Below are 55,304 nucleotides of genomic sequence, written 5' to 3'. Positions count from 1 at the left end.
GGAGGGCTGTCAGCTCTTCTCGAAGCCGGCGGGGGAGGCGATGGCGCCCCAGCGGGAGCGTCCGGCCGGCAGCCGCGTGGGAGGCGGCTCCGGGAGCGAGTCCGCGGCCCCGGCCGTGGGGGAGCACCTGCCCGCGCCACCCCGGGAGGTGCGCGGGATCTACCTTTCCGGCTACACCGCCGGCGACCCGGGCCGGGTGGCCGAGCTCCTGCGCACCATGAGGGCGAACGGGCTGAACGCGGTGGTGATCGACGTCAAGGACGACTCCGGGTGGCTCAGCTTCCCCCTGCCCGGTACCGCAGCGCAGGAGCTGGGCACGGCCCGGAACAAGATCGGCGACGTGGCCGGACTTCTCCGCCTGCTCCACCGGAACGGGATCTACGTGATCGGCCGGGTGGTGGCCTTCGCCGATCCGCTGGCTGCCGCCCGGCGGCCCGAGTGGGCGATCCGGGCGGGCGACCGGCTCTGGACCGACGACCAGGGCCGCGCCTGGCTCAGCCTCTGGAGCCGGGGAGCCTGGGATTACAACATCCAGATCGGCGTCGCCGCCGCCCGGCTCGGCTTCGACGAGATCCAGTACGACTTCGTCCGCCTGCCGGCGCAGGCGATCCCGGAGCTGCACGACGCCGGGCGCGCCGGGGAGCGGGTGGCGCGGGTGGTGGGCTTCCTGAAGGCGGCGCGGGAGGCGATCGGTCGTGCCGCGGGGGTGCCGGTCTCCGCCGACGTGGTGGGGATCAGCCCGCTGGTCCGGGGCGACAGCCTGATCGGGCAGAGCTACCCGGAGGTTGCGGCGGCCGTGGACGTCGTCTCGCCCATGATCTACCCCTCCCTCTACGGGCGGGGGCAGCTCGGCATGGCCGATCCCAGCGCCCGGCCCTACGACGTGGTCTGGCAGACCCTGGCGGCGGCCGAGGCGCGCACGGCCGACCTGCCGCGGGCGGCGATCCGCCCGTGGATCCAGGACTTCACCTTGGGCCCCACCGTCTACGGCGCCCGGGAAGTGGAGGGGGAGCTGAGGGCGCTGGCGGCGGCGGGGATCCGCTCCTTCCTGCTCTGGAACGCGGAGAGCCGGTACAGCCCGGGCGTCGACTTCTCCGTCCTCGACAAGACCCCCGAGAAGGCGCCCGCGCCGGTCTGGTCGCCCGCGCTCTACGGCCTCCTGCCTTCGCGCATCCCGGTGGAGCTTCCCTCGGCGGTGCCGCCGCCGCCGGCGGGGATGGCGACGTCGGTTCGGGTGAACGCCACCGCAGGCGGTTACTCGGTCGAGCTGTGGGCGACCCCCCGGCCGCTGCCCGCCGACGACCCCCGCATCGCCCGGGGGCGGCTCCTGCTGGTGGTGGGGGCGGCCGCCCAGTCGGCCGCCCTGGCGCCGCGGCCGGCGCCCGGTGCGAAGCCCGAGACGCTCCGGCTGGCCTCGGGCATGCCGGCGGAGCTGGCCCCCTCCGGCGGCGGCGTGGTCCTGCGCTGGGCCGGGCCGAGGCGCATCGCCTGGGTCTGGGCGCCCGACAGGGCCACCGCGCTGGCGGCGGCCGACTCGCTCCGGGCCGTGCCGCTTCTCTCGGGCCGGTAGCGGACCGCTGCCCGGTCCGGTCGCACCGGCGCGCGGCTGCCGGTCACGGCAGGCCGAGGTGCTGCCGCAGGAAGCCGAACGCCACCTGCAGGTCGCCGCCCAGGGCGGTGGCCAGCATGCCCAGCGCCTCGACCAGCACCGTCTCCAGCGAGGGATGGGTGAGAAAGAGGAGGGCGCCGTACTCCACCACCGCCGCGGCGAGGGCGGTGCGGACCAGCCGGGTGGTGGCTTCCTGGGGGCGGAAGCGGCGGACGGCCAGGAGGACGCCCGGCGCCGCGCCCAGCCAGGCCAGACGGCGGAGCTCGCCGGCGGGGAGGCGGCGCCCCCGCAGGAGCAGGGCGGCCGCCAGCCCCGCCATGCCCGCCCCGGGACGGCGCTGCGCCTCCAGGGCCAGGCGCCCGTACGCCCACAGGTTGACCGCCAGCAGGTAGAGGTAGAGAAGCCGGAAGATCACGGGGCGTCCCCGCCCGCCGGGCCGGCCAGTCGCTCCACCGCGGACGCGGACTTCAGCCCGCTGCCCGTGAGCACGGCGACCACCGGCTCGCCCTCCGGGATCCGCCCCTGGTGGCGGAGGCGGAGCACGCCGGCCAGGGCGGCGGCCGCGGTGGGCTCGACCAGGAGGCCGCGGGCCAGGAGCCGGCGGAGCGCGTGCGCCAGCTCCCCGTCGGTCACCGTGACGGCGCCGCCGCCCCGCCGGAGATGGCGGAGGATCTCGGCGCCGCGGACCGGCCGGGCGCCGGCGATGCCCTCGGCCGCCGTCGGCCCGCGCGGGGCCGCCAGGATCGCCTCGCTGGGGGCATCCAGACCGGCCTCCAGCGCGCGGACCAGGGGGGCGTCACCGTCGGCCTGGACCGCCCAGATGGCGGGCCGTGCCGCCAGACGGCCCTCTGCCAGCGCGGGGCCAGCGCGGCGCTCCAGCGCCTCCCAGCTCCGCCCCAGCGCCAGCACCAGGCTTCCATGACCGGCGGGCACCACCACGTGCCAACGTCCGCCCGGCTCCACCAGCGAGGCCACCTCCTCCGCCAGCTCGAAGCCGAGGGAGAGAAGGCCGGCCAGGAAGGCCGGGTGCCAGTTGTGGCTCGCGTAGAGACCGGGCGCCTCCCCGGACTCGGCGGCGCGACGGGCGGCGCCGCGCCCGCCCCGTTGCCGGTGGATCTCCGCGCCGAAGAGGCGGAGCTGCGCGAGCTTCCCCTCGGAGCTCTCCGCGGGCACGTAGACGTGACAGCGGAGGCCGGCCCGTGCCGCGTAGGCGGCCAGCGCCACGCCGGCGTTGCCCGAGGAGTCGTCCCGCACCTCGCGCGCCCCTTGCGCCCTCAGGTAGCTGACCAGGAAGGCGGCGCCCCGATCCTTGAAGGAACCGGTGGGCTGGAGGAAGTCCAGCTTCAACCAGATCCCCGCTTCCTCCGGTCCGGCCGGCGGCGCGGCGGGCGCGGCAGCCAGCGGAGCCAGCGGAACCAGCGGGCTCTCGCCCTCTCCCAGCGTCACCCGCGCCTCGGCGGGGACGGCGGGGAGGAGCGGCTCCCAGCGCCAGATGCTCCGCTCCCAGGGCCAGCGCTCCCCGGCTCCGGGCGGCGGCTCCAGGCGGACCGGCCCCCACGGCGAACCGGGGACCGCCGCCAGCTCGAGCGGGCCGCCGCAGCGGGGGCAGCGCCAGGCGGCCGGCGGCGGTTCCCCGCCGCAAGCCGGGCAGCGGAGCGGGGCCAGGCCGGGAAGCGCGTTCGGGGCGCTCACACCGCCTCGCCGCGCTCGAGCCGGAGCAGGCGCCGTTTCAGCTCCAGTCCGCCGCCGTAGCCTCCCAGGCCGGCTTCCGCCACCACGCGGTGACAGGGGACGAGGAGAGGCACCGGGTTGGCCGCCATGGCCCCACCCACCGCCCGGGCGGCACGGGGGCGGCCGACGCGGGCCGCCAGCTGGGCGTAGGTGACCGTCTCACCGAAGGGGAGGCGGAGGAGCTCCTGCCAGACCTGGAGCTGAAAGGGCGTGCCGCGCAGGTCCAGGGGCAGGTCGAAACGCTGTCGCCTGCCGGAGAAGTACTCCTGGAGCTGGGCCGCCGCCGCCTCGGCCAGCGTCGTTCCGGCGCCCTCCGCCTCGCCCGGGCGGAAGAGGCGCCGCAGCCAGTCCCCAGGCGGAAGCTCCGCCTCCCCTCCGGCACGACCGGGGAGGCCCAGCCAGGCGATTCCCCGGCGCGTCCAGCCCAGGGCGAAGCGCCCCCAGCCGGTGGCCACCTCGACCCACCGCAGCCGCCCCTCCTCGACGCGGGGAGCGCCGGTGGACTCCTCCGCGGGCTCCTTCCGGGCCTCCGTCAAGCCGGGCATGCCGAACGCCTCCTCCCCTGGAGTATAGGGGACGAGCCGCGGCGGTGGACGGTCCCGACCATCCCGGCCGCCCAAGGGCTCCGGCCGCCGGTGGCGAACCTCTCCCACCGGAAGCGAGCTGCCGCCCCCGGGGCGGCCGGTTGCGGAGGTGGCGAGCATGTTCCGGAAAATCCTCGTGGCGGTGGACGGATCGGAGGGCGCGGACCGGGCTGTGGCGGCGGCGGCGGAGCTGGCGGCGGCCCTGCCCGGGGCGCAGGTGGCCATGCTCACGGTGACGGAACCCGTCCCGCTCTTCGTGGTGGACGAGCTGCGGGCCAACGGCCTCGACCCCGCCATGCTCCAGGAGCGGCACGCGGAGGAGCTGCTGGAGGCCCACGCCGGCCCTCTCCGGGAGCGGGGCATCGACTACCTGCCGCTGACCGCGGTGGGCGACCCGGCCACCGAGATCTGCCGCACCGCCCAGGACGGGGGGTACGACCTGATCGTGATGGGCCGGCGCGGCCTCGGCCCGATCCAGGAGATGCTCGCCGGCAGCGTCTCCGCCAAGGTGGTCCACCGCGCCAAGCGCGCCGTCCTCATTGTCCAGTAAGGGCGGCGGCAGGCGCGACCGGACGGGAGGTGACCTCGCCATGGCCACGGTGCGCGACCCGGTCTGCGGCATGGAGTTCGAGGAAGAGAGCGCGCTCGAGATGGGTGCGGAGGTGATCGACTTCCAGGGGCGGCGCATCTACTTCTGCTCCCCCGCCTGCCGGCGGGCCTTCGAGCAGGATCCCTCCGCCTATACGGGGGAGGGGCCGCGGCCCGACCCGCACGCCCGCCACGGCCGCTGAGCGGCCCGGCGCCGCTCGGGAGCCCTGTCGCGACGGGAGGCCCGGGGCGGTCGCCCCGGGCCTCCCCGCCGGCGCCGGCTAGGCCACGTAGCCGCGCGCTTCCAGGACCCTCTGGGCGACCTGCCGGCGGAGCCCGATCTCGTCGATGGGTTCGCGGCCGGCCAGCCGGTCGACCAGCGCGAGGCGGAGGCGGAGTTCGTCGCCCTGGTAGAGGGCGGCCAGCGCGCGGCCGGCCAGATCGCGGACCCTCCGGGCGGCGCGGTCGACGGTCAGGCGGGCGATCGCCTCGGCGAGCGCGTCCGCGCCGCCGGAGGCGCGCCGCTTCCGGGCCCGGAGCAGCGCCGACTCGGCCGCGTAGGTCTCGATCAGCATGTCGGCGAACGAGCCGAGCAGCTCCTCTTCCTCCTCCAGCGCCTGGCCGTACCGCTCCACGGCCAGCCCGCCCACCATCAGCGACGCCTTCTTCAACGCCTCCACGCGCCAGCTCTCCTCTTCCAGCGGCTGGTCGAAGAAGGCCGGCCTGCGCAGGCGGGGCAGCTCCTGCTGGAGCGCCTGGAGCACCTGCATCAGCGGCAGCCGGCCCTTGAGCGCCCGGCGGAGGAGCGTGTCCGGGATGGTCAGGCGGTTGATCTCGTTGGTCCCCTCGAAGATCCGGTTGATGCGCGCGTCCCGGTAGGCCCGCTCCACCTCGTACTCGCGCATGTACCCGTAGCCGCCGTGGATCTGGACCGCCTCGTCCACCACGTAGTCCAGCACCTCGGAGCCGTACACCTTGACGGCGGCACACTCGAGCGCGTACTCGGCGGTCGCCTTGGCCGGGTCGGTGGCATCGCTCCGCCGGAGCTCCGCGTCGATCAGCCCCGACGTCCGGTAGACCATCGCCTCCAGCGCCCAGGTGCGCGCCTCCATCTCCGCCAGCTTCTCGCGGATCAGGCCGAACTCGGCGATGGGGCGGCCGAATTGCTCCCGCTCCAGGGCGTAGCGGGCGGCGATGTCGACGAGCCGCTTGGAGGAGCCCAGCGCCCCCGCGCCCAGGTTGAGCCGGCCGATGTCGAGGATGCCCAGCGCCACCCGGTGCCCCTTGCCCGGCTCGCCCAGCAGGTTCTCCACCGGGACGCGCGCCTCCTGAAGGATGAGCGGACGCGTCGAGGAGCTGCGCAGGCCCATCTTCTCGTACTCGGGGCCCGTAGAGACCCCGGGGAAGCCCCTCTCCACCAGGAAGGCGGTGAACCCGGCCCCTTCCAGCTGCGCGAAGACGGTGAAGAGATCGGCGATGCCGGCGTTGGTGATCCACTGCTTCTCGCCGTTCAGGATGTAGCTCGTGCCGTCCTCGGAGAGCCGCGCCGTCGTGCGCGCGTGCAGCGCGTCCGAGCCGTATCCCGGCTCCGTCAGCGCGTAGGCCGCGATCCACTCGCCGCTGGCCAGCCTGGGCAAATAGCGCCGCTTCTGCTCCTCGCTCCCGAAGAAGACGAGGGGCAGCGAACCGATCCCCACGTGCGCCCCGTGCGTCACCGCAAAGCCGCCGCTCGGCGCCACCGCCTCGGTCACCCGCGTGGCGCCGGTCCGGTCCAGTCCGAGCCCGCCGTACTCCTCGGGGATCTCCAAGCCGAGGAGGCCCTGCTCGCCGGCCTGGTGCATCAGCTCCACCAGGAGCTCCTGATCGTGCTCCTCCAGCGCCCCCATGTGGGGAAGGACCTGGCGCTCCACGAACTCGCCGGCGGCCTCCGCCAGCGCCTGCTGCTCCGGGCTCAGCTCCTCCGGAACCCGCACCTCCTCCGGTTGGACCGGGCCCAGGAGCCAGCCGCCCCCGGCGGCGATCACCTGCCGGTCGGTACGCTCCGTCTCTGCTGACAAGTCGGCTTCCCTCCCTCTCTCGACTCGCCCGGCTCAGGCCACCCGCTCGAAGACGCCTGCGGCGCCCATGCCGCCGCCGATGCACATGGTGACCACGCCATAGCGGGCACCGTGCCGCGGCATGGCATGGAGCAGGGTGGCCGTCAGCTTGGCGCCGGTGCAGCCCAGCGGGTGGCCGAGCGCGATGGCGCCACCCTGGACGTTGACCCGCTCCGGGTCCAGTTCCAGCTGGCGGATCACGGCCAGCGACTGGGCGGCGAAGGCCTCGTTCAGCTCGACCAGGTCGATCTGGCCCAGGCTCAGCCCGGCCACCTTCAGCGCCTTCGGCACCGCCTCCACCGGGCCGATGCCCATCACCTCGGGATCGACGCCGGCCGCGGCGAAGCCCCGGAAGACCGCCAGCGGCTTCAATCCGAGCCGGGCGGCCAGGCTGTCCGACATGACGACCGCCGCCGCCGCGCCGTCCGAGGTCTGCGAGGAGTTGCCCGCGGTGACGGTGCCGTCCACCTGGAAGGCCGGCTTCAGACGGGACAGCGCCTCCATCGAGGTGTCGCGCCGGACGCCCTCGTCCACCTCGAAGAGGCGGACGCTCTCCTGCTCGCGTCCGTCGGGCCCGAGCCCCCGCTGCCGCACCTCCACAGGGACGATCTCCTCGCGGAAGAGCCCCTGGTCGATGGCAGCCGCGGCCCGCTGGTGGCTGCGCAGCGCGAAGGCGTCCTGATCCTCGCGGGTGATCCGGTAGCGACGGGCCACTTCCTCGGCGGTATGACCCATGGCCATGTACCACTCCGGGTGGTCGAGCGCCCAGTCGGGGTGGGGGCTGGCGCGGTAGCCCATCATGGGCACCCGGCTCATCGACTCGACCCCGCCGGCGATGATCACCTCCGCCATGCCGGTCATCACCTGGCTGGCCGCCAGGGCGATGGACTGGAGCCCGGAGGAGCAGTATCGGTTGACGGTCATGCCGGGCACCGAGGTGGGCAGGCCCGCGGCCAGGGCCGCGATGCGGCCGACGTTGAAGCCCTGGTCGGCCTCGGGGAAGGCGCAGCCCAGGATGACGTCGTCCACCTGGCCGGGCTCCAGGCCCGGCGTCCTTTCCAGCGCCGCCCGGACCACCAGCGCCGCCAACTCGTCGGGGCGGACGGTGCGCAGGCTCCCCTTGGGCGCCTTCCCCACCGGGGTCCGGATGGCCGTGACGATCACTGCGTCGCGCATGCTCTCTGCCTCCTTTACACGACCGCTGCCGCCGGAGCGGACCGCCTAGTTGCGCAGCGGCCTGCCTGTCTCCAGCAGGTGCTGCATCCGCTCGCGCGTCTTCGCCTCGCCCACCAGGCTGAGGAAGGCCTCGCGCTCCAGATCCAGCAGGTGCTGCTCGTCCACCGGGGTGCCCTGCGGCAGGTCGCCGCCGGTGATCACCCGCGCCAGCGCCCTGGCGATGCGGGCGTCGTGCTCGCTCGCCTGCCGCGAGCGGAGGAGGTAGTCGACGGCCACGTCCAGGACCGCCCGCACCTCCCGGCCCGGCACCGGCACCGGCCTCCGCTCCGGCGGGCGGTAGCCCAGCCGGTCCAGGAGGAGGACCTGATCGCGGGCGTCGGAGAGGAGGGCGTCGCGACCCATGCTGACGGCATCGCAGTCGCGCAGGAAGCCCAGCTCCCGCGCCTCCGCCGCGCTGGTGGAGACCTTGGCCGTGGCGATGGTCTCGAAGGCCTGGGTGACGAAGGGCGCCGGGTCGAAGACGGCGAGGGCACCGGTGCCCGCCGTCGGCCCGCCGGCGATGGGGCCCCAGCTGGCCCCCGCGGGGATGCGGGCCAGCGCCCGCAGGAGGAGCTCCTTGGTGCCGCCGCCGGCGGGGATGACGCCGGCGCCGGCCTCCACCTGCCCGATGTAGAGCTCGGCCCCGGCCTGGACCCTGTCGGCGTGGAGGCAGATCTCGGCGCCGCCGCCCAGCGCCATGCCCCAGGGCGCCGCCACCACGGGGCGATGGAGGTATTTGAGCTCCATGTTCGCCTGCTGGAAGGCGTCCACCATCTGTTCGATGTCCGCCCAGTCGCCGTTCTCGGCCGCCATCAGGATGAGGGCCAGGTTGGCGCCGACGCAGAAGTTCTCGCTCCGCTCGTTGACCAGGACCAGGCCGCGCCAGTTCCGCTCCACCTCGCGCGCGGCCCGGTGGAGCGCCTCGATCAGGTCGGGGCCGATGGCGTCCTTGGGCGCGTGGAACTCGAGCGCCGCCACCTCCTCGCCCAGGTCGACCAGGGTGGCGCCGGGGCTGGACCAGACCGTCTTGCCTTGCCGTTCCAGCCAGACCACCGGCGCCACCGGGTAGCGCTCGCTGGCGGTGGGGGAGGGGGTGTAGAGCCGCTCCTCGCCCCGTGCCACGGCCGCCAGCACCCACTCCGGGACCTCCTCGCCCTCCTCGCGCATCCGCGCCACCGAGCGGGCCAGCCCCAGTTCCGCCCAGACCTCGAAGGGGCCGGCCTCCCAGTTGAAGCCCCAGCGGAGGGCGCGGTCGACGGCCTCCAGGTCGCCGCCGGCGATCTCCTCCGCCTTGGCCGCGGCGTAGAGAAGGATCCGCTTGGTCACCGTCCAGGTGAAGCGGCCCGCCGGGTCGTCGGCGTAGACCAGGGTGCGCAGCCGTTCGCCCAGGTCGGTCTGGCGGCGCGCCGCCTCCAGGGAGGGGTAGCGCGCCACCTCCTGGGGCCGGTACTCCAGCCGCTGCAGGTCGAGGACCAGGTAGGTGCGGCGACCGTCCTCCACCACCCGCTTGTAGAAGCCCTGGCCGCTCTTCTGGCCCAGCCAGCCGCGGCGGAGCATTTCGCGGACGTAGCCCGGCACCTCGAAGACGGCCCGCTCGGCGGGATCCTCCAGCTTCTCGCGGATGTTGTCGGCGACCAGGACCATGGTGTCCAGGCCGACCACGTCCAGCGTGCGGAAGGTGGCCGACTTGGGGTGGCCGATGAGGGGACCGGTCAGCGCGTCCACCGTCTCCGGGTTGAGCCCGAACTCCTCCATGGCCTGGAGCGTCACCTGGAGCGCGTAGACGCCGATGCGGTTGCCGATGAAGTTGGGCGTGTCGCGGGCGAGGACGATCCCCTTGCCGAGGAGGCGCTCTCCCCAGGCCCGGACCGTCTCCACCACGGCGGGGTCGGTCTCCGCGGTGGGGATCAGCTCGAGGAGTCTCATGTAGCGGGGCGGGTTGAAGAAGTGGGTACCCAGGAAGCGGCGGCGGAAGCCGTCGCCCCTTCCTTCGGCGATGGCGGCCAGGGAGAGGCCGGAGGTGTTGCTGGAGAGGACGGCGTCCTCCGCGGCCAGCGGCTCGACCCGCCCCCAGAGCTGCCGCTTGGGCTCCAGCTGCTCGACGATGGCCTCGATCACCCAGTCGGCCGAGCGGACGCGCTCGAGGTCGTCCTCCACGTTGCCCGGGTGGATCCGCGCGAGGCTGGCGGCGTGGAAGACGGGGGAGGGCTTCAGGGTGCGGAGCCGCTCCAGCCCCGCCAGGGCGAGGCGGTCGCGGACGCGGCGGTCCCCCAGGGTCAGGCCTGCCGCCTCTTCCTGGGGCGTCAGCTGCGAGGGCACGATGTCCAGGAGGTCGACCTCCACACCGGCGTTGGCCAGGTGCGCGGCGATCTGGGCGCCCATCACGCCCGCGCCCAGCACCACCGCCCGCTTCAAAGGTCTCATCGGCGTCTTCACTCCCTTCACGGCGTTGAGGCTTGATCGGCCCGCCCCTCCAGCCCGCCCAGGAGGAGCCGCGTCACCTCGGGCGCGATGGAGGCCAGCTCGTAGGGGTGGCGCGACATCACCCAGGAGGTGACGCACTGGTCGAGGGTGCCGAAGATCATGCGCCGGGCGACGCGGCGGTCCACGTCGGGGAGGAAGAGCCCCTCCTGCCGCCCGCGCTCGACGATCCGGTCGATGCGACGGAAGTACGGATCCATGATGGCGTCGATGGCCCGGCGGATCTTGCCGTCGGACTGGCGGAGCTCGATCTGGGTCACCTGGGCGAACTCGCGGTGGCTCCCCAGGTAGCCCAGGTGCGAGACGACCAGGCGGCGAAGCTCCTCGCGGGCGTCGGGGGCGCCCGCCAGCTGCTCGTCCAGGTGGCGGAGGTAACCGCCGATCCCCTCGCGGAAGACCGCGATCAGCACGTCTTCCTTGTTGGCGAAGTAGAGGTAGACGGTCCCGTCGGCGACGCCCGCCTCCCGGGCGATGTCGCTGATCCGCGCCCCGTGGTAGCCGCGCCGGGCGATGATCTGCGCCGCGGCGCGCAGGATCCCCTGGTACCGCTCCGCCTGCGTCGTCCGGCTCACGCTTCGCTCCGGCGGCTCTTCTGCCGCTCCTCCTCGGCCAGCACGCGGCGGAGGAGCTTGCCGACGGTGCTCTTGGGGAGCTCGTCGCGGAACTCCACCAGCTTCGGCACCTTGTAGGGTGTCAGCCGCTCGCGGCAGAAGGCGACGATCTCCTCCTGGGTGGCGCTGGCGCCGGGCCGGAGCCGGACGAACGCCTTGACCGTCTCGCCGCGGTAGGGGTCGGGGACGCCGACCACCACCGCCTCCAGCACGGCGGGATGCTGGTGGAGCACGTCCTCCACCTCCCGCGGGTAGACGTTGAAGCCGGAGGCGATGATCACGTCCTTCTTCCGGTCGACGATGCGGAAGTAGCCGTCCTCCTCCATCACCGCCAGGTCGCCCGTGTAGAGCCAGCCTTCCTCGTCCAGCACCTGCGCCGTCGCCTCCGGGCGGTTCCAGTAGCCCTTCATCACCTGCGGACCGCGCACCGCCAGCTCGCCCACCTCCCCCGGCGGGACCGGGCGGTGCGCCTCGTCGACGACGCGCACCTCGGTGTCCGGCCAGGGGATGCCGATGGTGCCGATGCGGACCGGTCCGCCGCGGAAGGGGTTGGCGTGGGTGACCGGCGAGGCCTCGGTCAGCCCGTAGCCCTCCACCACCTGGGCGCCCGTGCGCGCCTCGAACTCCTTCTGCACCTCCACCGGGAGCGGGGCCGAGCCCGAGATGCAGGCCCGGATGGAGGAGAGGTCGTAGCGGTGGACGTCGGGAGAGGTGTTGAGGGCCACGTACATGGTGGGCGCGCCCGGGAAGACGGTGGGCCGCTCCTTCTGGATGGTGGCCAGCACCTCCTTCACCTGGAAGCGGGGGAGGAGGATCAGCGTCGAGGCGCTGGCGATGCCGTAGTTGAGCACCGTCGTCAGCCCGTACACGTGGAAGAGAGGAAGGACCCCCAGGATCCGCTGGACCCCCTCGGCCCCCACCCAGGCGACGCACTGGACCGCGTTGGCCACCAGGTTCCGGTGGGTGAGCATCGCCCCCTTCGGCTCGCCGGTGGTGCCGCCGGTGTACTGCAGGAGCGCCAGGTCTTCCGGGGCCACCTGGACCGGCGGTGCCTCCGGCGACTGCTCCCGCTCCAGGTCGGGGAAGCGCTCCACCGGGACCCCGGCCAGCGTCGGCCGGATCTCCAGCTTCGGCTTCCGGAGCCGCGCCAGGAAGCCGAGCGGGAAACCGAGCTCATCCTCCACCGCGGCGACGATCACCCGCTCCACCGCAGACCCCCGCACCGCCTCCTCCAGGCGGGGCCAGGTCAGGTCGAGGGCGATCAGCCAGCGGGCGCCGGAGTCGACCAGCTGGTGGTGGATCTCGCGGGGCGTGTAGAGCGGGTTGACCAGGGTCACCACCCCGCCCAGCCGGAGCGTGGCGAAGTAGGCGACCACCAGCTGCGGCGCGTTGGGCAGCATGATCGCCACCCGCTCGTCCTTCCGGACCCCCCGCGCATAGAGCGCGGCGGCGAAGCGCCGCACGCGCCGGCCCAGCTCCCCGTAGCGGGTGCCGCGGCCGAAGAAGCGGACCGCCTCGCGCTCGGGCGCCTGGCGGACCGCCTGCTCCAGCAGGTCGGCCAGGCTGAGCTGCGGGTACTCCAGGTGCAGCGGCACGTCGGGCGGGTAAGCGCTCGCCCAAGGCGCGGAGCCGTAGATCGCGGCAGCCTCTTCCACGGAGCGCGTCGTCTCATCCATGGCAGCCACCCCTCCCTGCTCGGCGGCCGCGACCGGGGAGCCATCCCCTCCCTCCTGCGCCCGCCGGCGTTCTCCCGGCCGGTTTCACTGAATGAACGTTCATTCACTATCACGGATACGCTGCCTAGGGTGCGATCCCTGCAAGCGCATCGGGTCTTCACCCGATGGAGGACGGTGGAAGGAGGCGGGCCCCGCGGCCATGTCCCGGAGGCGGAGCGTGTCCGGCGGGGCCCCGGGCGGGGCCCTCCTCAGTCGGCGCCGGCGCCGCGCAGCGCCTGCCGGGCCGCGATCAGGAGGGGATCCCAGACCGGCGCGAAGGGCGGCGCGTACGCCAGGTCCAGGCCGTACAGGTCGTCGACGGTGAAGCGACCGTAGAGGGCGGCGGCCAGGGTGTCGACGCGCTTGACCGCGTCCACCGGCCCGGTCAGCTGCCCGCCCAGCAACCGGCGGCTGGCCCGCTCCACCACCAGCCGGACGGCCACCCGGCCGCCCCCCGGGTAGTATCCGGCCCGGGAGCGCTGGAGCGCGTCGACCGCCTCCGCCTCCAGCCCTGCCCTTTGCGCCTCCGCCAGCGAGAGGCCGGTCCGCGCCACGCCCAGGTCGAAGACCTTGACGATGGCGGTGCCGGCGACGCCGGGGAAGCGGGCGTGGCCGCCGGCGGCGTTCTCGCCCGCGATCCGCCCCTGCTTGTTGGCCGTCGTTCCCAGCGGGATCCAGTCCGGCCGCCCGGTCACCGCGTGGAAGCTCTCCGCGCAGTCGCCGGCCGCCCAGACATCGGGATCGGAGGTCCGCATCTCCGCGTCGACGCGGATCGCACCGCGCACGCCGGTCGCGATGCCGGCCTCGGCAGCCAGCTCGCTGTTGGGGCGGACGCCCGTGGCCACCAGGACCAGGTCCGCCTCCACGGAGCCCGCGCGGGTGACGACGCGCCGGACGCGGCCCTTCCCGGCCCCCGACCCGTCGCTCTCCAGGCCCAGGACCGGCTCGCCCAGCCGCAGCTCGATCCCGTTCCGTTCCAGCTCGCGGGCGACCGCCTGGGCCGGCTCCGGGTCCATCGTGGCCATCACCTGGGGAAGCGCCTCCACCAGGGTGACCTCCCAACCCCGCTTGCGGACGGCCTCCGCCGCCTCCAGGCCGATGTAGCCGCCGCCCAGGATGACCGCCCGGCCGCGTCGCTCCTCCAGCGCCCGGCGCAGCCGGATGCCGTCCTCCACCAGGCGGAGGACGTGGACCCCCTCCAGGTCCAGGCCGTCGATGGGAGGGGCCGAGGGGCGGGCACCCGTGGCCAGGATCAGCCGGTCGTACCGGAGCCGCCGGGGCTCTCCGCTCTCCAGGTCTCGCACCGTCACCTCGTGACGTTCGCGATCGATCCGCTCCACCTCGGTGTGGACGGCCACGTCGATGCGGCGCTGGCTGCGGAAGGTCTCGGGCGAGTAGGTGACCAGCTGCTCCGGCCGCTCGACCAGCCCCTCCACGAAATAGGGGAGGCCGCAGGCCCCGTAGGAGACGTAGCCGCTCCGCTCGAAGGCGAGGATCTCGGCCTCCGGGTCGAGCCGCCGGATGCGTGAAGCCGCGCTCATGCCCGCGGCGACTCCGCCTGCGACGATGTAGCGGGTCATGCCTCTGCCTCCTCGACGCGTTCTCCCCGGCAGGAAGCGGGTCCTCCAGGCCCCTTGCCTGGGGCGTTATGCTAGAGATACCCGGTGGGGTTTCGCAACCCTGCTTCGACGCGGGGAGGGAGAAGGCGGCGTCGCTCACCGGGGGGAAGACGCCGCCACGGGGTGATGGAGATGGCTTCCTTGTCGAAGACGGCCGGAAGGGAGGCCGAGAAGGCGACCGGCATTCTGGAGGTTCCCCAGGAAGAGGTGGAGGCGCTCCTCCGGCGGCCGCCGGAGGTGATGGCGCTGCTCTTCGTCACGCCCACCTGCGGTCAGTGCGGCCTCCTGGAGCGGGCGCTGGAGGCGGTCCTGCCGGCGCTGCCGCCCTTTCCGGTGTACCGGCTCTGGGTGGAGGAGTCGAGGCGGCTGGTGGAGCGCTTCGCCGTCTCGTCGGCGCCCACGCTGAAGCTCCTGATCCGGGGCGAACCGGTCCATACCTGGTTCGGCGCCCGCACGCCCGACGACCTCTACTACATGATCCGCGCCTACCTGCCCGAGTCGCTGCTCCGCGCAGCCTGGGAGGGGGCCGCCCCGGCCGATCCGCCCGCCTGACGCGACGCGAGGCGCCGGGCCGCCTGCTGCCCCTCCGGGCAGAGCGCGAGGTAGTCGCACCAGCGGCAGGCCGGACCGGGACGGGCGGGGTAGAGCCTCTCCTCCCGGATCGCCCGGCCCTCGGCGCGCAGCCGATCGGGCAGGGCCGAGGCGGCCTCGCGGTCGACCGGAAAGGTGACGAGGCGGTCGACCGCGAGGAACCAGAAGGTCACGCGCTCGACCGGGCGACCCCAGACGCTCTCCACGAGCCAGGCGTAGGCGACGGCCTGCAGGTCGCGGCGGAGCGCCGGCGCGCTCCGCGGGCGACCGGTCTTGTAGTCCACCAGCTCGAGCCCGCCTTCTCGCCATTCCAGCCGGTCGATCCGGCCGGTGAAGGCCAGGCCGTCGCCCAGGCGCAGGCTGAGGGGCAGCTCGAGCCCCACCAGGCGGCTGTCGGGACCCAGCCTCGCCCGCTCGCGGCGCACCCAGGCGGCCAGCATGGCGCGGGCGCGCTGGCGCGCCGCCTGCTCGCGCTCCGGGGAGGGGAAGGCGCTCCGCCGGTCCGCTTCCTCGGGCCAGAGCCGGTCGAGGAGGGCGAGGGCGGCCTCCTCGCGCCGCTCGGCGGGGGGGAGGGCGACCAGCCGTTCCAGCACCCGGTGGACGAGGCGGCCGATCCAGAGCGGCTCTGTCGTCCGGGCGGGCAGTCGCTGGACGTACTGGAAGAGGTAGCGCCGCCGGCAGCTGCGCCAGACGTCGAGCCGCGTGGCACTCAGGACGAGAGACTCGTCGGGGGGCAGGAGCGCGAGCTGGAGGTCGCCCGGACCCCGGTCGCGACCGGCCCGGGGGGCCGGCCGGCCACCGGGGTCTCGCCCGGGCCGGGGCTCGGGCCGGGCGGGCAGGGGGCTCACGCCTCCGTGCTCCAGACGGTCCGCCCCTCGATGAGGACGCGCTCGGGATGGCTCCGCACCTCGAAGGGGTGGCCGTCCCAGACGACGACGTCGGCCAGCTTGCCCACCTCCAGCGAGCCGACCCGGTCGGCCACGCCGGTGATCTCGGCCGGTACCAGGGTGAGCGCGCGGAAGGCGACCTCCTCGTCCAGGCCCTCGCCCACGGCCAGGCCGGCGGTGATGCGGAGGAGCCAGACCGGGATGACGGGGTGGTCGGTCATGATGGCGAAGCGGACACCCGCCTCGGCCAGGGCGCGGGGGGTGCGCAGGCTGCGGTCGCGCAGCTCCACCTTGCTGCGGGAGGTGGTGGCCGGACCCCAGGCCACCGGGACCTCGCGGCGGGCGAGCTCGTCGGCCAGCTTGTGCGCCTCGGTGCCGTGGTCGATCACCAGCCGGTAGCCGAACTCGTCGGCCAGGCGGAGGGCGGTCCGGATGTCGTCGGCGCGGTGGCAGTGGTTGCGGACCGGCACCTCCCTCCGCAGCACCCGCGCCAGCGCCTCCAGCTTCAGGTCCCGGGCCGGGCGCTTCTCCGGGTCGCCCTGGGCCCTCTCCACCTTCTCGATGTACTCCTGGGCGCGGACGAAGGCCTCGCGGATGACGTAGGCGGTTCCCATGCGGGTCGAGGGCATCCGCTTCTGCTCGCCGTAGACGCGCTTGGGGTTCTCGCCCAGCGCCATCTTCAGGCCGGAGAACTCGCGCAGCAGCATCTCCTCCACCGTCCGGCCGGAGGTGTGGAGCGTCGACCCCTGGCCGCCGATGGCGTTGCCGCTGCCGGGCGTGATCCATACGGTGGTGACGCCGCCACGGAGGGCGTCGCGGATGCCCTCGTCCTCGGGGTTGATGGCGTCGATGGCGCGGAGCTGCGGGGTGACGGGGTCGGTCATCTCGTTGCCGTCCGAGCCGGCGGGACCGTTGGCTTCCTCGTGGACGCCCGAGTGGTTGTGCGCGTCGATGAAGCCCGGCGTCACCCAGCGCCCGCCGGCGTCGATCCGCTCGGCGCCCGGCGGGGGTGCCAGCGCCGGATCGTCCGCCGGTCCCACCGCCTCGATCCGCCCGTTCCGGACGAGGACCGTACCGGGCTCGTAGGTGGGCCCGCTCACCGTCACCACGCGGCCGCCCGTGATCGCGAGCACTCGTTCTGCCTCTGCCATGGTCGACCCCCTCTGCTGTCCCGCAGCCCGCGAACCGGAAGGGCGGGCTGCGGGACGTCCAACGGGGGTACTTCTTCGGGAGAGACCGGCCTCTCCCTGCCCGGGCCTTGCCGGGCGGGACGGGCGGCGGCGGGCGCTGCGCGCCCCGGAAGGGTCGGGGCTCAGAGCGAGGGCGGCTCGGGAGGGCCGGGCGGCTCGCCTTCGGGATGGGGCAGCTGCGCGCCCAGCTCGCGGATCTCGCGGCTCAGGTCGGCCATCTCGGTCCGCGCCATGCTCAGGAAGAACTTGAGCTCGGCCTCGCGCTCGGGATGGCCCTCGGCGAGGAGGCGCCGGCACTCGCGGTAGACGTCCAGGGCATGGTTGACGCGCTCGCGCAGGAGCTCGATCCGCCAGCGCGGATCCTCCTCCAGGTTCCCGCCCGCTTCCCCGGCGCTCTCCTCCAGCACCGCCTGGTACCAGTCGGCGTCCTCGGCGCCGTCGAACTCCAGCTGGACGTAGATGGCGTCGTCGCGTTCCGCCATGGCGGCGATGAAGAGCATGGGGTTGGGGATGGGCACGCCGTCCACCACCGCCTGGAAGGGAGGCCCCGGCACCACGAGACGGCGCGACTGGGTCAGGCGCAGCGTCACGCGAGCCCCTTCCAGGTCGCGGACGAAGTGGACCTGGTCCAGGCGACCCGCCAGGAAGGCGAGGAGGGCGACGCGCCCCACGTCCATGGGCGCGGAGCCGGCGTAATTCCGGAGGGCGACCCATTTGGCCCGGCGATCGATGGCTCGGTGGCTCATACGGCATCTCCTTCAACCCTCAAGGTATCTCCGATCGCCCGACCCGCACAACGTGGGGGGGCGCCGCCGCGGCGCCTCGCCCCCGGCGACGTCCCGTCTCGTCAGGAAGGCAGGCGCGGTGCTAGAGTCTGGACAGCAGAGTCGTCGCCAGCTTCGTGGCGAAGCCGGGACGGCAGGGGAAGTGACGAGATTGGGAGCGGAGCTTGTCGACCGGTTCGGTCGCGTCGTCCGGAAGATGCGGATCTCCGTCACGGACCGCTGCAACTTTCGCTGCCAGTACTGCATGCCCAGCGAGAACGTCCGCTGGTTGCCCCGGGGCGAGATCCTCAGCTTCGAGGAGATCACCCGGGTCACCCGGGTGGCCGTCGGCCTCGGGGTCCGGCGCGTCCGCCTGACGGGTGGGGAGCCCCTGGCCCGGCCGGAGCTGGAGGTCCTGGTCGGGCAGTTGGCGGCCATCGAGGGCCTGCAGGACCTCTCCATGACCACCAACGGCTACTTCCTGCCCGAGAAGGCGGAGGCGCTGCGCGCGGCCGGTCTGAAGAGCGTCAACATCAGCCTGGACAGCCTGCGCCGGGAACGGTTCGCCGAGCTGACCCGGCGCGACAGCCTGGAGCGTGTGCTGGAGGGGATCCGCGCCGCCCGGGCGGCCGGCTTCCCCGTCAAGATCAATACCGTGCTGATGCGCGGAGTCAACGAGGACGAGGTGGCCGACCTGATCGCATGGAGCGGGGAGAACGGCGTCCTTCTCCGCTTCATCGAGTTCATGCCGCTGGACGGCGACCGGCAGTGGAGCCGGGAGCGGGTGGTGACCGCCGGCGAGATCCTGGCGCAGGCCGCGAAGCTGGGGCCGGTGGAGGCCGTGGAGGCCGACCCGCACCAGCCGGCGCGCCTCTATCGCGCGGCCGGCGTCGTGTTCGGGATCATTGCCAGCGTCTCCCAGCCGTTCTGTCGCCAGTGCGATCGAATCCGCCTCACCGCGGACGGGAAGATCCGCAACTGCCTCTTCGCCCTGGCGGAGGCCGACCTGCGCGGGCCTCTCCGCGCCGGGGCCGACGATCAGCAACTGGCCGCGGTGATGCGCGATGCAGTCTGGAGCAAGTGGGAAGGCCATCTCATCAACCAGACGGGCTTCCGCCCGCCCGAACGGGCGATGTACGCCATCGGCGGCTGAGCGGGCCGGTGAGCGGGCCGCCCGCCTGGGGCGGTGCCTGGCGCTCTGGGTGCTGGTCGCCGCCCTTGTCGCGGGCGGCGCCGGCTGCGGGGCGGGCCGGGCGCCGGCAGCGAGGAGACCGACGCCGGCGGGCAGCTCCGACCCTCTGGTGGGGCGGAGCGTCGCCGTCTACGACCGGCTCCTCCAGGGTTCGGGCGACCCGCTCGAGGGACTTCTCCGCCCGGACACGGAGATGGTGGAGGGAGCCCAGCTGCTCAGCCTGGGCGACCATCCCTCCCGGCAGGCGCTGGAGGCCGTGGGCACCTGGCTTCGCCAGCATCCCCGGACCGGCTCGGGACGGGTGGTCGTCCCCTTCGATCCCTCCGTCTCCGGGAGCCTGAGCATCGTGGAGCTGCCCCTTCGGGGCGGCTACGTCTACTTCGGCTGGGATTCGGCGGGCCACTTGGCCAAGCTCTACATGAGTGAGACGCCCATCGACTGGCACGCCCTCGGTCAGGAAGCACCGCCCCCAGGCTCGTCGCCCCGGAGGTGGGACCCGGCCTCGGCGCGGGCGGCCTCCTCGTCCAGGTCCTCCACCGTCTCCTGATCGGTCCGGCCCATGGCCCGGCAGCTCTCCAACACCTCCGCCGTCCGGCGGGTGTGGATGTGGACCCGGTAGAGGCCCGGCTCGCCGATGACCAGCAGCGAGCCGCCCAGGGGCTCGAGCCGGCTGCGCACCTCGCCCTCGGGCAGCGTGGTGAAGAGGAGCAGCTGGACCTCCTGGCCGTAGAAGGGTGCCCGGGGCGCCCGGGCCGCCGGCGTTCCCTGGACGGTGGCTCCCGCGCCGTCCCCCGCGAGCGGCTCTTCCGCCGGGCTCGCCCCGGCCTCCTGCCAGCCTGCCCGGCCCTCGGCCTCGATCCGGCTGGCCTGGGCCGCCGCCGCCTCCAGGAAGATGGCGAGGCCCTTGGCCGCGGCGTCGACCACGCCCCGCTCGCGCAGGACGGGGAGCAGCTCCGGGCTGCGCAGGGTCGCCTCCCGGGCGGCCTCGGCCGCGGTGCGCAGCAGTTCGGCCATGCCGCCGGCCGGCTCCTGGCGGAAGCGGGCCGTCGCCTCGGCCGCCGCGCGGATGGCCGTCAGGATGGTGCCCTCGACCGGCTCCACCACCGCCTTGTAGGCGGCCTCGGCGCCGGCCGCGAGCGCCTCCGCCATGTCCCGCGGGCGGAGCGTGGCCAGCTGCTCCAGGCGGCGCGACATGCCGCGGAAGATCTCGGCCAGGATCACCCCGGAATTGCCCCGCGCCCCCAGGAGCGCCGCGCGGGCGGCCTGGCGCATCAGCTCGCCCGCGCCGGCCCCGGCGGCCGCCGCCTGCTGGGCCGCCCGCGCCACCGCCGCCAGGGTCCTCTCCATGTTGGTCCCGGAGTCGCCGTCGGGGACCGGGAAGACGTTGATCCGGTTGATCTCCTCCGCATGGCGGGAGAACTCCGCCGCCGCCGTCTCCAGCACCTCGCCCAGCCGGCGCCCATCCCACGCGACGGCCGGCTGGCGGTCCTCCGCCAGGGGATAGGTGCTCATCCCCGCATCGCCTCCTCGGATCGCAAAGCCTCCCGAAGCCGCGGCAGAAGGCCGTTGCGCACGGCTTCCGCGGCAGATCGCAGCAGGTGCCGGACCTGCGCTGCGCGGGAGCGCCCGTGCCCGGGCAGGAAGAGCCCGTCGACGCCGAGCAGGACGGGCACGCTCGGCAGCTGCGTGGCGTCGCTCAGCTGCTCCAGCAGGTCGAGCAGCCGTCCCAGCTCCCCGGCCGGCGCCAGTCCCGCCCCGGCCACCGCCGCCCGCAGCCGTCCGGCCAGGTAAGCGGCCAGCCCCTCCAGGAACTTGAGCAGGATGTTGCCGGTGAAGCCGTCGACCACGACCACGTCGGCGCTGCCCAGGACCACGTCCTGCCCCTCCACGTAGCCGCGGAAGCGGAGGCCGCTCCGCTCCAGCAGCTCGTAGGCGGCGCGGGTCTGCCGGTTCCCCTTCCCGCGTTCCTGCCCGTTGGCGAGGAGCGCCACGGTGGGTTCGCGCACGCCCAGGAAGGTCTGGGCGTAGACGACCCCCATGCGGGCGAAGTCCAGCAGGTGCCTGGCCGTCACGTCCACGTTGGGCCCCAGGTCGACCAGGAAGGTGTGGGGGGCGAAGGGGAGCGCGAGACCGGCCGCCGGGCGCTCGATCCCCGGCAGGAGCCCGAGGATCAGCGTCGCCGCGGCCAGGGTGGCGCCCGTGTGGCCGACGGAGACGCCCGCGTCCGCCCGCCCGTCGCGGACCAGGCGCGCGGTCACGGCCACGGAGAGCTCCGGATCCCGCTGGATCAGCCGCACCGGGCTCTCGCCCTCCTCGACGCGGCGCGCCGCCTCCACCGGGTGGAGCCGGCCCGACCGGAGCCAGGCGCTTCCTCCGCGGCGTTCGATCTCCTCGCGGAGGAGCGGTCCCGGTCCCACCAGCAGGACCTCCAGACCCGGCTCTTCCTCCAGCGCCGCCAGGGCACCGGCCACCAGCTCCCCGGGCGCGTGATCGCCGGAGAACGCGTCCAGCGCCACCCGCACCGGTCGGTCGGGCTCCGGCATGCGACGGCCCCCTCTCCCCTGCTTCGTCCGCGGGATTCGGGAGAGGCGGCGTCGCCCCTCTATACCAGGCGGTAGAACCGGTCCCGGCCTAGCGCCGGTAGGTCCTCAGCCACAGGAAGAGGGCTCCCGCCTCCGCCACCGCGGCGCCCAGGCGGAAGTGCGGCTCGGCGGCGAGCCCGCCGGCGGCCGGGCCGAAGAGGAGGACGAGGCCGAGGAGGCCGGCCCACCAGGCCCAGACGAGGCGGTCGACCAGCCGCGCTTCGACCGGCCGGGTGCGGGCCCCGGCCTCGGCCGCATGGGCCGCGAAGGCGGGGTTCTGCCGCGCTTCCTGCGCCGAGAGGGTGCGCTGGATCGTCTCCAGCGTGCGGGGGAGGCGGAGCCACGGCTGGAGGATGCCGAGGAGCACCTGCCCGGGGAGGCGGTCACCGGCGCCTGCGGGGCGGGAGGAGGGCGGATCCGCGCCGGCCGTCGCGGCGGAGCCGGCGCGCACGGGGAGGAGGGCGCCCGCCAGTCCGCGGGCGATGGTGCCGTTCCCCAGCAGGAGCTCGCGGCCCGCTTCCAGGACGGTGCCCATGAAGTCCTCTCCCGGCGCCAGCCTGGTGAAGGTGCCGGCGACCATGCCCAGCGCCCGCCCGAGGAAGAGGTAGCGGGCCGGCAACTGGAAGGGATGCGCGTAGAGAAAGTCGCCCATCTCGTGGGTGAAGCGGACGAAGGCCTCGGGGTCCTCGGCGGTGTTGGCGGAGAGGAGGCGCTCCATGGCGAAGGCCATGGTCTGGCGAAGCGCCTCACGGTCGACACCCGGGCGGACGAAGTCCAGCTCGACCACCGCCTGGGCGATCCCCTCGGGATCCCGCCCCAGGAGCGAGAGGAGCAGGTGGGCCACCCCCTCCCGGTCCTCGGGGCGGACCTCGCCCATCATGCCGAAGTCGAGGTAGAGCAGGGCGCCCCCGGAGGTGACGAAGACGTTGCCCGGATGGGGGTCGGCGTGGAAGAAGCCGTGATCCAGGATCTGGCGCATGGTGGCGCGGACCAGGCGGTGGGCGACCCGGCGCGGGTCGATGCCCGCCGCTTCCAGGGCGCGCACGTCGTCGCAGGGGATCCCTTCCTCGTAGCTCATCGCCAGGGTGGTGCGGGTGGAGAGCTCCCGGTGGATGCGGGGGACGCGGATGCCTCGCCGGCCGGCGAAGTCGGCGGCGAAGCGGAGCGCGCGGTCCGCCTCGCCGAGCAGGTCGAGCTCGGCCAGGGTGGTCTCGCGGAACTCCTGGTAGATCCGGAGCAGGTCGTAGCGCCGTCCCCACGAGGTCCAGCGGGCGGCCAGGCGGGCGGCCACGCCCAGCGACCAGAGGTCGGTCTCGACCATCCGCTCGATGCCGGGCCGGAGGATCTTGAGCGCCAGGAGGCGCCCGTCGTCGAGCCAGGCGCGGTGGACCTGGGCCAGCGAGGCGGCGGCCACCGCTTCCTGCTCCACGCGCGCGAAAGGCCACGAGTCCGGAGGGCCGTAAGCCTGTTGCAGGCGAAGCCGGATCGCCTCCCAGGGTGCGGCCGGGACGACGTCCTGGAGGGCGGCCAGCTCGCTGGTGAAGGATTCGGGCAAGACGTCGATCCGCGTGCTCAGGAACTGGCCGACCTTGATCAGGAGCCCCTGGAGGCGCAGGGCGGCGCGGCGCAGCCGCCGCGCCTGGACCGGCAGGAGACGGGCGGCGACGCGGCTCGCCTGCTCCCTCCGGCCCAGGCGGTGAAGGGCCGCCACCCAAAGCCACTCCAGCGCGATGCCGGCGACCAGCGCCAGGACGGTCGCGCTGCGACGCAGGGCGTTCACCGGGCGATCGGCTCAGACGTCGTCCTCGGGCTCGATGGAGGGCCGGTACCCTTCCGACCCGCCCCGCTCCTCCGGCAGCGGGTCGCGCCAGACCTCGAAGGCGTGGCCCATGCGCCGGCGGAACTCGCGGAACCGGCGCCGGAACTCCTCGTCCTCGAATTCCCCGCGCCGGTGCCGGGTGCGGCCCAGCTCGCGCAGGCCCGCGCCCACCGCGGCCCCGGCGGCCGCCCCCAGCGTGGTGCTGGCGACCAAGCCCGCGGCGAAGGTGAGCCCGGCGGCACGACGAAGCCACCTTCTGCCTGCTCCCAACATGCCGATCCCTCCTGCGCCAGAGCTTACCACGGGTGGCACGCGGATCTGCAGCAGCCGCCGGCGTGTTGACAGGGCATGGGCCGGAAGAGCATAGTGGGACTGATAACCGCACCGCGACCGAAGCAGGCGATGACCGGGAAGAGTACCCGGAGCACCCCCGCCCCAGAGAGCCGGGAAGCTGGAAACCGGCGCGGGGAAGCCGGCGAATGGACCCGCGAGCCTCCGGGCCGAACCTCCGTGCAGCCCAGGCTGGACGAGAGAGGGAGCCCGGCGGGGACCCCGCCGATAGAGGGGGAGGCGGCTCCATCCACCGCGACGCCCGGCCCCGGCCGGGCCGCGCGGCAGGCGGGCCGCCGTCGAGCGCGCCGCCTCCGGGCGGCGAAGCCGGGTGGCACCACGGAAGGCTCCGTCCCGCAAGGGACGGAGCCTTTTGCATCCGGGGGACCCGGGGCCGGCGCGCCCGCCCTCCCATCTGCGGGGGCCGGTGGAGGCCGGCGGGGCGGTGGCGGTCTCTTCTACAGGGCTCCGGTCGGACGCCGGGCCCAAGGAGGTCGGACGGCGATGCAGAGCGCGATGCGGCAAGGCGAGGGCGGTCCGGGGGAGGCGCTGCGCGTCGTCGACCTGGTGACGGCCGCGGTCCTCCTGGCCGTGGGCTACGTCCTCCACGTGGTGACGCCGGCCCTGTACGCGGGCGTCAAGCCGGACCTGGTGCTGGGCATGCTCTTCATCATCCTGCTCCTCTACCGGAACGTGACGCTGGACGTGGCGGCCGGGCTGGCCGCGGGCGCCATCACCGCCATCACCACCAGCATGCCCGGCGGCCAGATCCCCAACCTGGTGGACAAACTGGTCACCACCCTGGTGCTGGTCGGCCTCATCCGGCTCTTCTCGCGGCTTCAGCCCAACCTGCTCTCGATCGGGGTGGCGGTCCTCGGCACGCTGATCAGCGGGACGGTCTTCCTGAGCACGGCGATGGTGCTGGGCGTCTTCCCGGCGGCGGCCTTCCCCGCCACGCTGCTGGCGGTGGTCCTGCCCGCCGCGCTGGCCAACGCGGTGGTGGTGGCCGTCCTCTATCCCGTCGCCCGCGCCGCGCGCCGCCTGACCGGCTCCCCGGCCCTCCAGGGCCCGGGTCGCTGAGGGCGGTCCGGTCGCCGGCGCAGGAGGCGAGCGGCACGGATTCAGGGAGCGCCAGGGCGAGCTGGGTCCGCCTCTACGGTGCCGGGATCGGCGACCTGGCGCTCACCCTCCCCTTCCTCCGGCGCCTGGGGGAGGAGGGGGAGCTGGTCGTGGCCTGCCCCTCCCCCGTGCAGGCGGAGCTCCTCACCCGGGCGCCCTGGGTCGACCGGACGGTGACCGTGGAACGGTTCCTGGCGGAGCGCGGTCGCCGGCGAGGCGGGGGGGCCCCGGCCGGGATCCGTTTCTTCGACCTCCGCGAGCACCCCCTGCAACGGCGCTGGTGGTGGGGCTCGGAGGCCTTCACCCGCGCCTTCGGCCCCATCCACATGCTCCGGGTGCTGGAGCGGATCTTCGGCTTCCCGCCCGCTCCCGGGCGGCCCGAGCTGGTCCGCCGCCCGCCGGCGGCCGGGGAGCTGCGCGAGGCGGGGATCGATCCCGCCGACCTGGACCGCCTTCTCCTCCTGGCCCCGGGAGGCCGGCGGCTGAACAAGCTCTGGCCGACGGCCCACTGGCTGGAGCTGGCGGCGGGCCTGGAGGGGCGCGGCTGGCGCGTCGCCGTGGTCGGCCGCCCGGAGGAAGCCTATTCCCATCAGGTGGCAGAGCTGGCCCGCGCGGGGCTGCCCCGCCTGGGCAAGGCCGGCATCCTGGGAACGCTCGACCTGATCAGCGCGGCACGGGCGATGGTCGCCGTGGACAACGGTCTCGCCCATCTGGCCGCCGTCCAGGGGCGCCCCACGGTGGTCCTCTTCGGTCCCGCCCAGGCCTGGCTCTGGGCGCCTCCCTACCCCAACGCCCTCCCCGTCCAGGGGGCCTGCGGGCTCAATTGCATGGAACAGCCGCTTGACTGGGAATGCCCGTGGAAGGTGTGCATGGAGGTGATCCGGCCGCCGGCGGTCCTCGCCTCGCTCCTCGGCCTCCTGGAGATGGAGGGTCCGACGGGCCGGGGCGGCGGTGGCAACGGCGTGGTAGGCTCGGGGGGAAAGGGGTGAAGCTATGCCGTTGCGAGCTCTGGAAGCGGAGGATCTCCTGCGGCTCCGCTTCCTGGGGGAGCCGGAGCTGTCGCCGGACGGCTCCCGGCTTCTCGCCGTCGAGACCACCGTCGATCCCCGCCGGAACCGGTACCGCTCCCGCCTGATCGCCGTCGATCCCCTGGAGGGCGGAACCCCGCTGCCCTGGACCAACCCGCCGGAGGAGGGCCGCGACCGCCACCCGTGCTTCTCGCCCGGGGGGCGGCAGGTCGCCTTCTTCTCCGACCGCTCCGGCTCCGACCAGATCTGGCTGATGCCGGCAGGCGGCGGCGAGGCGCGACAGCTGACGCGGGTGAAGGGGATCACCGACTTCGCCTGGCTGGACGAGCGGCGCCTCCTCCTCACCGTCCGCGAGGGCCGCGACGGCCCCGAACCGCCCGATCCCAAGGAAGAGGGCCCCCTCCCGGAGGAGGCGGGCGCCCAGCGGGAGCGCTACACCCGCGACGTCCGCGTCATCGACCGGATCTTCTACCGCATCGACACCGTGGGCTACATCTTCCAGGAGCGCTCCCACCTCTTCCTGTTGGACCTGGCGGAGATGCCGGCCGACGGGGAGCCGGCCGGGCCCGAGCGGCTGCGACGGCTGACCGGGCCGGGCGAGTACGACGACGAGGAGGCGGCGCCCTCGCCGGACGGCCGGCAGGTGGCCTACGTCTCCCGGCGCGACGACATGCATCCGGACCTGACCGACCTCTACGTGGTCCCGGCGGAGGGAGGCGAGCCACGCCGGCTGAGCGCGGGCGGGGGCGGGGTCGGGTCGCCCTCCTGGTCGCCGGACGGCGCGCGGATCGCCTATCTCTTCTCGCGGAAGCACCCCGACGGCTCGCAGGGGAACGCCGAGGTCTGGCTGGTCGCCGCCGACGGTTCCTCGCCCGCCCGCTCCCTGAGCGGCGGCACCGACCGCTCCTTTCTGGACGCCTCGATCGGCGACACCCGCGGTCACGACGGCGGGGCCCGCCTCGCCTGGTCCGCCGACGGGGGCCGGATCTACGCGCTGGTCTCCGATCGCGGCAGCACGCGGCTCTTCGGCCTGGCGGTGGCGGACGGCCGGGCGGAGGCGCTGACGCCGGAGGAACCGAGCCTTTTCGGCGTGGCCTGGCCGCGCGACCGTTCCTTCTTCGTCGCCCTCGGCACGGACGCACGGACGCCCTGCGACCTCTGGCGCGGCCGTCCGGACGAGGAGGGACTGCGGCGGTTGACGCGGATCAACGCGGAGCTCCTCGACTCCGTCGACCTGGGCGCACCCGAGCACTTCACCTTCCGGGCGAAGCCCGGGAGCCCGGAGGTCGACGGCTGGCTCCTCCGGCCGGCGGACAACGGTCCGCAGGCCCGGCCCGTGCCGGCGGTGCTGGAGGTGCACGGAGGCCCCGCGGCCATGTACACGGGCGCCTTCTTCTTCGAGTTCCAGCTCCTCCGCGCCCGCGGCTTCGCCGTCCTCTGGTCCAACCCGCGCGGCTCCGAGGGGTACGGCGAGGCCTTCCGGAACTCGATCCACGGCCGCTGGGGGACGGACGACTTCGAGGACGTGATGGCCCTGCTGGACGCGGGCCTCGCCCGGGGCGGCCTCGACCCCGAGCGGGTGGGCATCGCGGGAGGAAGCTACGGCGGCTTCATGACCAACTGGGCGGTCAGCCACACCGACCGCTTCCGCGCCGCCGTCACCATGCGCAGCGTCGTCAACTGGGAGAGCGACTTCGGTTCCGGCGACTTCGGCTTCCTGGACGACGAGATGTTCGGCGGGGCGCTGCCCTGGCGCGACCCGGAGCCCTACCGGCGGATGTCGCCGCTCACGTACGTGGACCGGATCCGGACGCCTCTCCTCATCCTCCATGCGGAGAACGACTGGCGATGCCCCATCGAACAGGGGGAGCAGCTCTACGCGGCCCTGAAGAAACTGGGCAGGACCGTCCGCTTCGTCCGCTACCCGGGGGAGAGCCACGAGCTCTCCCGCTCGGGGAAGCCGTGGCACCGGGTCGACCGGCTGGAAAGGATCGTCGGCTGGTTCGAAGAGTACCTGGCGGGTCCACGCGGCTAGATCGGGGGATCGCCCGGAGGCCCGGCCTCCGGGCGATCACTCCTGCGGGGACGTGGCCAGTCCGATCCGGCGGCCGTTCCGGAAGTTGAAGACGTCGACGACGCCGAAGCCTGCCTCGGCGAAGGCCTTGGCCAGGGCGCCGGGGCTCTCGACGTCGACCCGGAGCATGATCAGGTAGGCGCCGGCGCGCTCCGCCCGGTGGGTGACCACGTGGGTGATGTTCCCGCCGTGGGCGCCCACGATGCGGGCGATCCGCTCCAGTTGGCCGGGTCGCTCCACGGCCGCCAGGGTGAAGCGCGTGTTCTCCTCGCCCGCGCCGAAGAGACGGGCGAATTCGGCGATGAGGGCGTCCCGGGTGACGATGGCGATCAGCTCGCCGCCCTCGTCCACCACGGGCAGGAAGTTGAGGGGCTCGCCCAGCATGCGGACGGCCACCGCCTCGATCACGTCGTCGGGGTGGAGCGGTTCCGGCGCTTCCTCCATCAGGTCGCCCACGGTGGCCGGCGGGAAGCGCCCGGCCAGCGCCCAGTCGTAGACGGCACGGGCGGTGATGACGCCCACCAGCTCCTTCCCCCGCGTCACCGGCAGCGAGGTGACGCCCGTGTCCTGCAGGACCGCCAGCGCCTCGTCGGCCGTCGTCTCGACCCGGACGGAAAGGATGTCCGTCCGCCAGAAGTTGCGGACGAACAACGGCATCACTCCTCAGAGCGGCTCATTCTCCGTCCGCCGCCCTCTCTCCTATGCCGCCCCGGCGCCGCCGGACGAGGGTTCCGAGGACCGCCTGGCAGCGGGGAGGATGGCGAGCGGCCCCTCCTCGAGGCGGCTGCGCCGCTCCCAGGTGGCCGGATCCTCCGGATCGAAGCCCTCGAGGTAGGCGATCACCTCGTTGACGATCTGGCTGGGCGTCGACGATCCGGCGGTGACGCCCACGCAGCGGGCGCCTCGGAACCAGGCCGGGTCGATCTCGCCCACGTAGCCTATGCGGTAGGCGGGGCGCCCGGCGATCTGGCGGACCACGTCGACCAGGCGGTTGGAGTTGTTCGACTGTTCGTCGCCCACCACGATCACCAGGTCGCAGCGGCGCCCCTCCTCTACCGCCGCCTTCTGGCGGAGTTGCGTGGCGAGGCAGATCTCGTTGAAGACCTCGGCCGCGGGGAAGCGCCGGCGCACCTGCGCGATCAGAGCGGCCGTATCCCACTGGCTGAGGGTGGTCTGGGTGACCACCGCCACCTTCTCCCTGCCGGGAGGGATCGGCAGCGCCTCCAGGTCCTGCTCGGTCTCCACCAGGTGGACGTGGCCCCCGCCCTCGCCCATGGCTCCCTCGGGCTCGGGGTGGCCCTTCTTGCCGATGTAGACGATCTCGTAACCCTCCGCCACCTTGCGGCGGATCACCTCGTGGGTGCGGGTCACGTCGGGGCAGGTGGCGTCGACCACGTGCAGCCCCTTCTCCCGCGCCCGCCGCTTCACCTCGGGGGAGACGCCGTGGGCGGTGAAGATGACCGTCCCCCGGTCGATCTGCTCCAGGAGCTGGAGCCGGTTGCTTCCTTCCAGGGTGACCACACCCAGGGTGCGCAGCCAGTCGACCACATGCCGGTTGTGGACGATCATGCCCAGGACGTGGATCGGTCTCGGCACCCGGGGGTCGGCCGCCACCCGCTGCGCCAGCGTCAGCGCGTCGGCCACGCCGTAGCAGTAGCCGCGCGGTGTGATCTTCAGGACTTGCATGGCCCCACCCCGTCTCTTGCTCCGAGTATAGACGAGGCGGGAGGCGGAGCCGACCGGTGCGAGACGAGGGACGGAAGGGGCGGGCGGCGCCCGTCACGGGGCACCGCCCGTCCCCTACAGCGGGGAGGATGACGCGCCGCCGGCGGGTACCGGCGCTCTCCGACCAGGGGCCGCAGGCTCAGGCGCCATGCTCCGCGGCATACGTCTCGGCGGCGCTGCGGGCGTCGCCGGAGACGCCCAGCACCACCTGGACGCCGGCACCGCTCAGGGAGCGGACCATGCCCTCGCCCATGCCACCGGCCAGGACCACCTCCACGCCCTGCCCGCGCAGGTCCTCGAAGACCCGGCGGTGGTGCTCCCCGTGGGGTTCCCGGTCGTGGGAGGCGCCCCAGTCGACCTCCAGCACCTGCCAGTCGTGCACCTGCCCGTCCTCCAGCGTGGCCACCGCCAGCCGCGGCGCCCGGCCGAAGTGGGGGAAGACCTGCCCGTCGGCGTCGACAGGAAGTGCGATCCTCACAGTACCCATACCCCCTTGTGGTACTTGACCGGCTTCGCCGCCATCATAGCCCCGTTGCCTCGAAGCGGTCGAGAAGCCGGGAGAAGAAGGCGAGCGCCTCTTCGATGGGCTCGGGCCGGCGCAGGTCGACGCCAGCGGCCTCGAGCAGGTCCAGGGGGTCGCGCGAGCTGCCGCTGGCGAGGAAGTCGAGGTATCTGCGCTGCGCCGGCTCGCCTTCGCGGCGGATCCGCTGGGCCAGGGCGGTGGCGGCGGAGAAGGCGGTGGCGTACTGGTAGACATAGAAGTTCATGTAGAAGTGGGGGATCCTGGCCCACTCCAGGTCGATCTCGGCGTCGATCACCATCTCCGGCCCGAAGTAGTCGACGTTCAGGTCGTGGTAGATCGTGGAGAGGTTCTCGGCTTGGAGCGCGCCGCCGGACTCGACCAGCTCGTGAATCCGCTGCTCGAACTCGGCGAAGAGCGTCTGCCGGAAGAGCGTCGCCCGGAAGGCCTGCAGGTAGCGGTCCAGGAGCCGGCGCTGCTCCATGGGGTCCCGGGTCCGTTCCAGCATCTCCTGGATGAGGAGCGACTCGTTCAGGGTGGAGGCCACCTCGGCCACGAAGAGGGCGTATTGCGACGTGGGGTACGGCTGGCGGGCGTTGGAGTAGAAGCTGTGCATGGCGTGGCCCATCTCGTGGGCCAGCGTGAAGACGCTGTCCAGGTTCTCCTGGTAGTTGAGCAGGACGTAGGGGTGTGTCCCGTAGACGGTGCTGGTGTACGCGCCGGACGCCTTGCCGCGGTTCTCATAGACGTCCACCCAGCCGCCGCGCACGCCGGCGTCGAAATCGCGCAGGTACCCCTCGCCCAGCGGGCGGAGGCCGTCCTCCACCAGGCGGACCGCTTCCTCGTAGGGGATGGGGCGCTCCTCGCCGGCGTCGACGGGGACGTAGACGTCGTACAGGTGGATCTCGTCCAGGCCCAGCGCCCGCTTCCGGAGCGCCACCCAGCGGTGGAGCAGGTCCAGGTGGCGACGGACGGTCTGGACCAGGTTGTCGTAGACCGAGACCGGGATCTGGTGGGGCGCCAGCGCCGCCTCCCGCGCCGAGCCGTAGCGCCGCGCCCGGGCGAAGAAGACGTTCTTGCGCACCTCCGCCTGGAGCGAGGCGGCCAGGGTGTGGCGGTGCCGGGCCAGCGTCTCGCCCATGGCGGCGAAAGCGCGCCGCCTGACCTCCCGGTCGGGCTCCTCCAGGAGGCGGGTGTACCGCCCGTGGCTCATCTCCACTTCCTTGCCGCGCGCGTCACGGATGGTGGGGAAGCGCATGTCGGCGTACTGGACGGCCTCGAAGATCCGCCCCGGGGCTTGGCCCATCTGGCCGGCCGAGGCCAGCAGCTCCTCCATCTCGGCCGAGCGCACGTGGGGGCGGAGGCGTTCCAGCACGCTCAAGCGCTGGCGGTAGGGGGCGAGGCCGGGCTCCTCCTCCTGCCAGCGCCGGAGCCGCTCGGGGTCGATGGCCAGGATCTCGGGCTCGATGAAGGCCCCCGCCTCGGCCGCCCGGGTGGCCACCGCCATGGCGCGGTCCATCATCTCCTGGTGGCGGCTGACGCGCTGATCCTCGTCCATGCGCAGCTTGGCGTAGACGACGAGCCGCTCCAGCGCCAGCTCCAGCTCGTCGGCCGCGCGGAGGACGGCGAGCAGTTCGCCGGCGCCGCCGGCGAGCCGGCCGCGCAGCGCCGCCAGCCGGGGAATCGTCGCCTCCGCCTGTTGCAGCGCCCTCTCCCAGCTCTCCTCGTCGGGGAAGAGATCCTCCACCCGCCAGCGGTAGCGCGGATCGGTGGCGTTCCGCTCGGGCACCGCGCCCCGGGCCCGTTCCTTGTCGGGGTTGCCGTCCAAGCCGCCTCACCCTCCAACTCCTGAAACTTGGCGCCCGCCCCGGCAGCCTCCGCCAGCCGGGATCGGGGCCACCGCCCCGGCCGCAGGGCGCGCCGCCCTGCGGGCTGGCGCCGGTTCCCATCTTAGCCTTCCCCGCCCGGTTCCCCGCCCGGTTCCTCCGCAGGGGAGCGGCCGGGAAGCCAGAGCAGGGCGTAGAGGAGCGCCGCGACGGCGGCCAGCGAGCCGCCCGCGGCCAGGAGTCCCTCCCCCGAGGGAAGGCCTCCCGCCGCGCTCCCGCCTTCCCCCAGGAGGAAGCCCAGCGCCATCAGCGCCACACCGGCCACGGCCAGGGCGAGCTGGAGGAGGGAGAGCCCCACCGCCCGCGGTCGCCGCCGGAGAAAGAGGGGGAACAGGGCGTAACCGACGCCGTAGGCCAGGGTGGTCGCCCAGCCCAGGAGCGCCAGGTGGGTGGCCAGCGGCGAGAGCGGGTCGAGCCCGAGGAGGAGCGCGAGCCCCAGGACCGCCGCGAAGGCCCAGCCCGCGTTCCAGGCGAGGGCCAGCGGTGGGCCCAGCCGCCGCAGGCGGCGGCCGGGCGCCAGGTAGAGCGCGGCCGCGTAGAGGAAGGCCAGCCCCAGCAGCCGGCTTCCCACCGCCGCCAGCGACCAGGCGCCCCGCGCCAGGCCGGCCGCCGCCAGCGCCAGCGCGGGCAGCCAGAGGAGCTGGACCAGCTCGCCGCCCCGCCGGCGGACGGCGCCGTAGCCGAGCCAGCGCGGCAGGAGGTGGAGCGGCACGGCCAGGAGCGTGCCCGCGATCCAGCCGTAGCGGAGGAGGAGTCCCCCGGCGGGGGTGGCGACGTAGGGCAGGGAGAGGGTCGAGCGACCGAAGAGCGGCCCCGCCTCCAGGGCCGCCGCCAGCAGCAGGGCCAGCGCCGCCAGCTCCGTCCCGCGCCGGCCCACCGGATCGGTGCTCCGGGCCACCTCGGAGCGGGCGAGCAGGTGGATCCAGGGTGCCGGGCGAGCCGCCCGCCGCGGATGCCGAGCGGGAGCGGGCCGCCCGGCCCGCTCCGCCCGGCGGGCCAGCAGGCGGCTGGCCGACTCGGCCAGCGCCTCCCGGTCGAGGCGGCTGCCGAAGAAGACCGCGCTCATGAGGTTGGCCAGGAAGAGCCAGGGCGCCGCCGCCTGGAGCGCCAGCCCGGCCGTGGCCAGCGGGGCGGAGGAGCCGACGTCGGCGGCCACCAGGAGCCAGATGGCCGACTCCGCCACCGCCAGGTGCAGCCGCCCCAGCCAGGGCCAGGGTGCCTGGCGTCCCAGGAGGAGGGCGAGCATGGCGTAGGTCACCCCGTAGATGAGGAAGGTGAGCCAGCCCCAGGGGTTGAGCACCTCGTGGAGCGGCCGGAGCAGGGGGACGACGGCCGGCCGGAGCGCCATCCAGGCGCCGAGGAGCGCGCCCAGGGCGAAGTGGCCCAGGGCGAAGCCGGTGAAGAGCGCCGGCAGCCGCCCGATCGCCTCGCCCAGCGACGGCCTCACCCGCATCCCTCCCTAGCTCGACGGAGCCGCCCGGTCCCCTCCGGCGCCGGCCTCCACGCCGGCGAGGAGCTTCCTGCGGCCGGCCAGGAGGAGGAGGGCCGCGGCCAGCGCCGTGGCGGCACCGAACCAGAAGACCGCGGCGGGCGCCACGCTCTGCCAGAGCCACCCGGCCACCACGCTGGCGGGAAGGAGCGCCACGCCGGTCAGCCCGTTGAGCAGGCCGAGCGCCGTCGCCCGGCGCGGTGCGGGCACCAGGTCGGCGGCCAGCGCCCGCAGCATCCCTTCCGTCGCAGCGTAATACACCCCGTAGACGGCGAAGAGGAACCAGATGGCCGGCGGCCGGGAGGCGAGGGCGAAGCCCGCGTAGATCAGGGCGAAGGCGACCCAGCCGCCGAGCACCAGCGGGAAGCGTCCCACCCGGTCGGAGAGCGCCCCCAGGGGGTACGACGCGGCGGAGTAGACCGCGTTCAGGAGGAAGTAGGCCAGCGGTACCAGCGAGTCATCCAGGCCGGTGCTCCGTGCCTTCAGGATCAGGAAGGCGTCGGAGGAGTTGCCCAGCGAGAAGAGCGTCGCGGCCGCCAGCAGCCAGAGGAAGGCGCCCCCGAGATCCGACACCCGCCCGCTCGGGGCGGGTTCCCCCTTCCGCCCCTCCACGGCGCGGGCGGAGCGACCGGGCGCGGGCTCGTGGACGGCGAAGAGGAGGATCAGCACGGCCAGCGTGCCGGGAATGGCCGAGACCCAGAAGATGGTCCGGTACCGGCCGGGCGCCGAGGCCAGGAGCCAGGCCGCCAGGAGCGGTCCCAGCGCCGCCCCCAGCGTATCCAGCGCCCGGTGGAGGCCGAAGGAGCGGCCGCGATCCTCCAGCGGCGTCACCTCCGCCAGGAGCGCGTCGCGGGGGGCTCCCCGGATCCCCTTGCCGAAGCGGTCCAGGAAGCGGATGCCCAGCACCTGGATCCAGCTCGTGGAGAGCGCGAAGAGCGGCTTGACCAGGTTGGAGAAGCCGTAGCCGGCCAGCATCAGGGGCTTCCTGCGGCCGATCCGGTCGGAGAACCAGCCGGAGGCGACGCGGAGGACGCTGGCGGTGCTCTCCGCCACGCCCTCCAGGAGTCCCAGCGCGCCCGCCCCGGCGTGGAGCGTCTCGGTGACGAAGAGGGGGAGCACCGGGACGATCATCTCCGTGGAGATGTCCGTGAGCAGGCTGACCAGCCCGGCCGCCCAGACGGTGGCCGGCAGGCGCCGGTCGGGGCGGGGCGGGCGATCCTCCGTCCGCCGGCCACCCATCAGGCGCCCCCCTCCCCCTGGCGCGGGCAGCCTGCCGCGCCCCCGCGCACCGCAGGTGCCGGCCGGAGGTCGGGGTCCCAGCGCCTGCGCAGCGCCAGGGCGGCCAGCACGGCCGCCAGGCTGACGGCGCCCCCGACCAGGAAACCGGCCCCCGCGTCCCAGCGCTGGGCGAGCCCGCCGACGAAGAGCGCGCCCACGGGGGCGACGCCGTTGAGGACCATCACGTAGAGGCTCATCACGCGCCCGCGCAGCTGGTCGGGCACCGTCACCTGGATGGTGCTGTTGGAGGTGGCGGTGTAGCCGATCATGGCGAAGCCGATCAGGAAGAGGAGGAGCATCGCCGGCACGAACTGCCGGACGAAGCCCAGGACGGTGACGCCGGTGGTGAAGAGGAGCGCCCCGCCCAGGAGGATCTCCCGCCGCGGACCCCAGCGCGAGAGGTAGGCCAGGACCAGGCCGCCCGCCAGCGCGCCCGAGCCCATGGCGGACATGAGGTAGCCGTAGATCTCCGGGCCCGCCCGGAGCGTGTAGCGCGCGAAGACCGGCATCAGGACGTTGAAGTTGAGAGCGAAGGTGCTGATGACGCCGATCAGGAGGATGGTGACCAGCACCGCCGGGGTCTTGCGGACGTAATCCAGGCCGCCCACCACTTCCTTGAGCAGCGGGGCGTGGACGGGCCGTTCGCGGCCGGGCTCGAGGCGCATCATCAGGAGGCCGGCGATCACGGCGACGAAGCTGGCCGCGTTGAGCAGAAAGGCCCAGCCTGCTCCCGCCGCGCCGATGACCAGCCCCGCCACGGCCGGCCCCACCAGGCGGGCGCCGTTGAAGGTGGAGGAGTTGAGCGAGATGGCGTTCATCAGGTCTTCCCGCCCGACCATCTCGACCAGGAACGCCTGCCGCCCCGGGTTGTCGAAGCTCTGCACCGTCCCGGTCAGGAAGGCGAGCACCATCACGTGCCAGACGCGCACCTGGCCGGAGAGCGTCAGAAGCCCCAGGACCAGGGCGAGAAGGGCGAGGGTGCTCTGGGTGGCCACCAGGAGGCGCCGCTTCGCCATCCGGTCGACCAGCGCCCCCGCCACCAGCGAGAAGATCAGGAAGGGCACGAACTGGAGCGCGCTGACCATGCCCAGCACCCAGGGAGAGTCGCTCAGCTGGAGGACGAGCCAGCCCTGGCCCACGTTCTGCATCCAGGTGCCCACCAGCGAGACGGTCTGACCTGCGAAAAAGAGCTGGAAGTTCCGGTGGCGCAAGGCGGAGAAGGCTCCGCTCAGGCGCAGGGACGGCCGCTTGTCCGTCGAGCGAACACCTCCGGGGGGAGGAAAGGGGTTGGTCCGAGCGTGAACGGTCGCTTCGTATCCTACCATAGATAACCTGGGCCGGCGGGAGAGGAGGTCTCCGGCTCCGGCGCGGGGAACCCGCAGGCCGCTGGCGCGTCCAAGGAGCGCGGAGGGATGGACGTGCGGCATCGGAAAGGCGGATGGCGACGGGCGGGCCGGCGCCTGGGGAGCGCGCTGCTCCTCGCCCTTCTCCTGCTGGGCGCCGGTTGCGGGCAGGGGGTCGGGGTGGGGTCGGGGACGGGGGCGGGGACGGGACCGGCTCCCGGAGGCGCCAGCCAAGGGGCGCCCCCCTCCCGGAAAGGGCCCGCACCCGAGGGCGAGCCCGCCCTGGCGGTCTACTTCGTGCACGGGAGCGGAGGCGGGAGACAGCGGCCCGTCCTCGCCCCGGTCCGCCGCCCGCTGCCGGAGGGGGTGCGCCCGGACGACGTGCACGCGCGGCTGAGGGCGGCGATGGAGGCGCTTCTCTCCGGGCCGACCGAGGAAGAGCGGCGGGCCGGGTGGGCCAGCGCCCTGCCCCGGGGGACCCGGCTGCTCGGGGTGGAGGTGGCCCGGCCGGTGGCGGTGCTCGACTTCTCCGGCGAGCTGGAGCAGGCGGGCGGGACGCTGGCGGTCGGGACGCTCCTCGACCAGATCGCGCTGACGGCCGCCTCCGTCCAGGGCGTCAAGGGCGTCGAGCTGCGGGTGGAGGGGGCGCGGGTGGGCAGCGAGGAGCATCCCTTCACGGGGGAGGGCTTCCTCTTCCGGCGGCTTCTGCCTCCGCTGGATTCGGAGCTGGTGCGGGGTCTGGCACCGGAGGAGGCGCTGGATCTCTGGATCGCGGCCATCCCCGACCGCGAGGCCATGTGGCGGTTGATGGGACCCGGGCTGCGCGCCCGGTACGGGAAGCCCGCGGCCGTGGACGTCACCGCCTGGGCGGAGGGCCTGGGGAGCTACCGGGGCTACACCGCGGAGGCGGGCCGGCCGGTGGGAGGCGACGCCAAGACCGGCGAGGGCCAGCGGGCGGAGGTGCGGCTGCAGGGGACCTTCCAGTTGGAGGGAATGACGGAAAACGTCGTCTACACCGCCAGGATGGTCCGGGAAGGCGGCATCTGGCGCTTCGACGGCGGGCAGAAAGCGGAGTAAACTGGCTCTAACCCGCAAAAGGTCGGAGCCGGGGGGATGGACCATGGCGGCCGTGCCGCTCCTTCTGGAGCATCTGAGCGAGCGAGACCTGCGCTTCCTGGTGGAGGCGGCGGGGCAGGGGGACGATCCCTCCGCGGTGGAGCGGCTGCGCCGGGCGCCGGAGCTGGTGGACGTGATGCTCGACAACCCGCGGCTCTTCGAGAGGCTCTCGCGGGTGGAGGAAGGGTTGGCCAGGGTGACACCCTTCCTTCTCTTCGAGGTCTTCCTGCGGCAGGCGCTGCGGGAGCTGGCCAGCACCAGCTACGCCAGCGAGCTGGCGGGGCCGCGGATGCGCGTCCCGCTCTTCGACACGCCCGAGCTGGTCCGGTTCCTGGGCGATCCGGAGCGCCGGGAGTATCTGGCGCTCCTCCTGGCCTCGTTCACCCGCGCCGCCAGCGGCCGGATCTGGGTGCGGACGCCGCGCGGTCCTCGCCGCATCCGGGTGAGCGAGCTGGACCTGCGGCGGATGAAGGAGCTGGCGGGGATGGTCGATCCCCGCGACCGCTTCCTGGTCTACCGGCGGGTGGGCGACCTGGCGCTCTTCCTGAGCGGCGTCTTCGCCGAGCACGTGGCCAACCTCTCTGCGACGCCGCTGGACTGGCTGGAGGCGGAGGGGCGCCGCTACTACGAGATGGCCTCGGAAGAGGCAGGAGCCAGCCTCTCCGGGTGGCGGGGGGTGCTGGAGAGCCTGGCCGCCCACTTCCGGCGGGCGCGGCGGGTGCTCAACTTCGCCAGCGAGCGGTACTTCCGCGGCTGGCGGGACCAGGTCTTCGGCACGCCGGCATGAGCGCGGGAGAGATGGAAACGCCCGGGCCCGGGGGGCGGCGGCTCCGGGAGGTGGGGAGGACGGCGGGGACTGAGACGGGAGACGGCGGCCGGCGCGGGCGTCCCGGCTGGCGGGAGGGACTCCGCCAGTTCGCCTGGGGCCTCTTCTTCTACGACACCTACCGCGAGACCCGCGAGCAGGCCAGGAAGCTGGACGACCTGATCCGCCTGATGATCTTCGGCGAATTTCTCGGCCTGCCGCTGATGAACGCCTCCGTCGGCCTGCGCCTGCTCCCCTATGCCCTGGAGGGGCTGCCGGGCTGGCGGGAGCGGCTCTCCCAGGAGTTCGACATCGTGGACGAGCTGCCCCACGTGGACTGAACCGCCGGCTGAGCCGGCGAGGCGTGGCCCGGAGGCGGGGGGAGAGGCGTGTCCGCAGAGAATGGGCTGGTCTTCGCGCTGGCCGGGCTCCTGGCCGTCTGGTGGGTGGCCGGGGCCTGGGTCAACCGGCGGCGGGCCGAGCGGGTGCTGGCGGCGCTGCGACCGGAGCTGCGGGAGCTGGCCGGCTCCGCCACCATCCGCTGGCACGGAGGCTCCGCCTTCCGCATCGACCTGGAGGGCGTCGGCTCGCCTTTCCGCGCCGTGGCCGTGCTGGCGCTCCTGGCCGGGCGCGAGGCGCCGCTGGCCATTCTCTGGACGCTCTGGCGCCGGCGCGGGGACCAGCTGGTGATCGAGGCGGACCTCCTCCGGCAGCCCGCGCGTGAGCTGCTCCTGGAAGGTCCGGAGCAGCTGCCCGGCCTGCCGGCGGGTTCGGTCCTCGAGCTCCGGCGCCAGCATCCGCACCTGCACCTGGCGGTGCCGCTGGAGGGGCCCCCGGAGGCGACCGTGGCCGCCGCCTTTCGGAACCTCCGCCAGCGCGCCGCCGGCCTGGCGTGAGACGGGCGGAAGCGCACGGCCCCCGGGAAGCGCCCCGGGGGCCGCTCTGCTCAGGGCCGGGAGGTGCCGTCCGGCGGTGGGCGGTGTCAGTGGCAGGCGACGGCAGCCAGGCTCTGCAGGAGCTCCTCCCGCTCCTCGGGCCGCAGCTCCCCCCAGACGGAGAGCCGCAGCCCCCGGTCGGTCTCGGGGCAGCGGAAGGCCAGCGTCAGGACCGGCCGGGCCCGGCCGAACCGTCCCAGGAAGGGGCGCGCCCGCCCCGACTCGGCGCGGGCGGGGTGGCCGCCCACAGGGACCTCCGCGACCGGCCGCTCGGGGCGGAAGCCGCTCGGGACGGGAGGAGTCGCCGGACCGGCGCGGAGGTCGAGACGGGCCAGGCGGCCGTCGGCGAGCCGGAGGAGGTAGGCGGCCTGGCCGTCCCGGGCCCAGGAGACGCCGTCGCGCAGGACCCGCGACTCCACCTCGGGAGGACCTCCCGGGTCGCTCAGCCCCCACCCCTCCGGCAGGCTGAGCACCAGGAAGTTGACGGTGCCCAGGATCAGGTTGTGCGCGGCAATCAGGTGCTCGCCCATCGCTCGCCTCCGCGCGGTGGAGGAGACCGGCCGGCCCTCAGGCGGGCAGCTCGGCGGCCAGGTCCTGGCTGGGCCGGAACATGTCCTCGGCCACCCGGTCGACCGCCTCCAGGCCGACCACCTCGCGCGGGTAGAGCGGCAGGTAGGTGCGGACCAGCGGGCCGAGGTCGGCCTGGATGGTCTGCAGGTAGCTCCCCTGCTCGGCGAACTTGTTGCGCAGGTACTCGTCCGGCTCCTCGCCGAGCGCGTCGCGGGTGATCACCTCGTTGACGATCACGCCACCCACCGGGATGTCGTAGGCGCGCACCATCTCGATGAAGCGCTTGACCACCGAGATGGGCAGCGAGAGCGGCAGCGTGACGAAGAAGAAGGCGGTGGTCTCCGGATCGACCAGGAGCCCCTTCACCCTCTCGAAGCGGTCGTTCATGCCGATCAGGTCGGCCATCATCGGATCCTGCCGGACCTCTTCCATCACCTTCTCCTTGCGGAAGGAGAGCTGGACGCGCAGCGAGAGCGCCTCCTTCCTGCTTTCGATCAGCCGCCCCAGCCAGAGGCCGTAGATCTTGGAGAGGCCGATCAGCCGGACGGCGTTGGCGACGGCGGCCGTGTCGAAGACGATGCGGTCGTACTCGCCGGACTGCATCAGCATCATGTCGGTCATCTTGTCGAACATCGCCGACTCCTCGAAGGCCGGGTTGGTCATGGCGATGTCGATGAAGGGACGGGCGTCCACCGGGATGTCGGCGTAGCGCAGGAACTCCCGGATGCGGGTGCTGACGCTGTCGCGGTAGCGCTGGACCGCGTCCTCGGTGTTCACCTCGATGGCGAAGAGGTTGTCGACTCCCTGGACCGGCCGCACCTGGCCGCCGGAGAGGTCCTGGCCGAAGAGGCTGGAGAGGGAGTGGACGGGGTTGAGCGAGGCCAGCAGCGTCCGCTTGCCCTGCCGGGCGAAGTGGTAGGCCAGGACGGCGGCGCTGACGGTCTTGCCGACCCCGCCCTTCCCGCCGGTGAAGACGAAGCGCAGGTTGGGATGCTCCTCGAGGAACTCGCTCAGGCTCTGCATGGTCGGGGATCGTCCTCCCTTCCTGGGTCGGGCGCGGGAGCGCATCCGCCCGGGTCGTCTAGACAGCCACCTTGCACTCCATCAGGTCGGCGCTGGCCCGCGCGATCATCTCCAGCCCCTTCGGCTCACGGGTGTACATCGGTACCACGGAGAGAACCCTCTCGCCGAACTTGCGCTCGATCTCCTGGAGGTAGGGACGCTGGCCCTCCAGGCGGTTGCGCAGGAACTCGCTCAGGTTGGGCTGCTCCAGCAGCTCGGGCGGGTAGACCTGGTTGACGATCAGGCCGGAGAGCTGGATGCCCAGCTCGGAGAACATGGCCAGGGCCCGGTCGGTATCCAGGATCGCCATCTGTTCCGGGATCAGCACCATGAAGAAACCGGTGCTGGTCTGGTTGGTGATCAGGTCGGTGAAGGTGGTGATCCGCTGGCGGATGTCGAGCAGCTCGGCCATCATGGCATCTTCCTGCGCGCGCTCGCCCTTGAGCGAGGCGGCGACCTGCTCATACTCCGCCACCTGGCTGCGTGCCTCGGTGATCTTCTCCACCCACTTGGAGAGGATCTCGGCCATGGCGACCATGCGCACGCCGTGACCGAAGGGCGGCATGTCGAAGATGTACATGTCGAACTCGTTGGCCGCCACCAGCTCGGCCATGGCGTCGTAGGTGGCCGATTCGTACATGGACGGCTCGGCGGAGGAGGAGTCGATGTACTCCTCGATCTCCCGGGGCAGTTCCGCCAGGCCGTACATGTCGCGGATCTTCTGCTTGACGCCGGCCTGGTACTCGGCCACCCGACGGTCGGCGTCGATCTCGACCACGAAGAGGTTGGGGATCACCTCGATGACGCCCTTGCCGAAGAAGTTCTGCTCGAAGATGTCCGACAGCGAGGCCTGGGGGTCGGTGCTGAAGAGAAGCGTCTTCCGTTTCTTCTCGGTGGCCAGGTAGTAGGCGAGGGAGGAACTGGACGTCGTCTTTCCCAGCCCGCCCTTGCCGGCGAAGATGGCGACGCGGATCTCGGGGTGTGCGTCGAAGTAGGCTTTGAGCCCAGCCGGCTTCAAGGGGTTCACCTCCGGTGATCTCATCTCGCCGGACGCTGGACGTTGCGATCCGGCTAGTAGAGCGCGTCGGTGAAGTCGCGCTCGCGGAAGACCCGCTGCTTCCAGGACTCGATGTTGGGCACCGCGTACGGGAGGATCCGGAGCGAGTAGTAGGGCGGCAGAACGGGGATGCCCAGCATGTCGCCCAGGGTGATGAACATGAAGAGGTGCTCCATGTACATGCGCGTCCGGAGTGCCGCGGTCACGTTCCCGTGGGAGGCCATGCCGTAGAGGACGTCCTTCATCGCCGTTCCCAAGCCCTGCTTCTCCGTGCCCTCAGCCTGGGAAGGGTTCTCCTTTTCGGTCTTCTTCCGTCGCCAGAGCAATCTCCCTCACCTCGTCCCCTGAAGTGGCGCCAGGGCAGGGCACTGCGCCCTGCCCGGCGCCGGTTTCTGGCCGACTGCCTGCCTGCCGTTCAGCGCGCCGGGCTGGCCGACTCGCCCACCATGGAGACCGGGCGTGCCCGCGCTGCGAAGTACGAGCGGAGCGTCATGATGGCCATGCGGACGCCGAGGACGATCAGCACCACGCCCACCACGGTGAAGATGCCGTCCAGGGTGTGTGCCGCCCAAGCGATGTTGCCCAGGGGCGGCTGGACCAGCGTCTTCCCCGTGTAGACCGCCTTCGCGAAGATGTAGGTCTGGTAGGCGAGGCCCAAGATGGTGGTGACGATCATGAACATGGCCGGCCAGAAGGTCCAGCCGGTCTGGCTCCGCGCCCTGGCCAGGTGGATGGAGACCAGCATCAGCGCCAAGCCGGCCAGCAGCTGGTTGGAGCCGCCGAAGTAGAGCCAGAGGTTGTTCCACGAGCCCGAGACGGCGAAGAGCCAGGCGATCAGGATGCCGAGGAAGGTGGCCACGTGCTTCTGGCCGAGCACGGCGAAGCGCCCCTGGCCGGCGACCTCGGCGGAGATGAGGCGCCAGAAGCGGGTGACCAGCGACTGGACCGTGATGGCGTAGAGCACCAGCGAGACGCCGAAGAAAGTGGCCAGGAAGGCGGCCGCTCCCGGTCCGCCGAGAAAGCCTTCCGTCAGGCGGATCGCTCCCGCGACCCAGGCGGTGGTGTTCTTGGTGATCTCGCCGGGTGCCAGCACCATGTAGGCGGCCAGCGAGGCGAGCGCCACCAGGCCCTCCGACAGCATGGCGCCCGCGCCCACGGGGTGCGCGTCGGTCTCCAGGTCCAGCTGCTTGGCCGTGGTGGAGCTGCCCACCAGGCTGTGCCAGCCGGAGATGGCGCCGCAGGCGATGGCCAGGAACATCATGGGCCAGAGCGGCCCGGTGTTCGGCGACCAGAAGCCCTTCCAGGCCGGCTGCTGCAGGGGGACGTGGAAGACCGGCGAGAGCAGCCCGCCGACGATGATCAGCAGCACCGCGAGGAAGGTGGGGAAGAAGCTGATGAAGTTCATCGGCTGGATCAGCGAGGGCAGCGGTACCACCGACGCGACGAAGAGGAAGACGCCGACCAGGGCCGCCCAGAACGGGATCGACCAGGCGCCGAAGGGATCGGTGGGGGTCCGGAGGTAGACCCCGGCGACCACGGAGAGAGCGACCAGGACGAGACCGATCAACGTGGTCAACCCCACGTTGAGGCGAACCTTGTACATCAGCTGGCCGACGATGACCGCCGTGATGATGACCCCTACGGTGGCCGCGAAGGTGCCGGGGAGCGAGTTCCAGAACTGGGCGATGAAGAAGACGAAGGTGGCGGAGATCATCTGCAGGTAGAACAGGATGAAACCGAGCAGGGTGCTGCGCCCGCTGGCGCCCGTGAACTCGTACGCGATGGGGCCGAAGGAGCGTCCGTTGTTCCGCACCGAGACCATGATGGCCCCGTAGTCCTGAAGCCACCCGATGAAGAAGTTGCCCAAGATGATCCAGATCAAGGCGGGAAGCCAGCCATACTGGAGAGCGATGAAGGGGCCCAGGATCGGTCCCAGGGCGGCGACGCTCTTGAACTGGTACCCCCAGAGCACATAGCGGCTCGCCGGGAAGAACTCCACGCCATCCATGTACATGTGGGCCGGCGTGGTCCGCTTCGGGTCCGGTCTCCAGACCGTCCGATCGTACCAGCGGCCGTAGACCAGGTAGGCGATGGCGTAGAAGACCAGGGCCGCCACCACGAACCAGAACGGCGTCGTCACAGCTCTCCCTCCCCGAGGAAGCGTCACCGCCGTGACCGGCGGCGCTGTGAAACGTGGATTCGACCGGCGAAGAACGAAATCCTTCTATTGGGGCGAAGGGGCCGACTCAAAGGGAAACGACGACGCGGACGACCGCCGGAAAACCTGGGACAGGCTGGGCGGGTTCAGGCCGAGGCCCGCAGCTCCTCCCTCACCGCCTCGCAGGCCGCCGTCGGCGAGAGCTGGCGGACGACGTGGCGACCCGCCACGATCAGGGCCGGGCCCCTGCCGATCCGGTGCCGGAGGGTGAGCCAGAGCCCTTGGGGCGAGTAGGCATCCACGGTGACCGGCTCGACGGCGGAGCCGAACTCGGTCACCAGCGCATGGACCACCTCCACCGCCCGTTGCTGCTCCTCCGCCACCTCGGGCGGGTAGTCGCCCAACTGGTCGCGGGCGTAATCCAGCCGGGCCACCTGGAGGACGTCCATCCCCTGGCAGGCGGCGCACATGTTGAAGAATTCCGGAAGAAGCCCCACGATCTCAACCCGGATCCGCTTCACGGAGCCGCCCTCCCTTCTGGGTTCTCGTCATGATCATAGGCGGCAATCGCGTGAAAGGGAATATCGGGGAGCGAGAAGCGGGAAGGCCGGCGGCCGGCTCGCCGCCCGGCCCGCGATGGTACCGGTACCGGGCAGCGAGCAGTCGGCCGCTGTCAGGGGGCTCAGTCCTGCCGGACCGCCTCGACGTGGACGACGATCTTCACCTGGTCGCTGACCATCACTCCGCCGGCTTCCAGCACCACGTTCCAGTTGAGGCCCCAATCCTTCCGGTTGAGCGAGCCTTCCAGGGTGAAGCCGACGCGCTGGTGGCCGTAGGGGTCCCGAATCTGACCTTCGAGGGTGAGGGTAAGGGTGACGGGGTGGGTGACGCCGTGCATGGTCAGGTCGCCGAGGACCTCGTACTCGTCTCCCCCGCCGCGGGATGTGATGCTCCGGCTCTCGAAGCGGATCTCCGGGTAGCGCTCGACGTCGAAGAAGTTGGCGGACCGGAGGTCCGCGTCCCGGTTGGGTTCGCGTGTATCGACGGAGGCCGCCTGGATGACCCCCTCGATCTGGCAGCCCGGCAGGTTGTCCGGGTCCCCGCGCAGCTCGCCGGCGACCTGCGTGAACTGGCCGCGCACCGTGGCGATCATCATGTGGCGGACGGAGAACTCCACCGTGGTGTGGACTGGGTCCACCTTCCAGACGGTGCCGCTCCGGCTCGTCTCCTCAGCAGCTTGACCGACCGACATCCCCAAGCCTCCCTTGGCACAGGTATTTCGACGACTATGAAAATATACCCTGGACCCCCGCCCCGTGCAACCCGAAGCGGGACGCCACGTTCCGTCACGGAACGACGGGGCGTGCATCGTCTACAATCCGGACAGGGGGCGGGGGCCACGGCCAGCGAGAGGTTCGTCCATGCGTTCATCGCGCTCTGGCGCCTTCTCCGCCGCCGCACGCATCCCGTGCGCCGCGGTGAGATGACGCCGGAGCAGTATTGGCTGCTGCGGCACCTGGAGAGGTCCGGTCCGACGTCCATCGGCGAGCTGGCGGCGCAGCTCGGCATCAGCCCGAGTTCGGTCACCGTGGCCTGCAAGCGGCTGGAGCGGTGTGGCTTCGTCCGGCGCGAGCGGCAGACGGGCGACGAACGGGTCGTCAAGGTGCGCCTGACACCCCGCGGGTTCGGCCAGGTGCAGGCCTGGCGCGATCGCCTGTTCCAGTCGCTGGAACTTCTCCTGGAGCCTTTGAGCGAGGCCGAGCAAGAACAGCTGGCCCTTCTGCTGGAGCGGGTCGTCGAACAGGCGGAGAGGGCGGAGCGGACGGAGAGGTCCGAGGGGCCGGCGAAGGAGGTACCGGAGGGCGGAGGGGGAGAGAGCGAGGACCGGGTCCACGCCGCTCCCGGTTTGCACCGCGGGGTTGCAGAGCGCGGGGGGGCACGAGCCGTGACAGAGGAGGATCGGTAGGATGCCGGGCGGGAAAGAACGGGGCTGGGTCCGCCTCCTGGACTGGATCGAGGACGCTCTCTACCTGGCGGTCGCCGTCATGCTGGTCGCCCTCGCGGTCTCCGCGCTGGTCAGTGCGATCCGCCTGCTCCTGGGGGCGGGGGGTACCGCGGATGTCGCCCGCGTGCTCGACCCGCTCCTGGTGGTGATGATGCTTCTCGAGCTGCTCCACACCGTGGTCGTCTTCATCCGCACGCACGTGCTGGACTTCCAGCCGCTGCTGGTGGTCGCGCTCATCGCCAGCGTCCGGCGGATCCTGGTCCTGACCGTGGAGAGCCTGCCGGGGCGGGTGAGCGACTCGGCCTTCCGCCAGGGGATGGCGGAGTACGCGCTCAACATCCTGTTCATCGGGCTCCTGGTCTGGGCCATCCAGTACAGCCGCGGCAAGGCGGCCGGATGAGCCTGCGCCGGGCAGGCCGCCCGAGGGTCGAGCCGGTGGAGGGCCGGACGCCGGCCGGCCTCTTGGCTGCTGGTACCCGGGTGGGTATACTGGCGTGCGGACGCTGGCTGCCTGGCCCCGTAGGGCCAGGCGAGCAGCCAATCTCGCTGGTGCAGGAGGGATGGGGGTGGCGGTTCTGGTCTACACCACGCCCAGCTGCCCGTACTGCCGCGCCACCAAGCGCTTTCTGGCCGATCGGAAGGTCCCCTACCGGGAGATCGACGTCTCGCGGAACCCTGCCGCGGCGCGCGAGGTGGTCCGCAAGTCGGGTCAGATGGGCGTTCCGGTCATCGACGTCAACGGCCAGATCATCGTCGGCTTCGATCGCGCCCGCCTCGTCCGCGCTTTGGGGCTCCGCGAGTAGGGAGCCGCCCTGCGGAGGAGCCGGCGCATCCGGCGGGGTCCGGTGGGAACCCATTGCAGCTGTCCATGCGAAGCCGAAGGAGGCGAAAGGGATGAAGATCAAGCCCATCGACGACCGGCTCCTGGTCCGGCCCCTGCACGAGGAGGAGAAGACCGCCTCGGGGCTCTACCTGCCCGACACCGCGAGGGAGAAGCCCCAGGAGGGCGAAGTGCTGGCCGTGGGAACCGACGAGGAGCTGCAGAAGATCTTCAAGGCCGGCGACCGCGTTCTCTATGCGCGGTACGGCGGAAACGAGATCAAGCTGGACGGGGAGACGCACCTGATCCTGAGCCGTTCGGACGTCCTGGCCATCATCGAGGAGTCCTGAGGCGACGCCCGGACGCTTCCCGGAAGCGGGTGGACGGCCCCGGACCGCCGGAGGTGGAGCCTGTCGCATGGAGCTCGCAGACGAGTGCATCTTCTGCCGGATCGTGACGGGCCGTGCACCCGCCTTCCGCCTGCTGGAGAGCGAACGGGCCCTGGTCATCCTCGACGCCTACCCCGCCGCTCTCGGACACGCCCTGGTGATGAGCCGCCGCCACGCCCGCGATCTCTTCGACCTGGAGGAAGAAGAGATCGCCGAGATCGCCCGCCTCGCGCGGCGCGTGGCCCTGGCCCAGCGGCAGGTGCTGGGCGCCGGCGGCGTCAACCTTCTCAACTCCAACGGCCGGGCCGCCCAGCAGACGGTCTTCCACTTCCACCTGCACGTGCTGCCCCGGCAGACCGGCGACGGCCTCAACGTCTGGGCCGGCAAGCGTCTCCACCGCATCGACCCCGAGCTGGGCGAGCGCCTGCGCGCGGCCCTCGCGGCTCCCGCCATCTGAATCGCCTGCCACCGGCCGACCGACGGCCGGGCGGGCAGGCGCGCCCGCCGGTCCCTACCCCCCCGCCTTGCCCAGCAGGAAGCTGATGATCAGGACCAGCAGCACGAACAGGGTGATCGCGGTGTAGGTCAGGTCGCGCTCGCGGAGGAAGATCAGGACGGAGAGGAGCACGCGCGCGATGGGGGTGAGGACCAGGATCAGGATGCCCAGGTCGATGACGGCCAGCGGGTTTCCCCGGGCCAGGCCGAGGAAGACCTGCGCGAAGCCGGCGGGGCGTGCCAGAGGGAGCCCCGCGGGATGGACCAGGACGAGGACGAGACCGACCAGCATGATCACGGCGCTCAGCAGGACCCCAGCCCGGAGGACCCAGCTGATCAGGAGCTCGAGATCGACCGCCTTCCCTGTCCCCGCGTCCTCCGCCACCGGCGCGGCCTTCCGCTCGGACACCGTCTATCCCCCCAGACCCCGCAACAGCATCTCCACGCCGATGAAAAGAAGGATCGGGACGGCGATCAGCCGGAGCGTCCGGTTCCTGATCCGCGTCAGGACCAGCGAACCCAGCGAGGCCCCCAGCAGGACGCCCAGGGCGACCGGCGCCGTCGTCTCCGGACGGATGTCACCGCGGGCGAAGTAGATGGCCGCGCTGGCCGCGGCCGTCACCCCCATCATGAAGTTGCTGGTGGCGGAGGAGACCTTGAGCGGGAGCCGCATGAAGCCGTCCATGGCCAGAACCTTGAGGGCACCGGAGCCGATTCCCAGCAGGCCCGAGATCAGACCCGCCACGTACATCATGCCGAATCCCTGGGGAACGGCGGTGGCGGCATACTCCACCTGCCGGCCCAGGGCCGCGTCGTAGTAGCTGCCCTGGAGCTTCAGCCGTCGCGCCAGGGGGCTGGCCTGACGGGGCTCCGGGGGCGTGCCGCGACTCTTCTGGAGCGCGTTCAGTGCCGACCAGCCCATCAGCGCCGCAAAGATGATGTAAAGGTAACGGGCCGGGATGATACCGCTCAGGAACGCCCCCGTGATGGCGCCCGTCGTGGTGGCCATCTCCAGGAACATGGCGACCCGGATGTTGGTCAGATGGTCGCGGACGTAAGTGGCCGCGGCGCCGCTGGAGGTGGCGATCACGGTGACGATGCTGGCGCCGATGGCGTCGTGGATGTCCAGCCCCAGCCCCAGGGTAAGCATGGGGACTACGAAGACCCCGCCACCGAGCCCCAGGAGCGATCCCAACAGGCCGAAGACCACCGAAGCCGCGAAGGCTACGAGGCTGAAGTCCAGCAGGTGCATGAACGATAACCGCTCCCGAGGAGGTCGTTGAAGCCTCCGCCATTATAAGTCCTTCCTCAGACAAACACCCGGCGGCTCCGTCGCCGCATAGGCCGGGGCGAGGTGACGGAGCCGTGTGCGGAATCGCAGGGTGGGTGGACTGGGAGCGGGATCTCCGCCAGGAAGCTGGAGTGGCGGAGGCGATGGGGGCCACCCTGGCCTGCCGGGGACCCGACGATTCCGGCCTCTGGCTCTCGCCGCACGCCGCGCTGGCCCACCGCAGGCTGATCGTGGTCGACCCCGAGGTGGGCGTCCAGCCCATGGTGCGCGAGCGGCACGGCGCCCGCTACGTCCTCACCTACAACGGCGAGCTGTACAACACCGAGGAGCTGCGGGGCGAACTCCTGGCCCGCGGTTACAGCTTCCGCGGCCACTCCGACACCGAGGTGCTCCTGGCCAGTTACATGGAGTGGGGGGAGCGGGCACCGGAGCGCCTCAACGGGATCTTCGCCTTCGCCATCTGGGACGAGGAGGAAGAGGCGCTCTTCCTGGCGCGCGACCCGCTCGGCGTCAAGCCGCTCTTCTTCGCGCGGCGCGGCGGCGGGCTCCTCTTCGGCTCGGAGATCAAGGCGCTCCTCGCCCACCCGGCGATGGAGGCGGAGATCGACGGGGAAGGCCTGGCCGAGATCTTCGTCATGGGCCCGAGCCGGACGCCGGGCCTGGGCGTCTTCCGTGGCGTCGAGGAGCTCCGGCCGGGCAGCTGGCTCCGCTTCGACCGCCGGGGCGTCGAGCTTCGCCGCTACTGGCGGCTGGAGAGCCGGCCGCACGTCGACTCGCTGGAGGCGACAGCGGCCCGCGTGCGGGAGCTCCTGGAGGACGCGGTCCGCCGGCAGCTGGTCTCCGACGTGCCCCTCGGCGCCCTCCTCTCCGGCGGGCTCGACTCCAGCGCGGTCACCGCCTTCGCGGCCGCCGCCTTCCGGCGCGAAGGCCGCGGCCCGTTTCAGACCTTCAGCGTCGACTACGTGGGGAACGACCGCTACTTCCGGCCGAACGCCTTCCAGCCCGATGCCGACGGCCCCTGGGCCCACCGGGTGGCCGAGACCTTCGCCACGCGGCACCGGGACTTCCTCATCGACAGCGGCGAGCTGGCGGCGGCGCTCCGGCCCGCCCTCCTGGCGCGGGATCTGCCCGGCATGGCGGACGTGGACGCCTCGCTCTACCTCTTCAGCCGCGAGGTGAGACGGGAGGCGACCGTCGCCCTGGTGGGCGAGGCGGCCGACGAGGTCTTCGGGGGATATCCCTGGTTCCGCGATCCCCGCGCGCTGGACGGGCCAAGCCTTCCCTGGGTGAGGAAGATCGCCGAACGGGCCGAACTCCTGGCGCCGGACGTGCGGCGCCGGGTCCGCCCCTTGGAGTACGCGGCCGAGCGCTTTCGCGAAGCGCTCGCCGAGGTGCCGCCACTTCCCGGGGAGGGGGAGGAAGAGGCCCGCATGCGGGCCATGTCGTACATCAATATCACCCGCTTCCTGCCCATCCTGCTCGACCGGATGGACCGCATGAGCATGCGTGTCGGCCTGGAGGTCCGGGTCCCCTTCTGCGACCACCGTCTCGTCCAATACGTCTGGAACATCCCCTGGCGGCTGAAGACGGCGGGTGGACGCGAAAAGGGGATCCTCCGCCTGGCCATGCGCGGCATCCTGCCCGAGGAGGTCCTGGCCAGAAGGAAGAGTCCCTATCCCAAGAGCCACCACCCCGGCTTCCGGCAGGAGGTGCGCCGGCGGCTGGAAGCCATCCTGGAGGATTCCGACTCCCCGCTGGTACCGCTCCTCGACGTGGCGCGCGTCCGCGCCCTGATCGAGGAGGACGGCCGTTCCTTCGACCCGGCCTGGTTCTCGCAGCTGCTGGGCGGCGCCCAGCTCTTCGCCTACCTGGTCCAGACGGACGCCTGGCTGCGGCAGTACAAGGTCCGCATCGTCTGACGCCGACGCGCCCCAAGGGCGGCCGGCGCGCGCGACGGCGCGCATGCCGGCGGGAGCGAGAGGGCATGTTTAGGGCGGACCGGAAACCCCGGCCCGTCCAGACTTGCCCGGAAAGGGGTTGGGCCATGCCCATCACGCAAAAGGAAGCGCTTTCGCTGACCGAGATCCTCAACGGTCACGCCGCCGCCATCGACAAGCTGATGGTCGACGTCAACGCCGTCCAGGATCCGCAGCTGCGGAGCATCCTGGAGCGGCACCTGCGCGCCCACCAGCAGCACTACAACACCCTGCGCAACTTCCTGGCCCAAAGCGGGCAGACGCCGTCCTCGGCGCCCGACTTCAACTACACCGGCCAATACGGGGGCGGTTTCGGCAACCAGGGCTGGAACCCCCAGGGCGGCTTCCAGCCCTTTCAGGCCAACGAGTTTCGCGACCATCGCGCTTCGGACCGGACCGTCGCCGTCGACTCCCTGGATCGGTGCAAATGGCATGCGACGGAGACGCTCCACGCCGGCCTGGAGGCGGCCACCCCGCAGGTCCGGCAGGCGCTGCTCGGCATGTGCAAGGACCACGCCGACATGGCCTACGAGCTCTTCCAGTACCTGCACGCCCACAACTGGTACCCCGTGCCGCCGGTCCAGAGCGACATCATGCGCCCCGCCGCGCAGGCCTTCCCGGCCATGGCGGGCATGCCCGGCTTCTGAGGCGAAGGGCGGCTCCATGAGGCGGCGTCGCGGGACGCCGCCCTTCTTTTGTCACGGTCCGTCTCCCGTCGTCTGCGCTTGTCACCCTCTGCGCTCTGGCGTCAAGATGTTTCCAACGGGGACCCAGCGACGGCGCCTCGATCCTGTCCCTGGACGACGGGGGTGGCTTGGGTGGGCGAACGACCGGCCGGAGCGGTGGGGGACCTCCTGGCGCTGGCCCGGCGCAGGGCGAGCTGGGCGGTTCCCGACCTGGCGCGGCGGCTTGGCGTCACGGAGGAGACCTGGGACAGCTGGGAGAGCGGGCGCCGCCTCCCCCCGGTTCGCCGGCTGGAGGCGATCAGCGAGCTCCTGGAGCTCCCGGCCGAGCGGATCGCCACCGTCTGGATGGAGTCGGTCGATTCCGAGTCGAGCCTGTCGGAGGTGGCGGTCTGGCTCGCCCGCCGGGGCCACGCGCGGATGGCCCGGCGGCTCTTCGCCCGGGCGGTCGTCCTGGCGCGACGGCGGGGGACCTACGGCCAGGCCCTCGAGGTCCGGCTGCGGGCGGCCGACGCCGAGCTCCGCTGGGGGGACGGGCGGCGGGCGCGGCGGCAGCTGCAGAGCGTCCGCCGGTCGGCCCGGGCGGCGGGCGAGCTCCGTCTCCAGGCCGTCGCGGAGCAGCTCCTCGGGCTGAGCGCGGGCGAGCGCTCGGATCTGGAGCGGGCGCTCCAGCACCATATCGTCGCCTACGACACGGCGCAGCGCGAGCAGGCCCCCGGCGAGGAGATGGCCCGAGTCGCCATCAACCTGGGCACGGTGGTCCTCTCCCTCGGCCTGGTGCAGCTGGCGGAGCGGTGGTACCGGCGGGCGTTGGCCATGCTGGCCGGCGAGGCACCCGGCCGGGACGAGGCTCGGGCCCGCATGGGCCTGGGTGTGGCGCTGCGCCGGCTGGGCAGGGCGGAGGAGGCCTTCCACCAAGGGCGCCTGGCCCTCCGGGCGGCCCGGGAGGCGGGCGCCGACGACCTGCTCCCCCACATCCTCCTCAACGTGGCCATCGCCCTGACCGACGCCGGCCGTCTCCACGTGGCCCGGCGGATCTTCACCTACCTCGAGCTGCACGAGCCGCGGACCGCCCGGGAATGGGCTGCCTCCTTCTGGCCGGAGGCGGCGCGGGCGGCGCTTCTGGACGGCGACTTCCCGGAGGCGGAGAAGGCGGCCAAGCGGGCGCTCCTTGCCGGTGCCAGCGGCCTCGACGCCGCGCTGGCGCACCTGGCGCTGGGCGAGGTGGCCGCCGCCAGCCAGGCGGCGCCCGAGGCGACGGCGCAGTACCGGCTGGCCGCCGAGGCGCTCCAGCATGAACTGCAGCCTCAGGTGTGGTGGATCATAGAATCGATCCTGGACAGCTACCGCAGGAGCAGCGGCAGCGGCTCCGCCCCCGCGGCGGACCTGCGGCAGAAGGCACGGCACCAGGGTCGTCGCTGAGGACGGTATCCCTGTCGCGGGCCGGAGTCTCCCGAGCGGAAGCGAGGTGAGCCCGGCGTGAAGCGGCGGGCGTGGCGGGTCGTCGCCCTGGCCGGCATCGGGCTGGCGCTGGCGGCGCTGCTGAGCTGGACGGCGATCCCGACCCGGGTCGCCTCCGACCAGCTTCCTCCGCCATTCGGCATCGCCCTGACCCTCTGAGCCTGGGCGACGGCGGACGAGGTGCCGCCTTCCCCCAGCAAGCCCGGGCGGCCTTCGAGGGCTCCCCGGGCTCACCCCGTTCAGGCCGGCCGGATCGCCTCTGCGGCCCCTATCCGTCCCGATTCCCCCGGTCCGCGAGGAAGAGCCCCAGCTCCACCAGACGAGCCGCCCTGGCCGCGGCGGCGCGGACGAGGCGGCGCGCGCCGGCCATCGCCTCTTCGAGGTCCATGGGTCCGTCGACCACGGGCAGCAGCGCCGAGAAACCGGCCTCCCCGACCAGGAGGCGCTCCGCCCCCTCGCCGAGGCCGCCGGCCAGTCCGATGACGGGAATACCGCGGGCCGAGGCGCGGCGGGCCACCTCTGCCGGCGCCTTTCCGTAGGCGGTCTGGCGGTCCAGGCGCCCCTCCCCGGTCAGGACCAGGTCGACGCCTCGGAGGCGGTCGTCGAAGCGCAGCCGGTCCAGGACGAGGCGCGCTCCCTGCTCGAACCGGGCGTGGAGGGCGGCGAGCAGCGCGAAGCCCGTGCCGCCTGCGGCCCCCGCGCCGGGCAGGTCACGCCAGCGACCTCCGGCCGGCGGAGGGACGACCGCCTCCAGCCGGTCGGCCCACCGGGCCAGCGCCCGGTCGAGCCGGGCCACCTGGTCAGGCGTGGCCCCTTTCTGGGGGCCGTAGACGGCGCTGGCCCCCGTCGGGCCCAGGAGCGGGTTGGTCACGTCGCAGGCGACGGCCACCGGCGTGCGCGAGAGACGGGGGTCGAGGCGGCTGAGGTCGACCTCCGCCAGCCGCGACAGGGCGGCACCGCCCGCCTCCAGGGGCTGCCCGGAGCCGTCCAGGAGGCGCGCGCCCAACGCCTGGAGGAGGCCTGCGCCGCCGTCGTTGGTGGCGCTTCCGCCCACCGTCACCAGGAGCGAGCGGGCGCCGGCATCGAGGGCCGCCCGGACCAGCTCGCCCACGCCACGGCTGGTGGCGCGCAGCGGATCGCGCCGCCCGGGAGGGACGAGGCCGAGGCCCGCCGCCTGGGCCATCTCGATGACGGCGGTGCCGTCGGCCAGGAGCGCCCACTCGGCCTCCACCGGCTCGCCCAGCGGCCCGCTCACCCGCTGGCGGCGCCGCTCGCCGTCCAGGCCGTGGAGGAGCGCCTCGAGCGTTCCCTCGCCGCCGTCCGCCACGGGCAGCCGGACGAGCTCGTCGCCGGGACGCCGCTCCCACCAGCCCTCGGCGAGGGCGTCGGCCGTCTCTGCCGCGCTCAGGCTCCCCTTGAAGGAAGAGGGCGAGACCAGCAGCCGCACCCGCCGGCCACCTCCTGGGGTATGGTAGCAGAGCCGTCCGACTCGCGCCCGGGCGGCGGGAGGAGAGGCGAAGGCGGCGGAGGAAACGGTAGCCTCGGGATGGAGGCGGAAGCCTCGCGGGGGGTGCGGAGATGGCCGAGAAGGCGAACCAGGCCGAGAGGACGCCACCGGTCCGGCTGGAGGCGAGGGAAGGAAGCCCTCTCCGGAGGGCGGTGGGCTGGGTGCTCCTGGGCGTGGTGCTGGTCGACGTGGCCCAGCGGGTCCGGGCGTGGCTGCGGCCGGGGCCGATGCCGGCGCGGATCCAGCCGCTCTTCCTGGAAAGCCGGCTGCGGGCGCTGACGCTGGGCCCGAGGGAGGTGCTGCCCGCGCTGGAGCTGGCGCCGGGCATGGACGTGCTGGAGGTGGGGGTCGGGACCGGCTTCCTGACGCCGGCGCTGGCCGGGGCGGTGGAGCCGGGCGGCCACCTGGTGGGGCTGGACGTCCAGCCCGACCACTTCGAGGAGATCCGCTGGCGCCTGGAGGCGCAGGGGATCCGGAACGTGGAGCTGGTGCAGGGCGACGCGCAGAGCCTTCCTTTCGGGGACGCCAGCTTCGACCGGGTGGTGATGGTGACGGTGCTCGGGGAGGTGCCCGACCGGCGCCGGGCGCTGGCCGAGGCGCGCCGGGTCCTGCGCCCGGGGGGGCGTCTCTGCGTCACCGAGCACTTCGCCGATCCGGACTTCCTGTCGCCGGGGTGCGTGGAGCGGGCGGGCCGCGAGGTGGGGCTGGTCCCGCTGGGCCGGCGGGGCGGCTGGTTCCGGTACACGCTCTGCTTCGGCCGCGGCGAGCCGGATGCCTGAGGGGGCGGTGCGGACGATGGCGGGGATCTTCCAGGGCAAGGCGGCGCTGGTGACGGGCGGCGGGACCGGCCTCGGCTACGCCATGAGCCGGATGTTGCTGGAGGAAGGGGCGCGCGTGGTCATCGCCAG

General features: G+C 73.0%; 57 protein-coding genes (2 of these 57 cut by a window edge). 24 read left to right on the top strand and 33 right to left on the bottom strand.

Annotated elements, in window-relative coordinates; translation table 11 throughout:
* Positions 1 to 1,570, top strand: the 3' portion of a protein-coding gene (locus QJR14_05190; GenBank protein ID MDI3316994.1) for a putative glycoside hydrolase. The gene continues 110 nt to the left of window position 1, outside the view; 1,570 of the gene's 1,680 nt are visible here — the last part of the coding sequence; its start codon lies beyond the left edge, outside the window; its stop codon occupies positions 1,568 to 1,570.
* Between the two features lie 43 nt (positions 1,571 to 1,613).
* Here QJR14_05190 and QJR14_05185 read toward each other — a convergent pair whose 3' ends face one another.
* Genes QJR14_05185 through QJR14_05175 form a run of 3 tightly spaced genes read right to left on the bottom strand, consistent with a single transcriptional unit; the run spans position 1,614 to position 3,885 of the window.
* Entirely contained in the window at positions 1,614 to 2,024 is a 411-nt protein-coding gene (locus QJR14_05185; GenBank protein MDI3316993.1) for a hypothetical protein, read from the bottom strand.
* Positions 2,021 to 3,301 (bottom strand): pyridoxal-phosphate dependent enzyme, encoded by a 1,281-nt coding sequence (locus tag QJR14_05180; GenBank protein ID MDI3316992.1) that lies wholly within the window; start codon positions 3,299 to 3,301, stop codon positions 2,021 to 2,023. Before QJR14_05180 ends, QJR14_05185 begins: the two co-directional genes overlap by 4 nt.
* On the bottom strand, positions 3,298 to 3,885 hold the full coding sequence (locus QJR14_05175) for a methylated-DNA--[protein]-cysteine S-methyltransferase (GenBank protein MDI3316991.1): 588 nt from the start codon (positions 3,883 to 3,885) through the stop codon (positions 3,298 to 3,300). The genes QJR14_05180 and QJR14_05175 overlap by 4 nt, the downstream gene beginning before the upstream one ends.
* 157 nt (positions 3,886 to 4,042) lie before the next feature.
* On the opposite strand from QJR14_05175, the gene QJR14_05170 reads away from it, so the two are divergent.
* Positions 4,043 to 4,474: a universal stress protein gene (locus QJR14_05170; protein MDI3316990.1), complete on the top strand. Its 432-nt coding sequence runs from the start codon at positions 4,043 to 4,045 to the stop codon at positions 4,472 to 4,474.
* A gap of 40 nt (positions 4,475 to 4,514) precedes the next feature.
* Positions 4,515 to 4,715: a YHS domain-containing protein gene (locus QJR14_05165; protein ID MDI3316989.1), complete on the top strand. Its 201-nt coding sequence runs from the start codon at positions 4,515 to 4,517 to the stop codon at positions 4,713 to 4,715.
* A 78-nt stretch (positions 4,716 to 4,793) separates the two neighbouring features.
* Here the strand turns inward: QJR14_05165 and QJR14_05160 are convergent, their stop codons facing one another.
* The 6 genes from QJR14_05160 to QJR14_05135 form a co-directional block, all read right to left on the bottom strand.
* A complete protein-coding gene (locus QJR14_05160) occupies positions 4,794 to 6,569 on the bottom strand; it encodes an acyl-CoA dehydrogenase family protein (GenBank protein ID MDI3316988.1) in 1,776 nt (591 codons plus the stop codon).
* Between the two features lie 33 nt (positions 6,570 to 6,602).
* Entirely contained in the window at positions 6,603 to 7,784 is a 1,182-nt protein-coding gene (locus tag QJR14_05155) for an acetyl-CoA C-acyltransferase (GenBank protein MDI3316987.1), read from the bottom strand.
* A 45-nt stretch (positions 7,785 to 7,829) separates the two neighbouring features.
* Complete coding sequence (locus QJR14_05150) at positions 7,830 to 10,247, bottom strand: 3-hydroxyacyl-CoA dehydrogenase/enoyl-CoA hydratase family protein (GenBank protein MDI3316986.1); 2,418 nt, start codon at positions 10,245 to 10,247, stop codon at positions 7,830 to 7,832.
* Between the two features lie 17 nt (positions 10,248 to 10,264).
* Positions 10,265 to 10,876, bottom strand: a complete 612-nt coding sequence (locus QJR14_05145) for a TetR/AcrR family transcriptional regulator (protein ID MDI3316985.1) — start codon at positions 10,874 to 10,876, stop codon at positions 10,265 to 10,267.
* The gene (locus QJR14_05140) at positions 10,873 to 12,591 is read right to left on the bottom strand and encodes a long-chain fatty acid--CoA ligase (GenBank protein MDI3316984.1); all 1,719 of its coding nucleotides are present in this window, start codon (positions 12,589 to 12,591) and stop codon (positions 10,873 to 10,875) included. The genes QJR14_05145 and QJR14_05140 overlap by 4 nt, the downstream gene beginning before the upstream one ends.
* Before the next feature lie 248 nt (positions 12,592 to 12,839).
* Complete coding sequence (locus QJR14_05135) at positions 12,840 to 14,210, bottom strand: FAD-dependent oxidoreductase (GenBank protein MDI3316983.1); 1,371 nt, start codon at positions 14,208 to 14,210, stop codon at positions 12,840 to 12,842.
* A 180-nt stretch (positions 14,211 to 14,390) separates the two neighbouring features.
* Here QJR14_05135 and QJR14_05130 point away from each other — a divergent pair, with 180 nt between their 5' ends.
* Positions 14,391 to 14,801 (top strand): thioredoxin family protein, encoded by a 411-nt coding sequence (locus tag QJR14_05130; protein ID MDI3316982.1) that lies wholly within the window; start codon positions 14,391 to 14,393, stop codon positions 14,799 to 14,801.
* Here QJR14_05130 and QJR14_05125 read toward each other — a convergent pair.
* The 3 genes from QJR14_05125 to QJR14_05115 all read right to left on the bottom strand — a co-directional run bounded on the left by QJR14_05125 (position 14,735) and on the right by QJR14_05115 (position 17,663).
* Positions 14,735 to 15,688 carry a PD-(D/E)XK nuclease family protein gene (locus QJR14_05125; protein MDI3316981.1) on the bottom strand — a complete coding sequence of 318 codons (954 nt, stop codon included), beginning with the start codon at positions 15,686 to 15,688 and terminating at the stop codon, positions 14,735 to 14,737. The two genes, QJR14_05130 and QJR14_05125, sit on opposite strands and share 67 nt — an antisense overlap.
* On the bottom strand, positions 15,685 to 16,878 hold the full coding sequence (locus QJR14_05120) for an amidohydrolase (GenBank protein MDI3316980.1): 1,194 nt from the start codon (positions 16,876 to 16,878) through the stop codon (positions 15,685 to 15,687). Before QJR14_05120 ends, QJR14_05125 begins: the two co-directional genes overlap by 4 nt.
* A 161-nt stretch (positions 16,879 to 17,039) precedes the next feature.
* Entirely contained in the window at positions 17,040 to 17,663 is a 624-nt protein-coding gene (locus QJR14_05115) for a hypothetical protein (GenBank protein MDI3316979.1), read from the bottom strand.
* A gap of 190 nt (positions 17,664 to 17,853) precedes the next feature.
* Here QJR14_05115 and moaA point away from each other — a divergent pair, with 190 nt between their 5' ends.
* Together moaA and QJR14_05105 are read left to right on the top strand one after the other, a co-directional pair.
* Positions 17,854 to 18,834, top strand: a complete 981-nt coding sequence (gene moaA / locus QJR14_05110) for a GTP 3',8-cyclase MoaA (protein MDI3316978.1) — start codon at positions 17,854 to 17,856, stop codon at positions 18,832 to 18,834.
* A 148-nt stretch (positions 18,835 to 18,982) separates the two neighbouring features.
* A complete protein-coding gene (locus QJR14_05105; protein ID MDI3316977.1) occupies positions 18,983 to 19,420 on the top strand; it encodes a hypothetical protein in 438 nt (145 codons plus the stop codon).
* On the opposite strand, the gene QJR14_05100 is transcribed toward QJR14_05105, so the two are convergent.
* From QJR14_05100 to QJR14_05085, 4 genes are all read right to left on the bottom strand, one after another.
* On the bottom strand, positions 19,327 to 20,385 hold the full coding sequence (locus tag QJR14_05100; GenBank protein ID MDI3316976.1) for a DAK2 domain-containing protein: 1,059 nt from the start codon (positions 20,383 to 20,385) through the stop codon (positions 19,327 to 19,329). The two genes, QJR14_05105 and QJR14_05100, sit on opposite strands and share 94 nt — an antisense overlap.
* On the bottom strand, positions 20,382 to 21,416 hold the full coding sequence (locus QJR14_05095) for a phosphate--acyl-ACP acyltransferase (GenBank protein MDI3316975.1): 1,035 nt from the start codon (positions 21,414 to 21,416) through the stop codon (positions 20,382 to 20,384). The genes QJR14_05100 and QJR14_05095 overlap by 4 nt, the downstream gene beginning before the upstream one ends.
* A gap of 88 nt (positions 21,417 to 21,504) precedes the next feature.
* The gene (locus QJR14_05090) at positions 21,505 to 23,235 is read right to left on the bottom strand and encodes an AarF/UbiB family protein (GenBank protein MDI3316974.1); all 1,731 of its coding nucleotides are present in this window, start codon (positions 23,233 to 23,235) and stop codon (positions 21,505 to 21,507) included.
* 12 nt (positions 23,236 to 23,247) lie between these two features.
* Complete coding sequence (locus QJR14_05085; GenBank protein MDI3316973.1) at positions 23,248 to 23,547, bottom strand: hypothetical protein; 300 nt, start codon at positions 23,545 to 23,547, stop codon at positions 23,248 to 23,250.
* A 561-nt stretch (positions 23,548 to 24,108) separates the two neighbouring features.
* Between QJR14_05085 and QJR14_05080 the strand changes: the two genes are divergently transcribed.
* The 3 genes from QJR14_05080 (at position 24,109) to QJR14_05070 (ending at position 27,786) form a co-directional block, all read left to right on the top strand.
* A complete protein-coding gene (locus tag QJR14_05080; protein ID MDI3316972.1) occupies positions 24,109 to 24,684 on the top strand; it encodes a tryptophan transporter in 576 nt (191 codons plus the stop codon).
* Between the two features lie 149 nt (positions 24,685 to 24,833).
* Positions 24,834 to 25,712 (top strand): glycosyltransferase family 9 protein, encoded by an 879-nt coding sequence (locus QJR14_05075; GenBank protein ID MDI3316971.1) that lies wholly within the window; start codon positions 24,834 to 24,836, stop codon positions 25,710 to 25,712.
* Positions 25,713 to 25,716: 4 nt separating this feature from the next.
* A complete protein-coding gene (locus QJR14_05070) occupies positions 25,717 to 27,786 on the top strand; it encodes a S9 family peptidase (GenBank protein MDI3316970.1) in 2,070 nt (689 codons plus the stop codon).
* Between the two features lie 36 nt (positions 27,787 to 27,822).
* On the opposite strand, the gene QJR14_05065 is transcribed toward QJR14_05070, so the two are convergent.
* The 7 genes from QJR14_05065 to QJR14_05035 all read right to left on the bottom strand — a co-directional run bounded on the left by QJR14_05065 (position 27,823) and on the right by QJR14_05035 (position 35,955).
* Positions 27,823 to 28,476 (bottom strand): CBS domain-containing protein, encoded by a 654-nt coding sequence (locus QJR14_05065; protein MDI3316969.1) that lies wholly within the window; start codon positions 28,474 to 28,476, stop codon positions 27,823 to 27,825.
* A 48-nt stretch (positions 28,477 to 28,524) separates the two neighbouring features.
* Entirely contained in the window at positions 28,525 to 29,511 is a 987-nt protein-coding gene (locus QJR14_05060) for a 4-hydroxy-3-methylbut-2-enyl diphosphate reductase (GenBank protein MDI3316968.1), read from the bottom strand.
* A gap of 178 nt (positions 29,512 to 29,689) precedes the next feature.
* Positions 29,690 to 30,037: a NifB/NifX family molybdenum-iron cluster-binding protein gene (locus QJR14_05055; GenBank protein ID MDI3316967.1), complete on the bottom strand. Its 348-nt coding sequence runs from the start codon at positions 30,035 to 30,037 to the stop codon at positions 29,690 to 29,692.
* A gap of 34 nt (positions 30,038 to 30,071) precedes the next feature.
* The gene (pepF, locus tag QJR14_05050; protein MDI3316966.1) at positions 30,072 to 31,898 is read right to left on the bottom strand and encodes an oligoendopeptidase F; all 1,827 of its coding nucleotides are present in this window, start codon (positions 31,896 to 31,898) and stop codon (positions 30,072 to 30,074) included.
* A 122-nt stretch (positions 31,899 to 32,020) separates the two neighbouring features.
* Positions 32,021 to 33,403 carry a hypothetical protein gene (locus tag QJR14_05045; GenBank protein ID MDI3316965.1) on the bottom strand — a complete coding sequence of 461 codons (1,383 nt, stop codon included), beginning with the start codon at positions 33,401 to 33,403 and terminating at the stop codon, positions 32,021 to 32,023.
* A gap of 12 nt (positions 33,404 to 33,415) precedes the next feature.
* Entirely contained in the window at positions 33,416 to 34,684 is a 1,269-nt protein-coding gene (locus QJR14_05040) for an MFS transporter (protein ID MDI3316964.1), read from the bottom strand.
* A complete protein-coding gene (locus QJR14_05035) occupies positions 34,684 to 35,955 on the bottom strand; it encodes an MFS transporter (protein MDI3316963.1) in 1,272 nt (423 codons plus the stop codon). The genes QJR14_05040 and QJR14_05035 overlap by 1 nt, the downstream gene beginning before the upstream one ends.
* A 180-nt stretch (positions 35,956 to 36,135) precedes the next feature.
* Between QJR14_05035 and QJR14_05030 the strand changes: the two genes are divergently transcribed.
* The 4 genes from QJR14_05030 to QJR14_05015 are packed head-to-tail and all read left to right on the top strand — an operon-like array spanning position 36,136 to position 38,883.
* Positions 36,136 to 37,143: a GerMN domain-containing protein gene (locus tag QJR14_05030; GenBank protein ID MDI3316962.1), complete on the top strand. Its 1,008-nt coding sequence runs from the start codon at positions 36,136 to 36,138 to the stop codon at positions 37,141 to 37,143.
* A 43-nt stretch (positions 37,144 to 37,186) separates the two neighbouring features.
* Positions 37,187 to 37,969 carry a hypothetical protein gene (locus QJR14_05025; GenBank protein ID MDI3316961.1) on the top strand — a complete coding sequence of 261 codons (783 nt, stop codon included), beginning with the start codon at positions 37,187 to 37,189 and terminating at the stop codon, positions 37,967 to 37,969.
* 50 nt (positions 37,970 to 38,019) lie between these two features.
* The gene (locus QJR14_05020; protein MDI3316960.1) at positions 38,020 to 38,328 is read left to right on the top strand and encodes a hypothetical protein; all 309 of its coding nucleotides are present in this window, start codon (positions 38,020 to 38,022) and stop codon (positions 38,326 to 38,328) included.
* 48 nt (positions 38,329 to 38,376) lie between these two features.
* Positions 38,377 to 38,883 carry a hypothetical protein gene (locus QJR14_05015; GenBank protein MDI3316959.1) on the top strand — a complete coding sequence of 169 codons (507 nt, stop codon included), beginning with the start codon at positions 38,377 to 38,379 and terminating at the stop codon, positions 38,881 to 38,883.
* Between the two features lie 86 nt (positions 38,884 to 38,969).
* Here QJR14_05015 and QJR14_05010 read toward each other — a convergent pair whose 3' ends face one another.
* From QJR14_05010 to QJR14_04980, 7 genes are all read right to left on the bottom strand, one after another.
* On the bottom strand, positions 38,970 to 39,452 hold the full coding sequence (locus QJR14_05010) for a hypothetical protein (protein ID MDI3316958.1): 483 nt from the start codon (positions 39,450 to 39,452) through the stop codon (positions 38,970 to 38,972).
* 37 nt (positions 39,453 to 39,489) lie between these two features.
* Positions 39,490 to 40,515 (bottom strand): ArsA family ATPase, encoded by a 1,026-nt coding sequence (locus tag QJR14_05005; GenBank protein MDI3316957.1) that lies wholly within the window; start codon positions 40,513 to 40,515, stop codon positions 39,490 to 39,492.
* A 58-nt stretch (positions 40,516 to 40,573) separates the two neighbouring features.
* Positions 40,574 to 41,596 (bottom strand): TRC40/GET3/ArsA family transport-energizing ATPase, encoded by a 1,023-nt coding sequence (locus QJR14_05000; GenBank protein MDI3316956.1) that lies wholly within the window; start codon positions 41,594 to 41,596, stop codon positions 40,574 to 40,576.
* Between the two features lie 29 nt (positions 41,597 to 41,625).
* Positions 41,626 to 41,856 (bottom strand): hypothetical protein, encoded by a 231-nt coding sequence (locus tag QJR14_04995; protein ID MDI3316955.1) that lies wholly within the window; start codon positions 41,854 to 41,856, stop codon positions 41,626 to 41,628.
* Between the two features lie 170 nt (positions 41,857 to 42,026).
* Complete coding sequence (locus tag QJR14_04990) at positions 42,027 to 43,751, bottom strand: carbon starvation CstA family protein (GenBank protein MDI3316954.1); 1,725 nt, start codon at positions 43,749 to 43,751, stop codon at positions 42,027 to 42,029.
* 164 nt (positions 43,752 to 43,915) lie between these two features.
* Positions 43,916 to 44,290 (bottom strand): hypothetical protein, encoded by a 375-nt coding sequence (locus QJR14_04985; GenBank protein ID MDI3316953.1) that lies wholly within the window; start codon positions 44,288 to 44,290, stop codon positions 43,916 to 43,918.
* 161 nt (positions 44,291 to 44,451) lie between these two features.
* Positions 44,452 to 45,021 (bottom strand): YceI family protein, encoded by a 570-nt coding sequence (locus QJR14_04980; GenBank protein MDI3316952.1) that lies wholly within the window; start codon positions 45,019 to 45,021, stop codon positions 44,452 to 44,454.
* Between the two features lie 111 nt (positions 45,022 to 45,132).
* On the opposite strand from QJR14_04980, the gene QJR14_04975 reads away from it, so the two are divergent.
* From QJR14_04975 to QJR14_04955, 5 genes are all read left to right on the top strand, one after another.
* On the top strand, positions 45,133 to 45,735 hold the full coding sequence (locus QJR14_04975) for a MarR family transcriptional regulator (protein ID MDI3316951.1): 603 nt from the start codon (positions 45,133 to 45,135) through the stop codon (positions 45,733 to 45,735).
* A gap of 1 nt (position 45,736) precedes the next feature.
* On the top strand, positions 45,737 to 46,174 hold the full coding sequence (locus QJR14_04970) for a phosphate-starvation-inducible PsiE family protein (protein MDI3316950.1): 438 nt from the start codon (positions 45,737 to 45,739) through the stop codon (positions 46,172 to 46,174).
* A 160-nt stretch (positions 46,175 to 46,334) separates the two neighbouring features.
* Positions 46,335 to 46,577 (top strand): Uxx-star family glutaredoxin-like (seleno)protein, encoded by a 243-nt coding sequence (locus QJR14_04965; GenBank protein ID MDI3316949.1) that lies wholly within the window; start codon positions 46,335 to 46,337, stop codon positions 46,575 to 46,577.
* A gap of 91 nt (positions 46,578 to 46,668) precedes the next feature.
* A complete protein-coding gene (locus QJR14_04960) occupies positions 46,669 to 46,944 on the top strand; it encodes a co-chaperone GroES (GenBank protein ID MDI3316948.1) in 276 nt (91 codons plus the stop codon).
* A 67-nt stretch (positions 46,945 to 47,011) separates the two neighbouring features.
* Positions 47,012 to 47,440: an HIT domain-containing protein gene (locus QJR14_04955; GenBank protein MDI3316947.1), complete on the top strand. Its 429-nt coding sequence runs from the start codon at positions 47,012 to 47,014 to the stop codon at positions 47,438 to 47,440.
* A 54-nt stretch (positions 47,441 to 47,494) separates the two neighbouring features.
* Here the strand turns inward: QJR14_04955 and QJR14_04950 are convergent, their stop codons facing one another.
* A complete protein-coding gene (locus tag QJR14_04950) occupies positions 47,495 to 47,887 on the bottom strand; it encodes a DUF1634 domain-containing protein (GenBank protein MDI3316946.1) in 393 nt (130 codons plus the stop codon).
* Positions 47,888 to 47,890: 3 nt separating this feature from the next.
* On the bottom strand, positions 47,891 to 48,730 hold the full coding sequence (locus QJR14_04945; protein ID MDI3316945.1) for a sulfite exporter TauE/SafE family protein: 840 nt from the start codon (positions 48,728 to 48,730) through the stop codon (positions 47,891 to 47,893).
* Between the two features lie 113 nt (positions 48,731 to 48,843).
* Here QJR14_04945 and asnB point away from each other — a divergent pair, with 113 nt between their 5' ends.
* The 4 genes from asnB to QJR14_04925 all read left to right on the top strand — a co-directional run bounded on the left by asnB (position 48,844) and on the right by QJR14_04925 (position 53,048).
* Positions 48,844 to 50,688, top strand: a complete 1,845-nt coding sequence (gene asnB / locus QJR14_04940) for an asparagine synthase (glutamine-hydrolyzing) (protein MDI3316944.1) — start codon at positions 48,844 to 48,846, stop codon at positions 50,686 to 50,688.
* Positions 50,689 to 50,813: 125 nt separating this feature from the next.
* A complete protein-coding gene (locus tag QJR14_04935; GenBank protein MDI3316943.1) occupies positions 50,814 to 51,392 on the top strand; it encodes a spore coat protein in 579 nt (192 codons plus the stop codon).
* A gap of 171 nt (positions 51,393 to 51,563) precedes the next feature.
* On the top strand, positions 51,564 to 52,850 hold the full coding sequence (locus QJR14_04930; protein MDI3316942.1) for a helix-turn-helix transcriptional regulator: 1,287 nt from the start codon (positions 51,564 to 51,566) through the stop codon (positions 52,848 to 52,850).
* Between the two features lie 57 nt (positions 52,851 to 52,907).
* On the top strand, positions 52,908 to 53,048 hold the full coding sequence (locus QJR14_04925) for a hypothetical protein (GenBank protein MDI3316941.1): 141 nt from the start codon (positions 52,908 to 52,910) through the stop codon (positions 53,046 to 53,048).
* Positions 53,049 to 53,157: 109 nt separating this feature from the next.
* Here the strand turns inward: QJR14_04925 and QJR14_04920 are convergent, their stop codons facing one another.
* The gene (locus QJR14_04920; GenBank protein ID MDI3316940.1) at positions 53,158 to 54,336 is read right to left on the bottom strand and encodes a glycerate kinase; all 1,179 of its coding nucleotides are present in this window, start codon (positions 54,334 to 54,336) and stop codon (positions 53,158 to 53,160) included.
* A 131-nt stretch (positions 54,337 to 54,467) separates the two neighbouring features.
* Here QJR14_04920 and QJR14_04915 point away from each other — a divergent pair, with 131 nt between their 5' ends.
* Both QJR14_04915 and QJR14_04910 read left to right on the top strand, forming a co-directional pair.
* A complete protein-coding gene (locus tag QJR14_04915) occupies positions 54,468 to 55,175 on the top strand; it encodes a methyltransferase domain-containing protein (protein MDI3316939.1) in 708 nt (235 codons plus the stop codon).
* Positions 55,176 to 55,191: 16 nt separating this feature from the next.
* Positions 55,192 to 55,304, top strand: partial view of an SDR family oxidoreductase gene (locus QJR14_04910; protein MDI3316938.1) — the start only. It continues 706 nt past the right edge of the window; the window shows 113 of its 819 coding nt (coding positions 1-113); it begins with the start codon at positions 55,192 to 55,194; its stop codon lies beyond the right edge, outside the window.

Source organism: Bacillota bacterium (genome assembly GCA_029961055.1).
In the GTDB taxonomy this organism is placed as follows: Bacteria; Bacillota; Sulfobacillia; order JAIMAT01; family JAIMAT01; genus JAIMAT01.
Note: the sequence above shows the minus strand (reverse complement) of the source record. Positions and strands in the feature narration are given on the sequence as shown.

Bases quoted from the DNA above. Each gene is read 5' to 3' on its own strand.
- QJR14_05155 (MDI3316987.1), bottom strand. From the start codon at position 7,784: ATGCGCGACGCAGTGATCGTCACGGCCATCCGGACCCCGGTGGGGAAG.
- QJR14_05085 (MDI3316973.1), bottom strand. From the start codon at position 23,547: ATGTTGGGAGCAGGCAGAAGGTGGCTTCGTCGTGCCGCCGGGCTCACC.
- QJR14_05140 (MDI3316984.1), bottom strand. From the start codon at position 12,591: ATGGATGAGACGACGCGCTCCGTGGAAGAGGCTGCCGCGATCTACGGC.
- QJR14_04945 (MDI3316945.1), bottom strand. From the start codon at position 48,730: ATGCACCTGCTGGACTTCAGCCTCGTAGCCTTCGCGGCTTCGGTGGTC.
- QJR14_05040 (MDI3316964.1), bottom strand. From the start codon at position 34,684: ATGGGTGGCCGGCGGACGGAGGATCGCCCGCCCCGCCCCGACCGGCGC.
- QJR14_04980 (MDI3316952.1), bottom strand. From the start codon at position 45,021: ATGTCGGTCGGTCAAGCTGCTGAGGAGACGAGCCGGAGCGGCACCGTC.
- QJR14_05000 (MDI3316956.1), bottom strand. From the start codon at position 41,596: ATGAGATCACCGGAGGTGAACCCCTTGAAGCCGGCTGGGCTCAAAGCC.
- QJR14_04970 (MDI3316950.1), top strand. From the start codon at position 45,737: ATGCCGGGCGGGAAAGAACGGGGCTGGGTCCGCCTCCTGGACTGGATC.
- QJR14_04965 (MDI3316949.1), top strand. From the start codon at position 46,335: ATGGGGGTGGCGGTTCTGGTCTACACCACGCCCAGCTGCCCGTACTGC.
- QJR14_05030 (MDI3316962.1), top strand. From the start codon at position 36,136: ATGGACGTGCGGCATCGGAAAGGCGGATGGCGACGGGCGGGCCGGCGC.
- QJR14_05170 (MDI3316990.1), top strand. From the start codon at position 4,043: ATGTTCCGGAAAATCCTCGTGGCGGTGGACGGATCGGAGGGCGCGGAC.
- QJR14_04955 (MDI3316947.1), top strand. From the start codon at position 47,012: ATGGAGCTCGCAGACGAGTGCATCTTCTGCCGGATCGTGACGGGCCGT.
- QJR14_04960 (MDI3316948.1), top strand. From the start codon at position 46,669: ATGAAGATCAAGCCCATCGACGACCGGCTCCTGGTCCGGCCCCTGCAC.
- QJR14_05120 (MDI3316980.1), bottom strand. From the start codon at position 16,878: ATGGCAGAGGCAGAACGAGTGCTCGCGATCACGGGCGGCCGCGTGGTG.
- QJR14_05175 (MDI3316991.1), bottom strand. From the start codon at position 3,885: ATGCCCGGCTTGACGGAGGCCCGGAAGGAGCCCGCGGAGGAGTCCACC.
- QJR14_05095 (MDI3316975.1), bottom strand. From the start codon at position 21,416: ATGCCGGAGCCCGACCGACCGGTGCGGGTGGCGCTGGACGCGTTCTCC.
- QJR14_04995 (MDI3316955.1), bottom strand. From the start codon at position 41,856: ATGAAGGACGTCCTCTACGGCATGGCCTCCCACGGGAACGTGACCGCG.
- QJR14_05165 (MDI3316989.1), top strand. From the start codon at position 4,515: ATGGCCACGGTGCGCGACCCGGTCTGCGGCATGGAGTTCGAGGAAGAG.
- QJR14_05010 (MDI3316958.1), bottom strand. From the start codon at position 39,452: ATGGGCGAGCACCTGATTGCCGCGCACAACCTGATCCTGGGCACCGTC.
- QJR14_05150 (MDI3316986.1), bottom strand. From the start codon at position 10,247: ATGAGACCTTTGAAGCGGGCGGTGGTGCTGGGCGCGGGCGTGATGGGC.
- QJR14_04915 (MDI3316939.1), top strand. From the start codon at position 54,468: ATGGCCGAGAAGGCGAACCAGGCCGAGAGGACGCCACCGGTCCGGCTG.
- QJR14_05005 (MDI3316957.1), bottom strand. From the start codon at position 40,515: ATGCAGAGCCTGAGCGAGTTCCTCGAGGAGCATCCCAACCTGCGCTTC.
- QJR14_05025 (MDI3316961.1), top strand. From the start codon at position 37,187: ATGGCGGCCGTGCCGCTCCTTCTGGAGCATCTGAGCGAGCGAGACCTG.
- QJR14_05070 (MDI3316970.1), top strand. From the start codon at position 25,717: ATGCCGTTGCGAGCTCTGGAAGCGGAGGATCTCCTGCGGCTCCGCTTC.
- QJR14_05080 (MDI3316972.1), top strand. From the start codon at position 24,109: ATGCAGAGCGCGATGCGGCAAGGCGAGGGCGGTCCGGGGGAGGCGCTG.
- QJR14_04935 (MDI3316943.1), top strand. From the start codon at position 50,814: ATGCCCATCACGCAAAAGGAAGCGCTTTCGCTGACCGAGATCCTCAAC.
- QJR14_05135 (MDI3316983.1), bottom strand. From the start codon at position 14,210: ATGACCCGCTACATCGTCGCAGGCGGAGTCGCCGCGGGCATGAGCGCG.
- QJR14_05100 (MDI3316976.1), bottom strand. From the start codon at position 20,385: ATGAGCACCTATCCCCTGGCGGAGGACCGCCAGCCGGCCGTCGCGTGG.
- QJR14_05060 (MDI3316968.1), bottom strand. From the start codon at position 29,511: ATGCAAGTCCTGAAGATCACACCGCGCGGCTACTGCTACGGCGTGGCC.
- QJR14_05115 (MDI3316979.1), bottom strand. From the start codon at position 17,663: ATGAGCCACCGAGCCATCGATCGCCGGGCCAAATGGGTCGCCCTCCGG.
- QJR14_05055 (MDI3316967.1), bottom strand. From the start codon at position 30,037: ATGGGTACTGTGAGGATCGCACTTCCTGTCGACGCCGACGGGCAGGTC.